Origin of the sequence: Pseudomonas sp. Z18(2022) (assembly GCF_036346535.1) — a bacterium.
GTDB lineage: Bacteria > Pseudomonadota > Gammaproteobacteria > Pseudomonadales > Pseudomonadaceae > Aquipseudomonas > Aquipseudomonas yamanorum_A.
Genome location: NZ_JAOTOA010000009.1, coordinates 1 through 57315, shown reverse-complemented (window position 1 = coordinate 57315; position 57315 = coordinate 1). Strand labels below are relative to the sequence as shown.

Sequence of the window (57315 nt, the reverse complement as noted above, 5' to 3'; positions counted from 1 at the left end):
GTTGATGGTTGAGGGCGGCCTGCAGGCGGCTTTCGAACAGGGTGCGGTTGGGCAGGCCGGTCAGCGGGTCGTGGTGGGCCTGGTAATCGAGGCGCGCCTGGGCGTGCTTGAGGCTGGAGATGTCGGCAAACACGGCGACAAAGTGGGTGATCGACTGCTCGCGATTGCGCACCGCGCTGATGGTCAGCCAGCTGGGGTACAGCTCGCCGTTCTTGCGCCGGTTGGAGATCTCGCCTTGCCAGTGGCCGTTGGCCGTCAGTTGATGCCACATGGCCGCGTAGAAGGCGCTGTCGTGCAGGCCGGAGGCGAGCAGACGCGGGGTTTGGCCGAGGGCTTCGGCTTCGCTGTAGCCGGTGATCTCGCTGAAGGCGCGGTTCACTGCGCTGATGTTTTGCCGGATGTCGGTGATCAGTACGCCTTCGGCAGTGCTCTCGAAGACGGTGGCGGCCTGTTGCAGTTTTTCCTGCATCAGTTGGCGCTCGGTGATGTCCCGCGCGATGGTCAGCATGCAGTCTTCGTCACCGATGGGCAGCGGGCGACTGGAGACCTCGCAGAGGCGAATCTCGCCGTCGTTGCGGCGGATGTGGCAGACAAAGTCGCGGACGAATCCGTCCCGTTGCAGCAGTTCCAGCATGTCCTTGCGTTCGTTCAGGTCGACCCAGATGCCGAGGTCCAGGGTGGACTGATCCAGTGACATCACGCTGTTGAAGCCGGTTATGCGGCTGAAGCCTTCGTTGACTTCGATCAGCAAGCCGTCGCTTTGGCGGGACAGCAGCAGGCCATCGGGGGAGGCGTGGAAGGCCTTGGCGAATTTCTCTTCGGAGGTTTGCAGCCGCTGCTGGGTTTCTTTCAGTTGGGTGATATCACGCACCACCACCACCAGGGCTTCGGTGGTGTCGAGTTGAAACGGTTCGGCGGAAATCAGCCCGGTGAAGGCTTGGCCGTTACTGCGCAGGAAAGGCATTTCCAGGTTACGGATGCTGGTGGTCTGCACCCGTTGCAGAAGACCGGGGCCTACACCCTGGATGCCCCAGATATTCAGTTCGGTGGCGGTTTTTCCTACGACTTCTTCAGCGCTCAGGCCGATCTGATCCTCGAACGCCTTGTTGACCTCCATCAGGCAGCCGTCGGACAGCCGGGCAATCACCAGGATGTCCGGGCATTGCTGGAACACGGAGGCGAACTTCTGCTCCGAAAGCTGCAACGCTTCCTCGGTGCGCTTGGCTTCGCTGATGTCGATCATCAGGCCGCGCAGCACCGGTTCGTGGCCGTGTTCGATCAGGCTGACGATGTCTCGCACCCACAGGCAGCGGCCATCGGCGGTGATCACCCGGTAGTCGACACTGTGGTCGCGGTTGGCTCGGGTTTCTGCGTAGCAATAGGATTCTGTGCGGGTCAGGTCGGCGGGGTGAATGATGTTGCGCCAGAAGCCCGGGATCAGCCAATGGGCCCGCGGATAGCCCAGCAGTTCCTCGGCGTGGGGCGACACGTAGCTGTAGGTGAAATCGCTGATGCTGGCTTCCCAGGCGATCGCTGAAAGGCTCTCCACCAGGCCGCGATAATGGTATTCGCTGCTGCGCAGTTCCTGTTCGAGGGCTACACGGCGGGAAATTTCCGAACTGAGCCGGCGATTGATCCGGATAACCACGGCCAGCACGATGCTCAGCAACAGCACCGCCGGCAGCCCGTAGAGCAGTACATCGGTCCAGAGGGTGCGGTGGTCGATGACGTTGCCAACCCAGTGTTGCTGGATGGCTTCGGTCTCGGCCGGGCTGATGTCGGCCAGGACTTTGTCGAGGATGCCCACCAGCATCTTGTCGTCTTTGGGCACGCCCATGGCCAATTGATAGCGATAGGGCGTTTCGCCGCTGATGTACAGGCCTTCCAGCTTGAGTTGGCGCAGGCTCCACACGCTGGAAGCGAGGTCGCCGACCACGGCGTCGACCTTATCCGTGGCGAGGGCCTGCAGCGTTGCGCTGACGTTGGGCATGGCCACCAGGTTGAGGTCCGGGTGGTGAGTGCGCAGCAGTTCGTGGGGCGCGTAGTTTTCCACCACGGCCACCTTTAACCCGTACAGGTCCTTGAGGCTGCGCGGTTGCGGGCCGCCTTCATGGGCGAGGATGACGATGGGGAAGTCGAGATAAGGCCGGGTAAACGACAGGAAGCCCTGGCGTTCGGGGGTGGACATGATGCCCGGCAGCAGGTCGAGCTGATTGTTGCGGGCCTGTTCCAGTACCGCGCTCCAGTTCACCGGCTCGATCAGTTTGATCCTGAGCCCGAGGCGGTCCTGCATCAGGCGCACGTAGTCTGCGGCCAAGCCTTGGTAACGACCTTCTTCATCGCGGTATTCAAAGGGCGGCCAGGACGCATCGACGCCCAGGCGCAACTCTTGGTGGTCCGCCAGCCAGCCACGCTCTTCATCGGTGAGAGTCAACGCGCCAGCCGTTGCGGTCCAGGTCAGCAGCGACAGCAGTAACACAGTCGGCAATCTGGGCATAACGGTCTCGTTATGGCACGGGGAATGTTTCGAGTGTAGACGGGCATTTCGGGGGAGGTGAGGCGGGGGGAATTTAAACTGTAGAAAGCAAAACCCCCGGCCTGGGCCGGGGGTTCTGTGATCACTCGTCGAGGAAGGAGCGCAAATGCTCGCTTCTCGTCGGGTGGCGCAGCTTGCGCAGCGCCTTGGCTTCGATCTGACGGATACGCTCACGGGTAACGTCGAACTGTTTACCGACTTCCTCAAGGGTATGGTCGGTATTCATGTCGATGCCGAAGCGCATGCGCAGTACCTTGGCTTCACGGGCAGTGAGGCCGGACAGTACGTCGCGAGTGGCTTCTTTAAGGCTCTCAACGGTAGCAACATCGATTGGCGACTGCATGGTCGAGTCTTCGATGAAGTCACCCAGATGGGAGTCTTCGTCATCACCGATCGGGGTTTCCATGGAGATCGGCTCTTTAGCGATCTTCAATACCTTGCGGATTTTATCCTCAGGCATTTCCATGCGTTCGCCCAGCTCTTCCGGGGTCGGTTCGCGACCCATTTCCTGCAACATCTGCCGGGAAATACGGTTGAGCTTGTTGATCGTCTCGATCATGTGCACCGGAATACGGATGGTGCGGGCCTGGTCGGCGATCGAGCGAGTGATCGCCTGACGGATCCACCAGGTGGCATAAGTCGAGAACTTGTAGCCGCGACGGTATTCGAACTTGTCCACAGCCTTCATCAAGCCGATGTTGCCTTCCTGGATCAGATCGAGGAACTGCAGGCCACGGTTGGTGTACTTCTTGGCGATGGAGATCACCAGACGCAAGTTCGCTTCAACCATCTCCTTCTTCGCACGGCGGGCCTTGGCCTCACCGATCGACATACGACGGTTGATGTCCTTGATCTCGGCAATCGTCAGACCGGTTTCGGTCTGCAATGCAGTCAGCTTCTGCTGGCAGCGAACGATGTCGGCCTGGAAGCGACCAATGGCTTCAGCGTATTTGCTTTTGCCTTTGGCCAGTGCGTCGGTCCAGCTTTCGTCGACTTCGTTGCCCGGGAACTGGCGCAGGAAGTCGGCACGCGGCATGCGCGCATCACGGACACAGAGCTGCATGATCGCACGCTCTTGTGCACGCAGACGCTCAAGGGCGCTACGAACCCGCTCAACCAGGCCTTCGAATTGCTTCGGTACCAGTTTGATCGGCATGAAGAGTTCAGCCAGGGCCAGCAGTTCAGCAGTTGCCTGCTTGCTGCCGCGACCGTGCTTCTTCAGGGCCTTGCGAGCCAGTTCCATCTGATCGGAGACCGCGCCAAAGCGCTGGGCTGCGATGATCGGATCCGGACCGCTTTCGACTTCTTCTTCGTCATCGGTGCTGGCTTCAGCTTCTTCATCGTCGGTGTCGTCGTCCGCTTTCGCAGCCTTGGCATCGATCGGTGGCGGAACTTCAGCCGCAGGTGGCGCAATGCCGTCGTCCGGGTCGATATAACCGCTCAGGACGTCGGACAGGCGGCCACCTTCGGTGGTGACGCGAGTGTACTCGGAGAGAATGTGGTCAACCGTGCCTGGGAAGTGCGCGATTGCGCCCATCACTTCACGGATGCCCTCTTCGATACGCTTGGCGATTTCGATTTCGCCTTCACGTGTCAGCAGCTCTACCGTACCCATTTCGCGCATATACATGCGCACAGGGTCAGTCGTGCGACCGATGTCGGTCTCGACCGCTGCCAACGCGGCGGCTGCTTCTTCAGCGGCTGCCTCGTCGGTATCGGCGTCGGCCAACATAAGGGCGTCCGCATCCGGAGCACTCTCGTGTACGGGGATCCCCATGTCATTAATCATGCGGATGATGTCTTCCACCTGCTCTGGATCTGAAATATCCTCAGGCAGGTGGTCGTTGACCTCTGCGTAAGTCAGATACTTCTGCTCACGACCTAGGGTGATCAACTCTTTGATACGAGACTGCTGTTGCGCTTTTCCGGACATAACACCCTATCCACTGAAGGTCTTGGCGGGCAAAAAACAAGCCGAGGATTATACCCGAGCTATGACCTCACACGCCAGCTGAGGTCGGGTTTGATGCGGAAACATTGCGACTTAAAAGGTCGCGCAGTTGATTTTTCTCCTCGGCGGTCAATTCACTCTGACGCGCTTTTCGAAGAAGTTGTTCCAGGTTTCGCTCGCGTTGACGAGCTACCAAGCTAGTAATGGTGTCGAAAAACTGTTGTTCAAGGTTATCGCCATCAATCAGCCATTCCTTTTCTGCCAATGCCTTCAGCAAGCGGCCCTGTTCGGTGCCGTGCCAGCGTGCAATCAGCTGGAATGAGTTTAGCTTAGGATTCTTCTGTACGGCTTCGAGCAGGGCCACCAACAGTTGTGTATTGGTGTGGTCTTCGGCCGCAAAGTGCCCCGCATCCTCGACTTTTTGTGCCAGTTGCGGGTGGTGCAATAACGTACGCAGGGCCGCCATGGTGGGCGGCTCTACTGCTGCTGGGACGCGTGGCCCGCGCGGTTCGTCACGGTCGCCGCCACGTTTGCCGTTTTTGTCCCAGGGTTTCTTGTCCCATTTCTTGCCGCCAGCGCCGGGTTTCTTCGGTGTCCACTCCTGCTGGGGCGTGTAGGCCTCCTGCGGTTGGTGGAAGTCGGAATAGTCCGGCATGGCGTCGTAATCCATGCCCGGGTCGTAGGCCGGCGGCGCCTCTTGCGGCGCGCTGCGCGCCAGCTGGCTGACGGCCTCGCCACTCAAGCCGGTAATTTCCAGCAGGCGCTGACGCATCAGGGTCCGCAGGTTGGCGCCCGGGACCTTGTCGATCAGCGGCGCTGCGAGGGTGACCATATGGGCCTTGCCTTCGAGGGAGCGCGGGTCGGACTCTTCGGTCAGTTGCTGGAAAAAGTAATCGGCCAGCGGTTGTGCATGTTGGTTGATGCGCGCGCGGAACGCGTCGGTGCCTTCGGAGCGGACCAGGGTGTCCGGGTCTTCGCCTTCGGGCAGGAACAGGAAGCGTGCGCGCCGCCCGTCCTGCAGGCTCGACAGGGTCGACTCAAGAGCGCGCCAGGCAGCGTTGCGGCCGGCCTGGTCGCCGTCGAAGCAGAATAATACGTTGGGCACCACGCGAAACAGGCGCTTCAAGTGCTCTTCGCTGGTGGCAGTACCCAGGGTGGCTACGGCGTTGCGCAAGCCTTGCTGGGCCAGGGCGATCACGTCCATATAGCCTTCAACCACGATGATTTCATCGAGGTTGCGGTTGTTCTTGCGCGCTTCGAACAGGCCGTACAGCTCCTGGCCTTTGTGAAACACCGGGGTTTCCGGTGAGTTCAGGTATTTGGGTTTGTCGTCCCCCAGCACTCGGCCGCCGAAGGCAATGATGCGGCCGCGACTGTCGCGGATCGGGAACATCACGCGGTCGCGGAAGCGGTCATAGCGCTTGCCGGTCTCGGCGTTTTCCACCAGCAGGCCGGCGTCGATCATGGCTTTTTGCTGCAGGGTGTCGCTGCTCAGGTGTTTGTACAGATTGTCCCAGCCGGGCGGGGCGAAACCTAGGCCGAAGTCGCGGGCGATTTCACCGGTCAGGCCGCGGCCCTTGAGGTAATCGACGGCGGCTTTGCGCTGCGGATGGCTTTTCAGTGCCTGGCGGTAAAAGTCGGCGGCGGCAGTGAGTAGCGGGTACAGCGGCGAATCGGTGGGTTGCCGCGGTTTGTGCGGGCGGCCACTTTCTTCGCGGGGGATTTCCATGCCGGCGGCTTTCGCCAGTTCCTCGACGGCCTGGGGGAAGTCCAGGTTGTCGTGGTCCATGATGAAGCCGAGGGCGTTGCCGCCAGCGCCGCAGCCAAAGCAGTAGTAGAACTGCTTGTCGGGGCTGACGCTGAACGACGGGGTCTTTTCCTTGTGGAACGGGCAGCAGGCGGTGTAGTTCTTGCCGGCCTTTTTCATCTGCAGGCGCGAGCTGACAACATCGACGATGTCGGTGCGGTTCAGAAGGTCGTCAATAAAGCTCTGGGGAATTAGCCCGGCCATGGCGTTCTCGTCATCACTGCGTGTAAAAGAGGGCCCGCAAAGTGTTCAAGGCGCGCGTATCGTGCGGCTCGATAATCTGTCGTCTGCTTGGTCTGTCAGGAAGTGTATCTGCCGAACATTCACTGACGTTAGTTCCGATCAGTGCCCGGCGTAGAAATGTTGCCCGGGAGTCCGGTCTTGGCCATGTGGGGGCCTCGGAAGCTCGTCTGTGGGCGCAGCCGACCTGTTGATCGCCTGTTGAAAAATAAGTGTGCTCGTCAGTAGCCTTGTTAGGCTCGTCAGAAGAGACGTGCACCGCTGGCAAAAGAGCCAGTCCTGACGTGTGAAGCGGTTCGTTTCAGTCGCGTGTGCGGCGTCAACGGTGAAGCATCAAGCGATATCCGCAAATGCCAACAGCCCGGCTGAGGGCCGGGCTTGGCAGAAGCTTGCTACGAACGTCTGTGTATTAGTACAGACGAACGGCGCGGCGCTGCTCGCGCTGAACTTTCTTGGCGTGACGCTTAACAGCGGCTGCTGCTTTACGCTTACGCTCAGAAGTTGGCTTCTCGTAAAATTCGCGGCTACGAACTTCAGCCAGAACACCGGCTTTTTCGCAGGAGCGCTTGAAACGACGCAGAGCTACGTCGAAGGGTTCGTTCTCTTTTACTTTGACGGCTGGCATCCAGAGCTACCTTCTTTCATTACCGGGAATCAACGTTCTCGTCGCAAAAAATTCGCGGCTGAGGTCGTCGGTTTTTAAGGGTTGCGGATGTTAACCCCTCATTGCCCGGAATGCAAAGCCTCTGATCGAAAACCGCTAGTCGGGAGGGGGAGCGGCGACTATTATGCGCGCCTTCGAATTCAGCCTCTACAAGGCGCAAACCCATGCTAGTTCTGGGATTAGAAACCTCGTGCGACGAAACCGGTGTCGCACTTTACGACAGTGAACGCGGGCTTTTGGCCGACGCACTGTTCAGTCAGATCGACCTGCATCGCGCCTATGGTGGCGTGGTGCCGGAGCTGGCCAGCCGTGATCATGTCAAACGCATGCTGCCTTTGATTCGCCAGGTTTTGGACGAGGCCGGCTGCGTGCCGACCGAGATCGACGCCATTGCCTACACCGCGGGCCCCGGATTGGTCGGAGCCCTGCTGGTTGGGGCCTCTTGCGCCCAGGCTCTGGCATTTGCATGGGGCATTCCGGCCCTTGGCGTGCACCACATGGAAGGCCATTTACTGGCGCCGATGCTGGAAGAAAACCCGCCACAGTTCCCGTTCGTCGCTTTGTTGGTTTCAGGTGGCCATACGCAGCTGGTTCAGGTCGACGGAATCGGTCAATACACGCTTCTGGGCGAAAGTCTGGACGACGCGGCCGGTGAAGCTTTTGACAAGACTGCGAAGATGATGGGCCTCAATTATCCAGGCGGCCCGGAAATCGCGCGGCTGGCGGAAAAAGGCATCCCAGGGCGCTACACCTTCCCGCGTCCGATGTGCGATCGCCCTGGCCTGATGTTCAGCTTCAGCGGCCTGAAAACCTCCGCCCTGAACACCTGGCAGCAGAGCGTCAGCGCCGGAGACGACAGTGAGCAAGCCCGTTGCGACATCTCGCTGGCGTTCCAGCAGGCCGTGGTGGAGACTTTGACCATCAAGTGCAAGCGGGCCCTGAAGCAGGCGGGTATGAAGCGCCTGGTGATCGCCGGCGGCGTCAGCGCCAACAAGGCATTGCGCAGCTCACTGGAGAAAATGCTCGGCGACATGAAGGGTGATGTGTTTTATGCCCGTCCTGAATTCTGCACCGATAATGGCGCGATGATCGCCTATGCCGGCTGCCAGCGTTTGCAGGCCGGTCAGCATGAGAGCCTGGCCATCAGCGTGCAGGCACGTTGGCCGATGGAGCAACTGCCGCCGCTGTAATCGGCGAACGTGAGCCAGGTTCAGCGAGCGTATTTAAAAATGCCGTTCGCGCCCGGCAAACAGGTCGCGTAAATTGCCCCGGTGGCGCCAGACGATCAGCAGCGTAAGCACGCTCATCGGCACCAGCGCCGCCGGTTCCTGCCAGGCCAGCAATGGCAGGGTCAGGGGTGTGGCGATCAGTGCGGCCAGTGAGCTGGTGCGGGTCAGGTAGAACGTCAGCAGCCAGGCCAGGAGGGCCAGCAGCGCCGCCGGTGGGTAGATCCCCAGCAGCATGCCGGCTGCCGTCGCGACGCCCTTGCCGCCGCGAAAGCGGAAGTACAGCGGGAACAGGTGGCCGAGCACGGCGCAGACGCCGATCCAGGCTTGCTGTTGCAGCGAAAGCCCGGCCAGGTCGGCGATCAGCACCGGCAGCAGGCCCTTGCAGACGTCGCCGAACAGCGTCAGTACGGCGAGTTTCTTGCCGGCCAGGCGCAACATATTGGTGGCGCCGGCATTGCCTGAGCCACTCATTCGCGGGTCGGGATTTCCCGTCAAGCGGCTGAGCAAAATGGCGAAGGACAGCGAGCCGAGCAGGTAGGCGAGAGTCGCCAGTAACCAAAACATGCTAACTATTCCGGGCGAGGACGCCCTGATTCTAACGGGGCATCGCGCCCTTGTCGTGCAGCGGAGAAGAGTGCTTGGACAGAGTGTTTATCGAAGGCCTGGAAGTCGACACCGTGATCGGGGCCTACGACTGGGAGCGCGGTATCCGGCAATGCCTGCGTCTGGACCTGAGCTTCGCCTGGGACAACCGCCCGGCCGCGGCCGGTGACGACCTGACCCTGGCTCTGGATTACGCCAGCGTGTCTGCCCGCATCCAGGCCTTTGCCGAGCAGGCACAATTCCAGCTGGTGGAAACCTTCGCCGAGCGCTTGGCCGAAGTATTGATGAGTGAATTCCAGATTCCCTGGCTGCACCTCAAGCTGACCAAGCCCGGCGCCGTTTCGGCGGCCAAGGGCGTGGGCGTGGAGATCGAGCGCGGATGTCGCTAACTCAGGTTTACCTTGGTCTTGGCAGCAATATCGAGCGCCAGACGCATTTGTGCGCCGGCCTCGATGCGCTCGCGGGTTTCCTGACGGATATGCACTGTTCGCCGGTGTTTGAAAGCCAGCCTGTGGGCATCAAGAGCGGGCCATTCTTCAATCTGGTGGTGTCGGCCTATACCGACCTGCCGTTGATGGAGCTGGACCGCCGACTGAAGTTCATCGAGGCCGACAATGGCCGCTACGCCCCGGATCGCAAGGGTTTGCCGCTGGACATCGACGTGCTGCTGTACGGCGAGCTGGTGGGTAACTTCGACGGGCTGGTCCTGCCCCGGGCCGAAATCCTGAAGAACGCGTTTGTGCTGTGGCCGCTGTCGTTGATGGCGCCGGAGCGTGTGCACCCCGAGGCGGGCAAGACATTTGCCGCGCTGTGGCGGGATGCACACATTGATCAGGTACTGGCGCCCGTTGCGTTCCAGTGGCGAGATCAGTCGCTGACGCCGGATTCGCTCTTATAGGCTTTCAACGCCTTGAGCCGTTCGCGTTTGAGCGCTTCACCCAATTCAGGGCCTTTGAAGCCTTGTTCCAGTAGCGGCGCGACGGCCACACCTCTGGCCGCCAGCGCTGCGCCGCGCAAATAATCCGCCTGTGGATAACTTCGCTGCTCAAGGCCCTTGCGGCCGCGGGCGTCCATCTCGCACGCCACCACAAACTCCTCGAAACGCTGCGGACGACGGTAAACGTCAAAGCTTTGCAGCAACTCCAGCAAGGTCGAGGGCCTCAGCTCCAGTGCGCGATGACCGTGGGTGTGGTATTCGCCCACCAGCAGCGCCAGTTCCTGGCAATCCCTTGGCACCTTGAAGCGCTCGTTCACCGCCTTGATCAGCTTCAAGCCGCGATGCTCATGGGCGATGTGCTGCGGTAACTTATCCACAGGCGTGAGGCCCTTGCCCAGGTCGTGCAGCAGGCAGGCCCAGCGCACGGTCAGCGGTTGGGCATGTAGGGCAGCCTGTTCCAGCACGCTCAGGGTGTGCACGCCGGTATCAATCTCGGGGTGGTGAGCTTCGGGCTGCGGTACGCCAAACAGGGCATCGATCTCCGGCATCAGGGTTTTCAGGGCGCCGCAATCGCGCAGTACCTGGATAAACACCTGTGGCTGATTTTCCATCAGGGCGCGGGAAATTTCCTTCCAGCTGCGCTCGGGTGTGAGGGCTTCCAGTTCGCCGGAGTTGCTGAGGTCGCGCATCAACTCGAGGGTTTCCGGTGCGACGGTGAAACCAAGGCTGGCGTAGCGTGCGGCGAAGCGTGCAACGCGCAGCACCCTGAGCGGATCTTCGGCAAACGCCGGTGAAACGTGACGCAGAACGCGCGCTTTCAGATCGCGCTGGCCGTGGTAAGGATCGGTCAGGTTGCCGTCATCATCTTCGGCCATGGCGTTGATGGTCAGGTCACGGCGGATCAGGTCTTCTTCCAGGGTGACTTCGGGGCTGGCGTGAAATACAAAGCCGCCATAACCCCGGCCGCTCTTGCGCTCTGTGCGGGCGAGGGCGTATTCGTCGCCGTTCTTTGGGTCGAGGAATACAGGAAAGTCCGAGCCCACAGGCTTGTAGCCCAGGGCGAGCATTTCCTCAGTGGTAGCGCCAACTACGACGCGATCAATATCGGTAACGGGGATGCCCAGCAGGCGATCTCGTACCGCGCCACCGACTTTGTAGATTTGCATGAAAAAGCCTCCATTAGCGGCACAGGATAACGCCTGCGGCCCGCCAATGGAGGCTTTGCGATTTCACAGATGCACGACGGCCAGGTCGAGGCGACCGTAGTCGTTGTCGCTGTGTTCGTTGCGGGGCGGAACATGGTGGGTTTTCATCACCTGGTCGCCCTGCAGCGTTTCCAGGTGGATATCGAACCCCCACAGCCGGTGCAGGTGCTTGAGAACCTCGTCAGTGGACTCTCCCAAGGGTTTACGGTCGTGCTGCTGGTGGCGCAGGGTCAGCGAGCGATCGCCGCGTACGTCGATGCTGTAGATCTGCACGTTGGGTTCGCGGTTGCCCAGGTTGTACTGCGCCGCCAGGGTTTCGCGGATGGTGCGGTAACCCGGTTCGTCATGGATCGCTGGCACCAACAGGTCGTCCTTGAGGTCGTCGTCCATGATGCTGAACAGCTTGAGGTCACGAATCACCTGGGGCGACAGGTACTGCAGGATGAAGCTCTCATCCTTGAAGCTGCTCATGGCGAACTTGATCGTCGACAGCCAATCGCTGCCGGCAATGTCCGGGAACCAGCGGCGGTCTTCTTCGGTAGGGTGCTCGCACATGCGTCGGATATCCCGGTACATGGCAAAGCCCAGGGCGTACGGGTTGATGCCGCTGTAGTAAGGACTGTCGAAGCCCGGCTGGAAGACCACGCTGGTGTGGGACGTCAGGAACTCCATCATGAAGCCATCTGTAACCAGGCCTTCGTCGTACAGGTCGTTCATCAGGGTGTAGTGCCAGAACGTGGCCCAGCCCTCGTTCATCACCTGGGTCTGGCGTTGCGGGTAGAAGTACTGGGCAATCTTGCGCACGATCCGCACGATTTCCCGCTGCCAGGGCTCCAGCAACGGCGCGTGTTTTTCGAGGAAGTACAGGATGTTTTCCTGAGGTTCGGCGGGGAAGCGCGCATTGTCCTTGTCGCTGTTCTTGCCAGCGCGTTTGGGAATTGTGCGCCACAGGTCGTTGATCTGCTTTTGCAGATGCTCTTCACGATCCTTCTGGCGCAGGCGTTCTTCTTCGGCGGAGATCGGATAAGGGCGTTTGTAGCGATCGACGCCGTAGTTCATCAGGGCGTGGCAGGAGTCCAGCAGGTCTTCCACCGCATCGATGCCGTGGCGCTCCTCGCACTGCATGATGTACTGCTTGGCGAAGACCAGGTAATCGATGATCGAGCTGGCATCGGTCCAGGTGCGGAACAGGTAGTTACCCTTGAAGAAGCTGTTATGCCCGTAGCACGCGTGGGCCACCACCAGCGCCTGCATGCAGATGGTGTTTTCTTCCATCAGGTAGGCGATGCACGGATCGGAGTTGATGACGATTTCGTAGGCCAGGCCCATCTGGCCGCGGGTGTAGGACTTTTCGGTGCTGAGGAAGTGTTTGCCGTAGGACCAGTGGTGATAGCCCAGGGGCATACCCACGGACGCATAGGCGTCCATCATCTGTTCGGCCGTGATCACTTCGATCTGGTTGGGGTAGGTGTCCAGGGCATAACCCGCCGCGATGCGGCTGATTTCCCGGTCATAGGCCTGGATCAGTTCGAAGGTCCATTCGGACCCCGTGGATATGGGTTGGCGCTTATGCTCTTTGGCGGTCATGTCACTAACCTGCGCTGGAAGAGTTCACGGAAGACCGGATAGATATCGCCGGCCGAGACCAATTGTTGCTGGGCGAAGGTGTCAGCGAAGGCTTCGCTGATGCGCTCGTACTCAAACCACAGCGCCTGGTGTTCGCGCGGGGTGATTTCGACGTAGGTGTAGTACTGCACGAAGGGCATGATCTGGTTGATCAGGATGTCGCGGCAGATGGGTGAGTCGTCGTTCCAGTTGTCGCCGTCGGAGGCCTGGGCGGCGTAGATATTCCACTCGTTCGCCGGATAGCGCTCCGCCATGATTTCCTGCATCAGCTTCAAGGCGCTGGAAACGATGGTGCCGCCGGTTTCCCGCGAGTAGAAGAATTCTTCTTCATCGACTTCCCGGGCGCTGGTGTGGTGGCGGATGAAGACCACGTCGATCTTGTCGTAGTTACGCTTGAGGAACAGGTACAGCAGGATGAAGAAGCGCTTGGCGATGTCCTTCGTCGCCTGGGTCATGGAGCCGGACACGTCCATCAGGCAGAACATCACCGCCTTGGAACTGGGATTGGGTTGCTTGACCAGCAGGTTGTACTTCAGGTCGAAGGTGTCGAGAAACGGTACGCGATGAATCCGCGCGCTGAGTTTGGCGATTTCGGCCTCGATTTCCTGAATATCGCCGAAGTTGTCCGGCTCTTCGCGTTTCAGGCGTTCCAGTTCGGCCTTGGCGTCCCGCAGTTTTGCCCGGCTGCTGCCAGACAATGCGATTCGCCGCGCATGGGCCGAACGCAGGGTGCGGATGATGTTGATCCGTGACGGGTTGCCCTCGTTGCTGATCCCGGCGCGCACGGTCTTGAAGGTGTCGGTACCGGTCAGGTTGCGTTTGACCAGATTGGGCAGCTCCAGGTCTTCGAACATGAACTCCAGGAACTCTTCCTGGGTGATCTGGAACACAAACTCGTCCATGCCTTCGCCGGAGTTGCCGGCCTTGCCCGGGCCTTTGCCGCCCGCGCCGCCTTGGGGGCGCTGGATGTGTTCGCCGCTGGTGAACTCCTTGTTGCCGGGGTGCACGACCGTCTGTTTGCCGCCCCGGCCGTGGTGCAGCACCGGTTCATCGATGTCACGGCCGGGAATGCTGATCTGTTCGCCATGCTCCATGTCGGTGATGGAACGGCGGCTGACGGCCTCTTCGACGGCCTTTTTGATGTGGTCACGGTAACGCCGCAGGAAACGCTGGCGGTTTACCGTGCTCTTGTTCTTGCCATTGAGACGTCGGTCGATCACATAGCTCATGTGGGAGCCCTCCGGGCAGCTTCAAGTTACAAGCTTCAAGCGGCAAGCTGGAAGCTTAAAGACAAGCGGTCGATTGCCAGGCTGTCCGGCGTACCGGGAGCCTGGCACTTCACGCTTGTCGCTGCCTTACTGCGATTTCCGGACCCGCAGGTACCACTCGGAGAGCAGCCGTACCTGTTTGTCGGTGTAGCCACGCTCGACCATTCGTGTGACGAAGTCGTTGTGTTTTTGCTGATCCTCCTTGCTGGCCTTGGCGTTGAAGCTGATGACCGGCAGCAGATCCTCGGTGTTGGAGAACATTTTCTTCTCGATGACCACCCGCAGCTTCTCGTAGCTGAGCCAGGTAGGGTTCTTGCCGTTGTTGTTGGCCCGGGCGCGCAGCACGAAGTTGACGATTTCGTTGCGGAAATCCTTCGGATTGCTGATGCCGGCGGGTTTTTCGATCTTTTCCAGTTCCTCGTTGAGGGCCACGCGGTTGAGGATTTCGCCGGTTTCCGGGTCGCGGTATTCCTGGTCCTGGATCCAGAAGTCTGCATACAGCACGTAGCGGTCGAAGATGTTCTGGCCGTATTCGCTGTAGGACTCCAGGTACGCCGTCTGGATTTCCTTGCCGATGAACTCGATGTAGCGCGGTGCCAGGTATTCCTTGAGGAATCGCAGGTAGCGCTCGCGGGTTTCGGCCTGGAATTGCTCCTGTTCAATCTGTTGTTCCAGCACGTAGAGCAGGTGCACCGGGTTGGCGGCGATTTCGTGGGGGTCGAAGTTGAAGACCTTGGACAGGATCTTGAACGCGAAACGTGTCGACAGGCCGTTCATACCCTCATCCACGCCCGCCGTGTCGCGGTATTCCTGGATCGACTTGGCTTTTGGATCGGTGTCCTTGAGGTTTTCGCCGTCGTACACACGCATCTTGGAGTAGATGTTGGAGTTTTCCGGCTCCTTGAGGCGCGACAGGACGGTGAACTGGGCCAGCATCTTCAGGGTGTCAGGCGCGCAGTGGGCCTTGGCCAGGGAGCTGTTGAACAGCAGTTTGTCGTAAATCTTGATTTCATCGCTGACCCGCAGGCAGTACGGCACCTTGACGATGTAGATCCGGTCGATGAAGGCTTCGTTGTTCTTGTTGTTGCGGAAGGTGTGCCACTCCGATTCGTTGGAGTGGGCCAGCAGGATCCCGGTAAACGGAATCGCCCCCAGGCCTTCGGTGCTGTTGTAGTTGCCTTCCTGGGTTGCCGTGAGCAGTGGGTGCAGCACCTTGATCGGTGCCTTGAACATCTCCACGAACTCCATCAGGCCCTGGTTGGCCCGGCACAGCGCGCCCGAGTAGCTGTAGGCGTCGGCGTCGTTCTGCGGGAATTCTTCGAGTTTGCGGATATCGACCTTGCCCACCAGTGCCGAGATGTCCTGGTTGTTCTCGTCACCCGGTTCGGTCTTGGCCACGGCAATCTGGTTGAGGATCGACGGATACAGCTTCACCACCCGGAACTGGCTGATGTCGCCGCCGAACTCGGCCAGGCGCTTGGTCGCCCAGGGCGACATGATGGTGTTGAGGTAGCGCCGTGGAATGCCGAAGTCTTCTTCGAGGATCGCGCCATCTTCCGTGGCGTTGAACAGCCCCAGGGGCGACTCGAACACCGGCGAGCCCTTGATGGCGTAGAACGGCACCTTCTCGATCAGCTGTTTGAGCTTCTCGGCCAGGGACGACTTGCCGCCGCCGACGGGACCGAGCAGGTAGAGGATTTGCTTCTTCTCTTCCAGGCCTTGGGCGGCATGGCGGAAGTACGAGACGATCTGGTCGATGCATTCTTCCATGCCGTGGAAGTCTTCAAAGGCCGGGTAGCGGCGGATCACCTTGTTCGAGAAAATCCGCGACAGTCGCGAATTGGCTGCGGTGTCTACCAGCTCCGGCTCGCCGATCGCCAGTAGCAGGCGTTCAGCGGCAGACGCGTAGGCGCTGCGGTCCTTTTTGCACAGTTCGAGATACTCCTGAAGCGAGAGCTCTTCCTGGCGGGTGGACTCGAAGCGTTGTTGGAAGTGGCTAAAAATACTCATGACGTCGTCACCTCGCTCGATACGTGGAGCCGACGCCGGATCAATCAGTCGATGCTGGCAGTCATTGGTGGACACCAATGGCCGTTTTCCCCCCAGAACACCCTGAAACGCTACCGATGACCCGCACGCCGGTGTACCGGCTCTCCCCTGTTTTGGATGGCCTGCGCTTAAGGATAGTTCGGAATCAGGGAGGTCAAGGCGCGATACGAAATTAGTTTGGCCGCGCCGTTCGTCAGAAACGGCGCGAGGCCAAGCGTCACGCGGGATAGAGGGGTTTGAAAAAAATTATTGCGCGTCGCCTGCGGCAATTTCTGCAGGATAGGTCGTACGCCACAGCTCAAAGCCGCCGTCCAGGCTATAGACGTCGGAGAAGCCCTGGCTCACCAGATAGGCCGCCGCGCTTTGGCTGGAGTTGCCGTGGTAGCACGCCACGATCACCGGCGCGTCGAGGTCGGCGGCGCGGATGAAGTCAGCGATGTTGTGGTTGTCCAGATGCTGGGCGCCACTGATGTGGCCGGCGATGTAGGTCGGCTGGTCGCGAATGTCGACAACCACTGCGCCTTGTTCGCGCAGGGCCTGGGCTTGTTCTGGAGGAATACGTTTGAATTCAGTCATGGCGGGCTCCTTTGGCCTGTATGAAAGCGCGGCTCAGCGCTTTGCCGCGGCCTGCAGTTGTTCGGGAATGGGGGCTTCGCACTGGCAGCTCATACGCTCGCCGGTGTCGATGTTCATCAGGGTCATGGCGCCGCCCCACACGCAGCCGGTGTCGAGGGCGAACACGCCGGGTTCATCACATTTGCCTTCCAGGGCTGCCCAGTGGCCGAAGATGATCTTCGTGTCCCGGGTCTTGCGCTCCTTGTGGGCGAACCAGGGCTTGTAGCCGGGCAGGGCGGTTTCGGCGCCTTCCTTGCTCTTGAGGTCCAGCTTGCCTTCGGCGGTGCAGAAGCGCATGCGGGTGAAGTAGTTGGTGATCACCCGCAGGCGGGCGACCCCAGTGAGTTCGTTGTCCCACTTCACGGGATCGTTGCCGTACATGCCATCCAGATAAGCCGTGTAGAGGTTGTCATCGGCCAGGGCGGCTTCTACTTCACTCGCGCACTTGAGCGCCTTCTTCAGCGTCCACTGGGGTGGAATGCCGGCATGCACCAGCGCGACGTCGCGGCTTTCATCGTAGTGCATGATTTTTTGCCGGCGCAGCCAGTCAAGTAACTCGGTACGGTCGGGCGCCTCGAGGATTTCCCGTAGGGTGTCGCCCTTTTTCAGGCGCTCGATGTTATTGCCGGCTGCCAGCAGGTGCAGGTCATGGTTGCCCAGCACACACACCAGGGAATCGCGCATGCGATAAAGGAAGCGCAGGGTTTCCAGGGATTGCGGGCCACGGTTGACCAGGTCGCCTACCAGCCACAGGCGATCCTTGGCCGGGTCGAAGGCAACGCGCTCGAGCAGGCACTTGAGCGGTTCCAGGCAGCCTTGCAGGTCGCCGACGGCGTACGTCGTCATCAGTGCAGGGCTCCGGGCACCGCCAGGCGGAACGGGGCGATGATGGCGTCGAAGTGTTTACCATCGTCGGCGAGCATCTGGTAGCTGCCTTGCATGTTGCCCACGCGAGAGGTCATGACCGTGCCGCTGCTGTAGGTGTGGCTCTTGCCGGGGGCGATCAGCGGCTGTTGGCCAACCACGCCGGCGCCGCGCACTTCCTCGACCTGGCCGTCACCGTCGGTGATGACCCAGTGGCGCGACAGAAGCTTGGCGGGCAGTTCACCGTTGTTTTGCACGGTAATGGTGTAGGCGAACGCAAAACGGTTCTGCTCGGGTTGCGATTGTTCCGCCAGAAAGCGGGTGACGACGCTGACGTCGATCTGATAGCGAGGATCGGACATGCAAGAGGCCTTAAAAGCAAAAGCGGGGGAACAGCGGATGCCGGTCAGTCTAGGCCAACTGATGGGCACTAGGCCAGACATGCTGTCTGGCCGTGCCCGACTCTGCTTTATTCAGCCGCTGGCGCTGGCTGAATGGCGAGCTGATCAGCCAGGCGCACGAAGGCAGCCAGGTCCAGTTGCTCGGGGCGCAGGCTGCCGTCGACGCCGGCGGCTTCGATTTCGGCGTTGCTGAGCAAGGCCTTGAGCGTATTGCGCAGGGTCTTGCGGCGTTGGTTGAACGCTTCGCGCACCACGCGCTCCAGCAATTTGTGATCTTTGGCCGGGTGTGGCAACACTGCGTGAGGCACCAGGCGCACGATGGCGGAGTCGACCTTCGGCGGTGGGTTGAACGCGCCCGGGCCGACGTTGAACAGGTGCTCTACGCGGCAGTGGTACTGAACCATGATCGACAGGCGGCCCCAGTCACCGCCGCCAGGACCGGCGGCCAAACGCTCGACCACTTCCTTTTGCAGCATGAAGTGCATGTCGCGGATGATGCCGGCGTTGTTCAGCAGGTGAAAAATCAGCGGGGTGGAGATGTTGTACGGCAGGTTGCCGACCACACGCAGGCTGTTGGGCGCGGCGTTGAGGCTGGTGAAGTCGAACTTCAGCGCGTCGCCCTGGTGCAGGTTGAAGTTGGGCATGCCGGCGAACTGCTGGTTGAGGATCGGGATCAGGTCCTTGTCCAACTCAACCACGTCCAGTTGGCCGCCGCTCTTCAACAGGCCCTGGGTCAGGGCACCCTGGCCCGGGCCGATTTCCAGCAGGCGGTCTTCGGGCTTGGCATGGATGGAGCGCAGGATGCGATCAATCACGCCAGCATCGTGCAGGAAGTTTTGCCCGAAGCGCTTGCGCGCCCGGTGTTGGTAATGCTCGGTCATATACGGGTCTCGGCCATCTGATAGGCGGTTTCCAGGGCCACGTGCAGGCTGCCGGTATCGATCTTGCCACTGCCGGCGAGGTCCAGGGCGGTGCCATGGTCGACGGAAGTGCGGATGATCGGCAGGCCCAGTGTCACGTTGACTGCGGCGCCGAAGCCTTTGTACTTCAGCACGGGTAGCCCCTGGTCATGGTACATCGCCAGCACTGCATCGCAGTGCTCCAGATATTTGGGGGTAAACAGAGTGTCGGCAGGCAATGGGCCGCGCAGGTCCATGCCCTCAAGGCGCAGACGCTCCAGGGTTGGTTCAATGATGTCGATTTCTTCATGGCCCAGGTGGCCACCTTCACCGGCGTGGGGGTTTAGCCCGCAGACCAGGATGCGTGGTTGGGCGATGCCGAATTTTTGTTGCAGGTCGGCGTACAGGATGCGCGTGACGCGCTCCAGGCGCTCGGGGGTGATGGCGTCGGCAATCTCCCGCAGGGGCAGGTGAGTGGTCACCAGCGCCACCCGCAGGTCGCCCGTTGCCAGCATCATCACCACTTGTTCGGTGTGGGTCAGCTCAGCCAGGAATTCGGTATGGCCGGAAAAGGCGATGCCCGATTCGTTGATCACGCCCTTGTGCACGGGGGCGGTGATCATCCCGGCGAAATCCCCGTCGATGCAGCCTTGGCCGGCCCGGGTCAGGGTTTCCAGAACAAAGGCAGCATTGGCCTTGTCCAGTTGCCCGGCGACGACCTTGGCTGGCAGCGGGGTATCCCACACGTACAGGCTGTTGGCCGGCGCCGGCAGTTCAGGCCAGTTGCCCGGGCCTACCGGCAGCAGATCGACAACCACACCCAGCTGCGCGGCCCGCTCAATGAGCAGGTCGCGGCTGGTAATGGCAATCAGGGGGTGTGGCTGGGGTTGCGAGGCGAGCAGCAGGCACAGGTCAGGACCAATGCCGGCCGGCTCGCCGGGTGTCAACGCGAAACGCTTGGGTTTCACTGAGGTGCCTGGTCGGTGCCTGTTTGGTCGGCGCCTGGCAGCTTGTTCTCTACGTAGGCTTCGTCACGGATCTGACGCAACCAGGTTTGCAGCTCTTCGTCGTATTTGCGGTTACGCAGTACGGTGAGGGCTTGTTGCTCGCGGGCCTGGGCAGTGTTGTCAGTGGCACGGCGGCCAAGGACTTCCAGCACGTGCCAGCCGTATTGGGTCTTGAATGGCTTGGACAGTACGCCTTGCGGGGTCTTGGCCATCACGTCCTGGAACTCTGGAACCAGTGCTTTCGGATCGATCCAGTTCAGATCGCCGCCGTTAAGCGCCGAGCCCGGGTCTTCGGAATAGCTCTTGGCCAGTTCGCCGAAGTCTTCGCCCGCTTCGATGCGGTCATAGAGCTTCTGGGCCAGTTCCTTGGTCTGTGCTTCGGTACGGATCTCGCTTGGCTTGACCAGAATGTGACGAACGTGAACTTCGTCCTTCATCTGGGCTTCTTCGCCGCCGCGCTTGCCGAGCAACTTGAGGATGATGAAGCCGCCAGGGGTACGGGCAGGCTGGGTGATGCCGCCCACTTCCATGGCGCTCAGCTCGCGGTCGAACGGTGGTGGCAGTTGCGCGGCTTTACGCCAGCCCATGTCACCGCCTTCGAGGGCGTTGTCGCTGCCGGACTGGGCAATGGCCATCTGGGCAAAGTCAGCGCCTTGCTTGAGACGGTCATAGATAGCCTGGGTTTTCGCCGCCGCAGCATTCAGCTGTTCAGCGTTGGCGCTGTCTGGCGTAGGGATCAGGATGTTGGCCAGGTGCAGTTCTTCGGAAAGCTGCATCTTGCCAAGGTCGGAGGCCAGGAAGTTCTTCACTTCCTGCTCGGACACCTGAACCCGCTCGGCCACGCGGCGCTGACGCACACGGCTGATGATCATTTCGCGGCGGATCTGGTCACGGGCGTCCTCATAGGACAGGCCGTCGTGAGCCAGAGCGGCGCGGAACTGATCAACACTCATGTTGTTGCGCTGGGCGATGGTGCCGACAGCCTGGTTCAATTCTTCGTCGCTGATCCGGATACCGGAGCGATCGCCGATCTGCAGTTGCAGGTTTTCAACGATCAGGCGCTCGAGCACCTGCTGGTCCAGCACGCTGGTCGGCGGCACGCCGCCGCCACGTTTGGCGATGGTTTGCTGAACTTCCTTGACCCGTTGGTCCAGTTGGCTCTGCATGATCACGTCGTTATCGACGATGGCCACTACCTTGTCCAGCGGTTGGACCGCCGCGTGAGCAGCGGCAGTACCCAGGAACAGCGCGCCCAGCATCAGCGGGCGCAGACAATCAGAAAGCTTGGTCTTCACGTTCACGATAACCTTCAATGCCTTTGTCGAGGAAGCTCTCTACCTTGGCGCCGGTCAGGCCGCCGAGTCCTTTAAGGACGATCTGGAAGAAGAGCCCGTGGTCACCCTTTTCGTTCAGCGGGGCGATCTGGCTGTATTCGTCGTTGGAAACCCAGTAACGGTTGATGACGCGCAGTTTCCAGCAGCAGTTGTCGTACTCGAAACCACCGAAGGCTTCCAGGGTGCGGTTGCGGGCATAGTCATACTGCCAGCGGGTGATCAGGTTCCACTGGGGAACGATCGGCCACATCATCGAGAAGTCGTGTTGCTGGATTTTGTAGTAATCCTTCACGAAGTTCGGTTGACCTTCGGTGCCGTAGTCGCCACCGAACTGCCATTTGCCGGTCAACTGGTTGTACACGACCTGGTCGTTGCGATAGCGGTAGCCGACGTTGATAACCTTGTTCGGGTTGTCTTCCGGCTGGTAGTGGAACATTGCGCTGCCGGAGCGTGGGCTATGGGTGGTGGTGTCCCAGTTGTAGTCGGCGGTGGCGCGCCAATCGCGGTTGAAGCGGAACGAGTAGTCCAGGGCGATTGGGGAGACATTTTCGTGCGCGTCGTCGCGGGTCGCTGCGTCGATGCCTGGCAATTGAACTTCGCGGTCCTTGAAGTACACAGCCTGGCCGATGCTGACACGTTGACGTTCAAAGCCGTTGTCTTGAATCCAGCGGCTTGTCAGGCCAAAGGACAGCTTGTTTTCGTCGCCGATGCGGTCGCCGCCCACGAAGCGGTTATCGCGGAATAGCGAGGCGTAGTTGAACGTGGTTTCGCCAGAGTCGAATACCGGAATGTCTTCCTGGTTCTTATATGGAACGTAGAGGTAGAACATGCGCGGTTCGAGGGTTTGACGATAGTTGTCACCGAACAGCTGGGTGTTGCGGTCGAAATACAGGCCGGTGTCCAAGCTGGCAATGGGTATCGCACGGTCCTGCGAGCTTTTGAATGTGCCGCCCACATAAGGGTTGGCTGCAGTTGCCGCGGCTTGCGCTGCGACAATCTGGTCCTTACCCGTGCTATCCAGATCAAGATCGTATTTGGTGTAAACGTACTTCAACTTCGGCGTAACAAAACCGTAGGTCCAGTTCATCGGGTATTCGACGGCTGGCGCAGCAGTCAGGCGGTCACCGTTTGCACGGGTCAGACCTGTTACGTAAGTGTCCAGGCGAGGCGACACCAGGCCGTTTTCATCGGTAAAGGTGCCTTTCTCAAGATCCCGATCAAAGCGTACGGCCTCGGTCTCGTAAGTGAAGTTCAACCCACCCGGATGGTACGGCAGCGCACCATTGAATGTGATCTGCGGCAGCCGGTCGTACGGAGTGATCTGGGAGATCGTCGCCAACTGGTAAGCCTGCAGGTTCAGCCGCGCCTGGTAGGTATCGCCACGATAGGTCACGGAACCCTGCTGGTTCACGTAGTCCTGGCTCTTGATCCCTTCCTGATAGGACTTCAAGTCCTGGAAGTAATAAGGATCGCTGATATTGGTGTAGTCGACCTGGGTCAGTACACGCGTATCCAGCCCACCCTTGTGCTGCCAGTTGAGCATGTAGCGGGTTTTTTCGTAATCGGTCTGGCCTTTACGCTCGCTGCTGTCGTCGTTCAGGTACGCGCCGCCGAACTGTCCTTCGCTGGACTTGGTGAGGTAGCGGAATTCGCCTTCCATCAACAGGCCGCGCTTGGTCATGTATTGCGGATACAACGTGGCATCGTAGTTCGGCGCCAGGTTGAAGTAGTACGGCGTAACCAGCGTAAAGCCCGTCTCGCCACCGGTGCTGAAGCTCGGCGGCAGGAAGCCGGATTGACGACGGTTGTCGATCGGGAAATAGATGTACGGGGTGTAAAGGATCGGAATGTCCTTCACGCGCAACGTCACGTTGGTCGCGGTACCGAAACCGGTGGCCGGGTTGAGCGTGATGTTGTTGCCCTTGAGCTGCCAGGCGTTGCTGTTCGGCTCACAGGTGGTGTACGTACCGTCCTTGAGACGGATGATCGCGTTCTCGGCACGCTTGGCGTACAGCGCGTTGCCGCGGATGCGCGATTTGTGCATCACGTATTCGGCGTTGTCGACCTTGGCCGCGCCGGTGTCCAACTGGACTTCAGCGTGGTCGCCCACCAGCAGGGCGCCGTTGTCGCGCAGACGGACGTTGCCGTTCAGCTCACCACGGTTCTCGGCCTGGTACAGGTTGGCCTCGTCGGCCTCGACCTGCATGCTGCCCTGGCGCATGACGACGTCACCGGCCAGGGAGGCGATCTGTTGATCCTGCTCGTAACGAGAGGCCTTGGCACCGATGAAGGTCGGCGCGTCGCTCTTGTTCGTCTTGTCGTTCATGCCAGGACGAATCGGCTCGATGTACGCGCCGGAGCAATACGGGCCGGTCTCGGCCAGTTGCGCAGCGGTGAGCTTCTCGCGTGGGACCCAGTCCAGATGGCTGTAGTCGGCGCTGCGCGAACGCAGGCCCCGGCCCTTGGCTTCGGTGACCAGCGTGGTCTGTGGCACGGCCTCGGCAGTACCGCCGGACTCGCCTTGCGGCGTGCCATTGGCGGAGGTGACGGCACTGCCGTCATGCACCGGGCGCGGTGGCAGCGGGGCTGCGGCCGTCTTCGGCGCGCAATCCCAGGCACCCGAAGCAGAGACTGAGCAGTCATACTGTTCCGCGGCGACCACGAATGAGGTGGCGAAAGGTTGCATGGCCAGCAGACTGCCGGTTACCAGCAACGGAAATTTTCTACGAAACGCGGGGGATTTCAATGCCATCTTATTAGTCCGGGCTTCCTGCGTGCCATCTGCCCGCGGTGTGGGCCGCACGCCTCTCGATGGTCTGAAAAAGATGCGTGATAATAAAGCATGACCCGCTTGACGGCTAGCGCCGTCGGAGACCCTTGTAATGCCCGACCAAGATCTACGTTTGCAACAGCTGCAAGTCTGGCTTGATGAGCAATTGCCTCGCCTTTTTACCGCCCAGGGCTGGGGCGTCGTACCCCCGGCCACGTTGACTGCGGCCAGCAGTGACGCGAGTTTCAGGCGTTACTTCCGTTGGGAGGGAGGAGGTCGCAGTTTCGTCGTAATGGACGCTCCACCCCCCCAGGAAAACTGCAAACCTTTCGTCGATATCGCTCATTTGCTCGAACAATCGGGAATAAATGTTCCGAAAATTTATGCGCAAGATCTGCTTCGCGGCTTTCTTTTGCTGAACGACCTGGGGAAAAAAACCTATCTGGACGTAATTGACGAGCAAAATGCCGATCAATTGTTCGCCGATGCCATCGACGCATTGCTGGCTTTTCAGCAATTGCCGATGGAAGCGCCGTTGCCCAGCTATGACGTCGCTCTGTTACGTCGCGAGCTGGAATTGTTTCCGCAATGGTACGTGAGCCGGGAGCTGGGCATCGAGTTCGACGCCCGGCAACTTGCCCTGTGGCAGCGCGTCAGCGAGCACCTGATCGACAGCGCCCTGGCCCAGCCCAAGGTGTTGGTGCACCGCGACTACATGCCGCGCAACCTGATGATCAGCGAGCCGAACCCCGGCGTGCTGGATTTCCAGGATGCGGTCTACGGCCCGGTGACCTACGACATCACCTGCCTGTTCAAGGATGCGTTCCTCAGTTGGCCCAAGGCCCGCGTGAGGGAATGGCAGCGCGGTTACTGGCAGCGTGCCGGCGCGTTGGGTATCCCGGTGCAGGCGGACTTCGAAGAGTTCCTGCGGGCCAGCGATCTGATGGGCGTGCAGCGCCATCTCAAGGTGATCGGCATTTTCGCGCGCATCTGCCATCGCGATGGCAAGCCACGCTACCTGGCCGACGTGCCGCGCTTCTTTGCTTATATAGAGGCGGTGCTCGCAGACCGGCCAGAGTTGAGCGAACTGGGTGAGTTGCTGGCAAGCCTGCGTATCGAGGCGGCCGTATGAAAGCCATGATCCTGGCCGCCGGCAAAGGTGAGCGGATGCGTCCGCTGACCCTGCACACACCCAAGCCGCTGATCCAGGCCGGCGGCAAGCGCCTGATCGAATATCACCTTGAGGCGCTGGCGAAAGCCGGCTTCACCGATATCGTCATCAACCATGCCTGGCTCGGCCAGCAGATCGAAGGCTACCTGGGCGACGGCTCCCAGTATGGCGTCCGCATCCAGTACTCGGCCGAAGGCGAGCCGCTGGAAACCGGCGGCGGGATTTTCAAGGCGTTGCCGCTGCTGGGGGACGAACCGTTCCTGGTGGTCAATGGCGATATCTGGACCGACTACGACTTCGCCAGCCTTGATCGGCCGTTGAACGGCCTGGCCCACCTGGTGATGGTGGACAATCCGGCGCATCACCCGTCCGGCGGTGACTTCTACATAAAGGACGGCGCGCTTCATGATGCCGCCCCCGATGCCGATAACCTGACCTTCAGTGGCATTTCCGTGCTCGACCCGAAGTTGTTCGCGGGTTGCAGTGCGGGTGCCTTCAAGCTGGCGCCGCTGTTGCGTGACGCCATGGCCAAAGGGTTGGTGACGGGGGAGCACATGAGCGGACGCTGGATCGATGTCGGGACGCTGGAGCGCCTGGCGCAAGTCGAAACCCTGCTGACAGCGGGGCACTAGGATGTTGTGGCCAGGGACTCTGATCGGAGCCGGGGCGGGCTTTGCCATTGCCAGCATTCCGGGGGCCATGTTGGGCGCGCTGCTGGGCCAGGCGTTGGACCGGCGCCTGGAGCTGCAAAGCTGGGCGCAACTGCGCGAGCGTCTTGGCGGTCGGGCGGCGTTGCGTAATGACGAACTGCTGTTCGTGTTGCTTGGCCGCCTGGCCAAGAGCAACGGCCGGGTGGTGGACGGGCATATCCAGCAGGCGCGCCAGGAAATGCGCTCGCTGGACATGGCCGGGCCGGCCCAGCGCCGTGCGATTGCCGCGTTCAATCGCGGCAAGTCCGGCTCGGACCGGGTGCGCAGTTATTTGGGCGTGCTCAAGGCTCAGCCCCATGCGGCGGAAGGTGTGCTGCGTGCCTGTTGGCGCATGGCCTGGGCGGACGGCAAAGCCAGTACGGCCGAGCGCGAGTTGATTGAACAATGGGGCAAGTGGCTGGGCTGGACTGTGCAGCAGATCCAGGCGCTGGCGGCTGACTACGAGCCTGAGCGCAAGCCGCTGGCCAATCGTGGCGGGGCGTATCAGGAGGCGCTGCGAATTCTGGGGGTGACGTCAACGACGGAGCCGTCAGTGATCAAGCGTGCCTACCGCCGCCTGCTCAGCCGGCACCACCCGGACAAGATTGCCGGCAGTGGTGCCAGCCCGGCCCAAGTGCGCGAGGCGACTGAAAGAACCCGCGAGCTGCATAACGCCTATGCGTTGATTCGCGAGCGGCGGGACTTTCGCTAACTGTGGGAGCTGGCTTGCCTGCGATGCGGGCAACTCGGTCTCACCGATGCGCCGAGGTGATGCCATCGCAGGCAAGCCAGCTGCCACAGTTGATCTTCATCAGTTTCAAAAACTGCGCTCAACTCCCGCTGGCCTGTGGGCTCAACCAACCGCGAACCCGCCGGTAAAGTTGCTCCTGTCCGGCGGGGCTGTTGTCGGGGAACGCCTTCAGGGACACCTGCTTGTAGTTGTCATTCTTCAAGCGCTTGCTGGCCTGGGAACGTTCCAGGGCGGTTTTGCGCGCCTGCCCGTCGTCCTGATAGAACAGGTCCGCCGTCGCCAGCTTCAGCTTGGGGGCCAGTTGTTGCAGGTCCGGTTCACGGCCCGCCGGCGTTTGCGCGGCAACCATGACGAATTTCTGCACCTGCGCCGGTTGTTTTTCACTCAGGTAACGCGCCGCCCACCAGGCGCCGGTGCCGTGGCCAAGCAGCACAATGCTGCGGGCGTTCTGGGTCTGGGCGAAGGCGAGGGCGGCATCAATGCGGGCGAAGATTCGCGAGGCGTCGGTCTTGTCTTGTTCATCGCTGCCGGGAACCACGGCCGGGTCGGTGCCCTCGGCTTCGGCGCTGGCGGCTTGTTCCACGGGTTTGGCGACGGTGCTGGCGTCTTTGCTGCTGGTGTCCACAGCGGCTTTTGGCGATTCGATGACCCGTGGCGGCAGGGTGTCGAGGGTCAGGTCCGGCAGTGACAAACTGAGGGTGCCCCACGCCGCGTCCGGCAATTTCTGGCGCAATGGCCCGATTGCTTGAGGCCAGTCAGCACTTTCGCCGTTGCCCGGGACGATAATCACCACGCCTTCCGGTTCACCCGTGTTGGCCGGTTTCCACAGGGCGAGGAAAGAGTCGCTGCCCGCCTGCAACTGTTGCTGCTCCTGTTGCGGGATTTGCCGCTCCAGGGCGTTGGCTTCTTCCTGGCTGCGCTCCGGCAAAGGCTGGCGCACCACCGGTTTTTCCGGGGCGGGAGCGGGAGTGTCGGCGGCCTCGACACAAAAGGCGCTGGTAAACAGCAGCGACAGGCACAATGCTGGCAGTGCCGAGCGGTGGAGAAGTGGCATCGTTGATTTCCGGCCAGAAGTGATTCCGGCAGCCTAATGGGTTGGTCAGTATTTGTCAGTGCTATGAGACGTGGATCATGGGTTTTCGCTTCCTGCTGGTTATCGGCTGTTTATGCTTTCCCTTGATCGCGGGCGCGGTGCCTGCGCCTGCTACTCACCCGGCGCAGTTGGATGCCGGCCAGCGTGAATGGCTGGGCCAGCACCCGGACCTGCGGGTCGGCCTGGTGTTGCAGGCGCCTTATGCCCAATACGATCGGCGCTTGCAGCGGCTGTCCGGAGCCAACGTCGAGTTGATGCAGTGGCTGGCCAAGGCGCTGAATATCGAGCTGACCTGGCGCAACTTTCCCAATCAGGAACAACTGGAGGCGGCAGTGCGTGACGGCGAGGTAGACCTCGCTCCCGGCCTGCTGCAAACCCCGGCTGGCCTGCGGTTGTGGCTGTTCTCCGACCCGTACATGCGCGTGCCCCAGCACATTGTCGGTATCCGCGATGGCGGCACCGCCGTGGACCTGGAAAAGCTCGACGACCAATCCCGCGTCGCCGTGCGCATGCCCAGCGCGGTCGCGGATTACCTGCGCAGCACCTACCCGAGTCTCAACCTGCAAGGCGTGCCCATGGAACGCCAGGCCCTGCAATTGCTGGTGAGCCAGCAGGCGCGGTATGCGGTGGTGGATGAAGCGCAATTGAGCCGCTTGTCGGGCGAAACCGAGTTCGCCGGCCTGGCCGTGGTGGGCGATATCGGCCTGCCGCAATTGCTGCGGGTGGCGACGCGGCGCGACTGGCCGGAACTGGCCGACATCGTGCAAAGCGCCTTGCGCACGATCCCCGCCCGGGATCTGGACCAACTGCACACACGCTGGCTGCAACCCAAATACCCGCGGGTAACCGAGTCGCCAGGCTTCTGGCAAAACCTCACAGTGCTTCTGGGCCTGCTGTTGCTGGCCAGCCTGGCCGTAGTGTTCTGGCAACGCCGCCAGCAACGCGGCCTGGAGCACAACCTGTTGGCCGCCCGGGAAGAAAGCGCCGCCCGCGCCGCCGGTGCCGAAGCGTTGCGCCTGACCCAGTTCTCCATCGACCAAAGCACCGTCGGCATCCTGTGGGTCAATTGGGACAGCCATGTGCGCTACGCCAACCTCGCGGCAGAAACCATGCTGGGCTACGGCCCCGGTGCGTTGATCGAGCGGCCGCTGATCGAGTTCGACCCGACGCTGACCATGGACCGCTGGCTCAACCTGTGGAAGCGCGCCCGGGCCAGTGAAGACGGGCCGCAGAGCTTTGCTACCAATTGCCTGCGGGCCGACGGCAGTGTGTTGCCGGCGGATGTGTCCCTGAGTTTCCTGCGGTTTGCCGACGGCGAGTATCTGGTGGTTTACCTCAACGACGTCACTGAGCGGCGCCGGGCCCTGGCAGCGTTGCAGGAAAGTGAGGCGCGCCTGCAGGGGATTGCCGCCAACGTGCCGGGGCTGGTGTTTCGCCTGGAGCGCTTGCCGTTAAGCGATGACATCGAGTTCGCCTATATCAGCCAGGGCAGCGAGAACCTGGTGGGCTACTCCCCGGCCGTCCTCAGTCATCGCGACATGGGCATCCGCAACCTGGTGCATCCCGAGGATCGGGCCAGCTACCACCGCACCCAGGACCAGGCCACTGACACGGAAAGCAACTGGACATGGCAAGGTCGCCTGCTGACGCGCACGGGTGAGCAACGTTGGACCGAGATCAAGGCGGTCAGCCGTCGCCTTGCGGATGGCGTGGTGGTATGGGACGGGATTGTCTGGGACATCAGCGAGAGCAAGCGCATCGAGCTGGAACTGGACGCCTCCCGCGCGCAACTGCGGGAATTGTCCGCCCACCTGGAAACCGTGCGCGAGGAAGAGAAGGCCCGCATCGCCCGGGAAGTGCACGATGAGCTGGGGCAAATGCTCACCGTGCTCAAGCTGGAAACCTCGATGTGCGAGCTGACCTACGCACAACTGGACCCCGGCCTGCACGAGCGGCTGAACAGCATGAAGCGCCTGATCGCCCAACTGTTCCAACTGGTGCGGGACGTGGCCACGGCCTTGCGCCCGCCGATTCTCGACGCCGGGATTGCCTCGGCCATCGAATGGCAGGCCCGGCGCTTCGAAGCCCGTACCCAGATTCCCTGCCTCGTGCAGGTGCCGGACAACCTGCCGGCCCTGAGCGACGCCAAGGCCATCGGCCTGTTCCGCATCCTGCAGGAGGCGCTGACCAATGTGATGCGCCATGCCCAGGCGCATACTGTCGAACTGACACTGGTGGTGGAGGGCGCGCATCTGCGGCTGACCATCAGCGACGATGGCACCGGTTTCGTCCAGGCCCCCGGGCGTCCGGTGTCGTTTGGCCTGGTAGGCATGCGCGAGCGGGTGCTGATCATGGGCGGGCAATTGAGCCTGGACAGCGAATTGGGCGAAGGCACCACCCTGAGCGTGACGGTGCCGCTGGATTGATAACCAAAAGAAGAGGACATCCACTGTGATCCGTGTACTGGTAGCCGAAGACCACACCATCGTTCGCGAAGGCATCAAGCAACTGATCGGCCTGGCCAAGGACCTGCTGGTGGTGGGCGAGGCGAGCAATGGCGAGCAGTTGCTGGAAACCCTGCGCCATGTGCCCTGCGAAGTGGTGTTGCTGGACATCTCGATGCCCGGCGTCAACGGTCTGGAAGCCATCCCGCGGATTCGTGCGCTGAACAATCCCCCGGCGATCCTGGTGCTGTCGATGCACGATGAAGCGCAAATGGCCGCCCGTGCGCTGAAGGTCGGTGCTGCCGGTTATGCCACCAAGGACAGCGACCCGGCGCTGCTGCTGACGGCGATTCGCAAGGTCGCGGCGGGCGGACGGTACATCGACCCGGACCTGGCCGACCGCATGGTCTTCGAAGTCGGCCTGACCGATTCCCGGCCATTGCACTCGTTGTTGTCGGAGCGCGAGTTCTCGGTATTCGAGCGCCTGGCCCAGGGCGCCAACGTCAACGACATCGCCCAGCAGTTGGCGCTTAGCAGCAAGACCATCAGCACTCACAAAGCGCGCCTGATGCAAAAGCTCAACATCACCTCCCTGGCGGAACTGGTGAAGTACGCGATGGAGCACAAGCTTCTATAGCCGCTTATCCATTTGCGACCACCCGCAAGCCCTGGCAGACCCATTCCTGCCACCTGTAGCGCTCGCACTGTTCTATGCCCGCCATCCGTGTAGGGCGATCCCTACCCCAAACCTTCCATCCTGCTGATGCCAATCTCTCCGGGCCCCCGATTTGCGGGGCTTCGCGGTAGGACTACGCTTGTTCCATGGCAGTCCAAAACAAAAAGGTGCGGGTATGAGCGAGGTGGATTCAAATGATGTGCTGGTCAGCTTCCGTGGCGTGCAAAAGAGCTACGACGGCGAGAACCTGATCGTCAAAGACCTCAACCTGGAAATTCGCAAGGGCGAGTTCCTGACCTTGCTCGGGCCGTCCGGGTCGGGCAAGACCACCAGCCTGATGATGCTCGCCGGTTTTGAAACCCCCACCGCCGGCGAGATCCAGCTGGCCGGCCGCTCCATCAACAACGTGCCGCCCCACAAGCGCGACATCGGCATGGTGTTCCAGAACTACGCGCTGTTCCCGCACATGACCGTCTCCGAGAACCTGGCGTTTCCGCTCTCGGTGCGCGGCTTGAGCAAGACCGACATCAGCGAGCGCGTAAAGCGTGTGCTGAGCATGGTCCAGCTCGATGCATTCGCCCAGCGCTACCCGGCGCAACTCTCCGGCGGCCAGCAACAGCGGGTTGCCCTGGCCCGTGCATTGGTGTTCGAGCCACAGCTGGTGCTGATGGACGAACCCCTCGGTGCCCTCGACAAGCAACTGCGCGAACACATGCAGATGGAGATCAAGCACCTGCATCAACGCCTCGGCGTCACCGTGGTGTACGTGACCCACGACCAGGGCGAAGCGCTGACCATGTCCGACCGGGTGGCGGTATTCCACCAGGGCGAGATCCAGCAGATCGCCGCACCGCGCACCCTGTACGAAGAGCCGAAAAACACCTTCGTCGCCAACTTCATCGGCGAGAACAACCGCCTCAATGGCCGCCTGCACAGCCACACCGGCGACCGCTGCGTGGTCGAGCTGGCGCGCGGCGAGAAGGTCGAGGCGCTGGCGGTGAACGTCGGCCAGGTCGGCGGCCCGGTGACTCTGTCGGTGCGCCCCGAGCGTGTCAGCCTCAATGGCTCCAGCGAGAGTTGCGTCAACCGCTTCTCCGGGCGGGTGGCCGAATTCATCTACCTGGGCGACCACGTGCGCGTGCGCCTGGAAGTCTGCGGCAAGTCCGATTTTTTTGTGAAACAACCGATCGCCGAGCTGGACACGGCCCTGGCGGTCGGCGACGTGGTACCGATTGGCTGGCAAGTCGAGCACGTTCGCGCACTCGACCCACTTCTAGAGGCGAATTGATCGCCCCCTTGCTTCACCAACCTCGCACGTGGAGAGAACAACAATGTTGAGATCCCTGAAATATTCGGCCCTGGCGTTGAGCTTGATGGGCGCGACACAGGCCATGGCAGGCCCTGATTTGACGGTCGTGTCCTTCGGTGGCGCGAACAAGGCGGCGCAGGTCAAGGCCTTCTACGCCCCGTGGGAAAGCGCGGGCAACGGCAAGATCGTCGCCGGCGAGTACAACGGTGAAATGGCCAAGGTCAAGGCGATGGTCGACACCAAGAGCGTGTCCTGGGACCTGGTGGAAGTCGAGTCGCCGGAACTGTCCCGTGGCTGTGACGAAGACATGTTCGAACCCCTGGACCCGAAACTGTTCGGCAACCCGGGCGATTACGTCAAAGGCGCGATCCAGCCGTGCGGCGTGGGCTTCTTTGTGTGGTCCACCGTGCTGGCCTACAACGCCGACAAACTGAAAGCACCACCAGGCGGCTGGGCAGATTTCTGGGACACCAAGAAATTCCCGGGCAAACGCGGCCTGCGCAAGGGCGCCAAGTACACCCTGGAATTCGCCTTGATGGCGGACGGCGTGGCACCTGCGGACGTGTACAAAGTGCTGGCCGGCAAAGATGGCCAGGACCGCGCCTTCAAGAAACTCGATGAGCTCAAGCCGTTCATCCAGTGGTGGGAAGCGGGCGCCCAGCCGCCGCAGTACCTCGCCTCGGGTGACGTGGTGATGAGTTCTGCCTACAACGGCCGGATCGCGGCCGTGCAGAAGGAAAGCAACCTGAAAGTGGTGTGGAACGGCGGGATCTACGATTTCGACGCCTGGGCCATTCCAAAAGGCCTGGCGAAAGACCGTGCCGACGCGGCGAAGAAATTCATCGCCTTCTCGGTACAGCCGCAGCAGCAGAAGACCTACTCGGAAAACATCGCCTACGGCCCGGCCAATACCCAGGCGGTACCGTTGCTGGCCAAGGACATCTTGAAGGACATGCCGACCACACCGGAAAACATCGCCAACCAGGTGCAGATCGATGTGAGCTTCTGGGCGGATAACGGCGAGCAACTGGAGCAGCGCTTTAACGCGTGGGCGGCCAAGTAACCCGGTCGCCAATGTGACACCACCCCTGTGGCGAGGGAGCTTGCTCCCGCTGGACTGCGCAGCAGTCCCATCTTTTGGGGCCGCTTCGCACCCCAGCGGGAGCAAGCTCCCTCGCCACAGGACAAGCGCTACACCCACGTTTTGCATTTATGTTTAAGAATCCGGAGTTCGCCATGGCCCTCGCCATTCCCAGCCCCACCCTGAAACAGCGCCTGGCGCGTGCCGAGCGGCTCAACCGCTGGAAGGCCCAGGCCTTGATCGCGCCGCTGGTGGTGTTTTTGCTGCTGGTGTTTTTGGTGCCGATTGTGGCGCTGCTGTACAAAAGCGTCGGCAACCCGGAAGTGGTGGGCGGCCTGCCGCGCACGGTGGTGGCGGTGACGGCCTGGGACGGTCGTGGCCTGCCCGGCGAGCCGGTGTACCAGGCCATCAGCGAAGACCTGGGCGAAGCCCGGAAAAACTCGACCCTGGGCGATCTGTCAAAACGCTTGAACATGGAACTGGCGGGCTATCGCAGCCTGCTGACGAAAACCGCGCGGGCGCTGCCGTTTACCGAAGCGCCTGCCTCCTATAAAGAAGCGCTGGAAAACCTCGACGAACGCTGGGGCGACCCGGCGTACTGGCAGGCGATCCGGCGCAACACCAGTAGCCTCACGCCGTACTACTTGCTGGCCGCCGTCGATCACCGTATCGACGACCTCGGCGAAATCGCCCCGGCCACCCCGGACCAGGCGATCTACCTCGATATCTTCGCCCGTACCTTCTGGATGGGCCTGGTGATCACCGTGTGCTGCCTGCTGCTGGCCTACCCGCTGGCGTACCTGCTGGCCAACTTGCCGGCGCGGCAGAGCAACCTGCTGATGATCCTGGTGCTGCTGCCGTTCTGGACCTCGGTGCTGGTGCGGGTGGCGGCCTGGATTGTGTTGCTGCAGTCCGGCGGCCTGATCAACAGCGCGCTGATGGGCATGGGCCTGATCGATAAACCGGTGGAGTTGGTGTTCAACCGGCTGGGGGTCTACATCTCCATGGTGCACATCCTGCTGCCGTTCATGATTTTGCCGATCTACAGCGTGATGAAAGGCATCTCGCCCACCTACATGCGGGCGGCGATTTCCCTGGGCTGCCACCCGTTCGCCAGCTTCTGGCGCGTGTACTTCCCGCAGACCTACGCGGGCGTCGGCGCCGGCTGCCTGTTGGTGTTCATTTTGGCGATCGGCTACTACATCACCCCGGCGTTGCTGGGCAGCCCGAACGACCAGATGGTCAGCTACTTCGTGGCCTTCTACACCAACACCAGCATCAACTGGGGCATGGCCACGGCCCTGGGCGGTTTGCTGCTGCTGGCCACGGTGGTGCTGTACCTGATCTACAACTGGCTGGTAGGCGCCAGCCGCCTGCGCCTGAGCTGAGGAGACCGATGCGATGCTGAGCCCTTATATGTCGCCCGTGGAACGGGTCTGGTTCTACAGCTTGCGGATTCTCTGCGGCCTGATCCTGTTGTTCCTGATCTTGCCGGTGCTGGTGATCATCCCGCTGTCGTTCAACAGTGGAAGTTTCCTGGTGTATCCGCTGCAAGGTTTCTCGCTGCACTGGTACCAGGACTTCTTCGGCTCCGCGGAATGGATGCGCGCCCTCAAGAACAGCATCATCGTTGCCCCGGCGGCCACGGTGCTGGCGATGGTGTTCGGCACGCTGGCGGCGATTGGCCTGACCCGCGGGCATTTCCCCGGCAAGGCGCTGGTGATGGCCCTGGTGATTTCGCCGATGGTGGTGCCGGTGGTAATCATCGGCGTGGCCAGTTACCTGTTTTTCGCGCCGCTGGGCCTGGGCAACAGCTTCTTCTCGCTGATCGTGGTGCACGCGGTGTTGGGTGTGCCGTTTGTGATCATCACCGTGTCGGCGACCTTGCAAGGGTTTAACCACAACCTGGTGCGGGCGGCGGCGAGCCTGGGTGCGTCACCGTTGACGGCGTTTCGCCGGGTGACCTTGCCGCTGATTGCGCCGGGGGTGATCTCCGGGGCGCTGTTTGCCTTTGCCACCTCGTTTGATGAAGTGGTGGTGACGCTGTTTCTCGCCGGGCCCGAGCAAGCGACCTTGCCCCGGCAGATGTTCAGCGGCATCCGTGAAAACCTCAGCCCGACCATCGCGGCGGCGGCGACCTTGCTGATCGCCTTCTCGGTGGTGCTGTTGCTGACCCTGGAATGGCTGCGCGGGCGTAGCGAGAAACTGCGCACCGCACAAGTCTAAAGACCGAGTCGCGATCAAATGTGGGACCAGGCTTGTGTGGGAGCTGGCTTGCCTGCGATAGCATCACCGCAGTGTGACTGACACACCGAGGTGCTTGCATCGCGGGCAAGCCCGGCTCCCACACAAGCCTGCTCCCAAAGGGAACGTACCATTCACCCCATGAATGGCAGACAACCTCAAATCCCAAGCTACTCTTGTGCCAGCCCATAACTGATAAGAGGCCGCGCACATGAGTACTTCCTCATTCAAGATCGCCCACAAACTGCTCACTGGCCCAGGCGCCATCGAGCAACTGGCCGCCGAGCTGACGCGGCTGGATGTCGACAACCCGCTGATTGTCACCGACGCGGCGCTGGTCAAGTCCGGCACCGTGGCGCTGGCGCTGGAACATCTGGGCGAACGGACCTACGAAATCTTTGACCGCGTGCTGCCCGACCCGGAAATCGCCATCGTCGAGGACTGCATGCGCGTCTACCGCGAAGGCGGGCATGACGGCCTGATTGGCGTCGGCGGCGGCAGTGCCATCGACATCGCCAAGAGCGTGGCAGCCTACGCCGGTTACCACGGCGCCCTGGCCGACCTGTTCGGCGTGGACCAGGTACCGCGCAAAGGCCCGCCGCTGATCGCGATTCCCACCACCGCCGGCACCGGTTCGGAGGTGACCAATGTGGCGATTCTGTCGGACAAGGTCGCGCAATTGAAAAAAGGCATCGTCAGCGACTACCTGCTGCCGGACGTGGCCCTGATCAGCCCGCAAATGACCCTGACCTGCCCCCGCAGCGTCACCGCCGCCAGTGGCGTGGACGCGCTGGTGCACGCCATCGAATCCTACCTGTCGCTGAATGCCTCGCCGATCACCGATGCGCTGGCACTGGGTGCGATCAAACTGATCGCCAAGGCTTTGCCCAAGGCCTACGCCAACCCGGCGAACCTGCAGGCCCGTGACGATATGGCCACCGCCAGCCTGATGGCCGGCATGGCATTCGGCAATGCCGGCGTCGGTGCAGTGCATGCGTTGGCGTATCCGCTTGGCGGGCGCTTCAACATCGCCCACGGCGTGAGCAATGCCTTGCTGCTGCCCTACGTGATGCACTGGAACAAACTGGCGTGCGTGGAGCGCATGCAGGAAATTGCCCAGGCCATGGGCGTAAATGTCACGGGCCTGAGTGCGGTGGATGCCGCCGACCAGGCCGTGGATGCGATGACGCGACTGTGTGCCGCAGTGGAGATCCCGTCCGGCCTGCGCAGCTTCGGTGTGCCCGAAGACGCCATCCCGGCCATGGCGGTAGAAGCGGCGGGGATCGAGCGACTGATGCGCAACAATCCGCGCAAGCTCAGCGCCGCCGATATCGAGAAAATCTACCGGGCGGCGTTCTAACCATTGAGCGAGGTCACGGTGCGCGCGGCAAAGCATGAGGTATACAATGCGCGCCATCGTGATTTAGCTCAAAAAAGGTGCGTCATGCAGCCCTTCGTCATTGCTCCATCGATTCTCTCCGCCGACTTCGCCCGCCTGGGTGAGGAAGTGGACAACGTGTTGGCCGCCGGTGCCGACTTCGTTCACTTCGATGTCATGGACAACCACTATGTGCCGAACCTGACCATTGGTCCGATGGTCTGCGCCGCCCTGCGCAAGTACGGCGTGACCGCGCCCATCGATGCGCACTTGATGGTTAGCCCGGTAGACCGCATCGTCGGTGACTTCATCGAAGCCGGCGCGACCTACATCACCTTCCACCCGGAAGCCACGCTGCACGTGGACCGCACCCTGCAGTTGATCCGTGAGGGCGGTTGCAAGGCCGGCCTGGTGTTCAACCCGGCCACTCCGCTGAGTGTGCTCGAGTACGTGATGGACAAGGTCGACATGGTCCTGCTGATGAGCGTCAACCCGGGCTTCGGCGGGCAGAAGTTCATCCCTGGCACCCTCAACAAGCTGCGTGAAGCGCGGGCGCTGATCGATGCGTCGGGCCGGGATATCCGCCTGGAGATCGACGGTGGCGTCAACGTCAACAACATCCGCGAAATCGCGGCGGCCGGTGCCGACACCTTTGTCGCCGGCTCGGCAATCTTCAATGCCCCGGACTATCAGGAAGTGATCGCCAAGATGCGTGCAGAACTGGCGCTGGCGCGTCCATGAGTGGCTTTGAGCAGTTGTTCCCCGGCAAACTGCCACGGCTGGTGATGTTCGATCTGGACGGTACGTTGATCGATTCGGTGCCGGACCTGGCAGCGGCGGTGGACCAGATGCTGCTCAAGCTGGGGCGCAAGCCGGCGGGTGTCGAGTCGGTGCGCGAGTGGGTCGGCAACGGTGTGCAGATGCTGGTGCGCCGGGCCCTGGCCAACAACATCGATGCCGAGGGCGTGGACGAGGTGGAAGCCGAGCACGCCCTTGAGCTGTTCAACGTGGCCTATGAAAACGGCCACGAGTTGACCGTGGTCTACCCCGGCGTGCGCGACACCTTGAAGTGGCTGCACAAGCAGGGCGTGGAAATGGCCCTGATCACCAACAAGCCGGAGCGCTTCGTCGCGCCGCTGCTGGACCAGATGAAGATCGGCCGTTATTTCCGCTGGATCATCGGTGGCGATACCTTGCCGCAGAAGAAGCCGGACCCGGCGGCACTGTTCTTCGTGATGAAAATGGCCAATATCCCGGCGTCCCAATCGCTGTTTGTCGGCGATTCGCGCAGCGATGTGCTGGCGGCGAAGGCGGCGGGAGTCAAATGCGTGGCCTTGAGTTATGGTTACAACCATGGCCGGCCGATTGCCGAAGAATCCCCGGCGCTGGTGATAGATGACCTGCGGCTGTTAATCCCAGGTTGCTTGGGAGCGGGCGCTGAGATAACGTTGCCCGACGCTGTTCCATCCCCTTCTGGAAATCCCATCGTGGTGGTCACTCGCAAACTCTGGATGAAAGTCATCAAGGCCCTGGCCCGCTGGCGTTGGCGCGCCTGACTGATCCTGGCCGCGCTGCGGCACGTTTGCACACCTGACCGTTAGACCCTCATGCCACGAGGCACCTCATGATCCGCGAAGAATTCCTGCGTTTGGCCGCTGCCGGCTACAACCGTATCCCCATGGCCTGCGAAACCCTGGCCGACTTCGACACCCCGCTGTCGATCTACCTGAAACTGGCCGACGAGCCCAACTCCTATCTGCTGGAGTCGGTGCAGGGCGGCGAGAAGTGGGGCCGTTATTCGATCATCGGCCTGCCGTGCCGCACGGTGCTGCGTGTACATGATCACCATGTCAGCATCACCCTGGACGGCGTCGAGATCGAAAGCCACGACGTTGAAGACCCACTGGCCTTCGTCGAAGACTTCAAGGCGCGCTACAACGTGCCGACCATCGCCGGCCTGCCGCGCTTCAACGGCGGCCTGGTGGGCTACTTCGGCTACGACTGCGTGCGCTACGTGGAAAAACGCCTGGGCAAATGCCCGAACCCCGATCCATTGGGCGTGCCGGACATTCTGCTGATGGTCTCCGACGCGGTGGTGGTGTTCGACAACCTCGCCGGCAAGATGCACGCGATTGTGTTGGCGGATCCTTCCCAGGCCGATGCGTTCGAGCAAGGCCAGGCCAGCCTGGAAGCGCTGCTGGAAAAACTGCGCCAGCCGATCACTCCGCGTCGCGGCCTGGACCTCAGCCGTCCGCCGGCGGCCGATCCGATCTTTCGTTCAAGCTTTACCCAGGATGACTACGAGCGTGCCGTCGATACCATCAAGGAATACATCCTTGCCGGTGACTGCATGCAGGTGGTGCCGTCGCAACGCATGTCCATCGACTTCAAGGCCGCGCCGATTGATTTGTACCGGGCGCTGCGCTGCTTCAACCCGACGCCGTACATGTACTTCTTCAACTTTGGCGACTTCCACGTGGTGGGCAGTTCGCCGGAAGTGCTGGTGCGGGTCGAAGACAACCTGATCACCGTGCGCCCGATTGCCGGCACGCGCCCTCGCGGCGCGACTGAAGAGGCTGACCTGGCGCTGGAGCAGGACCTGCTGAGCGATGATAAGGAAATCGCCGAGCACTTGATGCTGATCGACCTGGGTCGTAACGACACCGGGCGTGTCTCTGAAATCGGTTCGGTGAAGCTCACCGAGAAGATGGTGATCGAGCGTTATTCCAACGTGATGCACATCGTGTCCAACGTCACCGGCGAGCTGAAGGCCGGATTGACCGCAATGGATGCGCTGCGGGCGATCCTGCCGGCGGGCACCTTGTCGGGCGCGCCGAAGATTCGTGCGATGGAAATCATCGACGAACTGGAGCCGGTCAAGCGTGGCGTGTATGGCGGTGCGGTGGGGTATTTTGCCTGGAACGGCAACATGGACACCGCGATTGCGATCCGTACGGCGGTGATCAAGGACGGCGAACTGCATGTGCAAGCGGGCGGCGGGATTGTGGCCGACTCGGTGCCGGCCCTGGAATGGGAAGAGACGCTGAACAAGCGCCGGGCGATGTTCCGGGCGGTGGCGCTGGCTGAGCAAACGCCGCAGGGCTGACTGCTGATCTCGATCCAAATGTGGGAGCCGGGCTTGCCCGCGATGGCGGTGTGACAGTCGATAGATTAGTTGACTGATCTACCGCTATCGCAGGCAAGCCAGCTCCCACAGTTGTTTTGTGGGGGATGTTAGATCGGCTCAGAAATCCAGGCTCACCCCGACACTCACCCCTTGCTGGGTCAAATTGTCATCCTTCCTCACGTTATACGCGGCGCTCAACACCAGCTCCTTGGTCAATCGCTGACTGACCCCCAGGCTCAGGCGATCTGAATTGGTGCGTGGCGTGTAGCCGTCCAGTTTGAAATTGATCCCCGGCACGCTGTTAAGCGACATGCCCACCCGCTGCGTATCGTTTTCAAACTCATGCTCGTGGGCGACTTCGCCAAACACCAGGGTTTGCGGCGTGACGCGATAGCTGCCTTGCAACCCCACGCCCAAGCGTTTGGAGTCGCGCTGTTGATCGTCAAACGTCAGCGCGGTGGAGCGTGCGTCTTTCTCTGAGTAACCATTCACCTCTACCCGCGCATAGTCGGCGCTGATGAACGGTGACAGGTGCCAGTCGCTGCCCGGCTGGGCGATGTCGTACCCCACGCGGCCGCTCAGGGCCCACAACCAGCCGTCAGTGTCGCCTTTCTCGGTGCCTTCGCTGACGCCCAGGGCGAACTTGCGCTTGAGGTTGTCGAAGTCCAGCTTGCCGCCCGTCAATGCTGCATCCGCCCACCAGTGATTCTGTTGGTACTGGGCGAAGGCCGTGCCCATGTAGCTGTTGAGCTTGTAGTCCGAATCGCTGGCGCCGGCCTCAAGGGTCTGGCGATAGAAGCCCGCTGCCACGCCGACGCGCCAGGCCTCGTTGAGGCGGTAACTGCCGCCGATGTTCAGGTTGTAGCCGCTGCCGTCACCGCTGGCCGAGCTGTTTTGGTCGTCGAAGTCCAGGTGCTGGCCGCCGGCGGCGACAATTGCCCGCCATTGGCCCACGGCCTGCCAGTTGCCGGAGTCGGCTTGCCATTGATTGCGCAATTCATCCTGGTGGGCACGCAAGGTGCCTTGGGCCATTTCCGGCAGCAGGGTGATTTCCCAGGGGGCGGCGAGCAGCGAATAGGCGTAGTCGGCGATCAATACCTGGCCGGCTTCGGTGGGGTGGACGGTGTCGTTGTAAATCAGCTTGGTCGGGTCTGGGTTGGTGCCGCCGACGCCGTACACGGGGTTCCGGCAGGTGGTGCCGCTGAAGCAGGTCTGGTTGAGATTCTGGTCGGTGGCAAAGCCAAAGCGCCCAGGGTCGGCGAAGGTTTCCTTGAGCAGCAACGGAATGTTCAGCGGGATGATCTGTGCATCTATTTGTGACAGGCGCTGGACCAATGTCTGGTTGAAGACGCCAGCCAGGGCGCTGACGGTGCCTTGGAGCGGCGTGCCATTGACGGCAGGTGTAAGGCCCAGGTCCGGCAGCATCCACACCATCACATAACGGGCCCCAGCCTGTTGCAGGGCCAGGGCGCTGTTGGCCAGGCGTCCGGCTGCGGCTGACGCCTGATCGGGGCTGAGCACCAGGCCGTCGAGGAAGTCATTACCGCCGCCGGAGAGAAAGTACAGCGCGTTGGGGTCGGCTCGGCCGCCCGTTGATGCGAGGTATCCGGGACGTGTACGCAGCACCTGCCCGGTGTCGCTGTCGGTGACGGTGGAGTTGCCGGTGATGGCATCGTAGATCTGCTGAGTGGTGTAGCCGCCGACCGCCCAGTTATTGCCGTCTGCCTGGCCCTGCGCAGCGCGTTCCGGGGAGGTGGAGGCATTCAGGTCGCCCGGGGCAACCCCCAGCTTGCCGCCCAATAACGTCGAGGAGATCAGCGAAGTGCTTTCGCCGCTGCCGTCAAAGTATTGCGGGCCGGTGCGGTTGGTGAAGCGATAGGTTGAGCCGGGGGCGCCAGGGTCTGCGAAAGTCCCGGCATCAGCCAGGCTGTCGCCGAACACGATCATGGTCGAGTAGGGCGATGGTGCGGCGAACGCCTGGGAGCAAGCCAGAGTTAACAGGCAGCCGACGAGTGGGGCGAAGTAGGGCTTTTTGGTCATGAGTCCGTCCATGATTTTATTTTTTTGTCTGCACTATGACTGTAGCGACCTCCCAAGGGTTCTGAAAAAATTGACGCCAATTATCGGGCAGGCAGTTTCCCCCGTATTTGCGGCGCCATATTGCACCGCTGGCGAGGCTACGTTACTGTGCTTGGACGTATGAATGAGACCCTCCCCGTGTTGATCATCAGCAAACTCTTGATGCGAGTAGTCAAGGCACACGCCCGTTGGCGTTGGCGCGCCTAACTTTTCTCTACCGGCCACGCCGGACCTGTACCGATTTGCCTTCTTCACCCTTTGTTCGACGCCCCTTGCCGGCCAACCCCGGCAACCGGAAAGTGCGTCTGGCAGCGGGTCACTCCCTTGGAAGGCCGTCATTAGAAGTCAGTGAATTCAAGAGGTTTTAACCCACATGTTGCTGATGATTGATAACTACGACTCCTTTACCTACAACGTTGTGCAGTACCTGGGCGAGCTTGGCGCCGAGGTCAAGGTGGTGCGCAACGACGAATTGACCGTGGCCCAGATCGCCGCGTTGAACCCTGAACGCATCGTCGTTTCCCCAGGCCCGTGCACCCCGACCGAAGCGGGTATTTCCCTGGAAGCCATCAAGTTCTTCGCCGGCAAGTTGCCGATCCTGGGCGTGTGCCTGGGCCATCAGTCCATCGGCCAGGCATTCGGCGGCGACGTGGTTCGCGCCCGCCAGGTGATGCACGGCAAGACCAGCCCGGTATTTCACAAGGACCAGGGCGTATTCCACGGCTTGAACCTGCCGGTGACGGTGACCCGTTATCACTCGTTGGTGGTCAAGCGTGAAACCCTGCCCGAGTGCCTTGAGCTGACGGCCTGGACCCAACTGGAAGACGGCTCCGTCGACGAGATCATGGGCCTGCGTCACAAGACATTGAACGTGGAAGGGGTGCAATTTCACCCGGAATCGATTTTGACCGAGCAGGGCTACGAGCTGTTCGCTAACTTTCTCAAGCAGAGCGGCGGCACGCGCTAAGGACTTTTCATGGATATCAAGACTGCCCTGAGCCGTATCGTCGGCCATCTGGACCTGAGCACCGCTGAAATGAGCGATGTGATGCGCGAGATCATGACCGGTCAATGCACCGACGCACAGATTGGCGCGTTCATGATGGCAATGCGCATGAAGAGTGAGAGCATCGACGAAATCGTCGGCGCCGTGTCGGTGATGCGCGAGCTGGCCGACAAGGTCGAGCTCAAGACCCTCGACGGTGTGGTCGACGTGGTCGGCACCGGCGGCGACGGTGCGAATATCTTCAACGTGTCGACGGCTTCTTCCTTCGTGGTGGCAGCTGCCGGCTGCACCGTGGCCAAGCACGGTAACCGTGCGGTGTCGGGTAAAAGCGGCAGCGCCGACTTGCTGGAAGCCGCAGGCATCTACCTGAACCTGACCCCGGTACAAGTGGCGCGTTGCATTGATAACGTCGGTATCGGCTTTATGTTTGCCCAGTCCCATCACGGGGCTATGAAACACGCCGCCGGCCCACGTAAAGATCTGGGCTTGCGCACCCTGTTCAACATGCTCGGCCCGCTTACGAATCCGGCCGGCGTGAAGCATCAGGTGGTGGGCGTGTTCAGCCAGGCGTTGTGCCGGCCATTGGCCGAAGTGTTGCAGCGCCTGGGCAGCAAGCACGTGCTGGTGGTGCATTCCAAGGACGGCCTGGACGAATTCAGCCTGGCGGCACCGACCTTCGTGGCGGAGCTGAAGGATGACCAGGTCACCGAGTATTGGGTCGAGCCTGAAGACCTCGGCATGAAAAGCCAGAGCCTGCACGGCCTGGCGGTGGAAAGCCCGGCGGCCTCCCTTGAATTGATTCGCGATGCCCTGGGGCGTCGCAAGACCGAAAACGGCCAGAAAGCCGCAGAAATGATTGTGCTCAACGCCGGTGCGGCGCTGTATGCCGCAGATCACGCCTACAGTCTTAAAGAGGGCGTCGCCCTCGCTCATGATGCGTTGCACACCGGGCTGGCGCGTGAAAAGCTCGAAGAACTGGGTGCGTTTACTGCGGTGTTCAAAGTGGAGAATGAAGGATGAGTGTTCCGACCGTTCTGGAAAAAATCCTCGCCCGCAAGGCAGAGGAAGTCGCCGAGCGCCGTGCCCGTGTCAGCCTGGCCGAGCTGGAAGGCCTGGCGAAAAGCGCTGATGCGCCCCGCGGTTTTGCCAATGCGCTGATCAAGCAGGCCAAGGACAAGCAGCCGGCCGTCATCGCTGAAATCAAAAAAGCTTCGCCGAGCAAGGGCGTGATTCGCGAGATCTTCATCCCTGAAGACATTGCCAAGAGCTATGAGAAGGGCGGTGCGACGTGCCTTTCGGTGCTGACCGATATCGACTATTTCCAGGGTTCCGACCTGTACCTGCAGCAAGCCCGCGCGGCGTGCTCGCTGCCGGTGATCCGCAAGGACTTCATGGTTGACCCGTACCAGATCATCGAAGCCCGTGCGCTGGGCGCCGATTGCGTGCTGCTGATCGTCTCCGCACTGGATGACGTGAAGATGGCCGAACTGGCTGCCGTGGCCAAAAGCGTCGGCCTCGACGTGCTGGTTGAAGTGCATGACGGTGATGAGCTGGAGCGCGCGCTGAAAACCCTCGACACACCGTTGGTGGGCGTCAACAACCGCAACCTGCACACCTTTGAAGTCAGCCTGGAAAATACCCTGGACCTGTTGCCGCGTATCCCGCGTGACCGGTTGGTGATTACCGAAAGCGGCATCGTCAATCGTGCGGATGTGGAGCTGATGGAAATCAGCGGCGTGTATTCGTTCCTGGTGGGCGAAACCTTCATGCGCGCCGAGAACCCGGGGGCTGAACTGCAGCGCCTGTTCTTCCCGGAACGTGGCGTCGCCGTCAGCGGCTCGACCCTGGATTGATGATGACCCAGCCGGTGGCGATGACGGTCGAGGCCGGCCTTAAGGCCGAGCAGGATTTGCTCGCCGCGGTCTGCGCGGGTGAGCAGCCGTTCGGCCTATTGTTCTGGCAACCGAATGATCAGGCTTTGGTGATGCCCCGTCGCCTGAGCCGGCTTCCGGCATTCGAGACGGCCAGCCAGGTGTCGGCCGACGCCGGTTGGCCGGTGCTGTTGCGGGAAACCGGCGGCGAGCCGGTTCCGCAATCGGCGGCCACGGTCAACATCGCGCTGGTCTATGCGCCGCCGCGCAGTGAAGGTGACCAAGGTCGCATCGAAACCGGTTACCAGCGTTTGTGCCAACCGATTTGCGACCTGCTGATCGAGTTGGGTGGCAATGCCTCGGTGGGCGAGATTGACGGTGCGTTTTGCGACGGTCGCTATAACGTCAACCTCGATGGCCGCAAAATGGTCGGTACCGCCCAACGCTGGCGCCAAAGTGGCGGGCGCCCGGTGGGATTGGTGCACGGTGCGTTACTGCTGGATGACGATCGCGTCGAGCTGATCGCTGCGGTCAATCGCTTCAATGAAGCGTGTGGCCTGGAACAGCGGGTGCGCGCCGAAAGCCACATTGCCTTGCACGAAGCCTTCGCTGCGCCTGACGCGATTGCCCGGCTCGATGCGTTGTACCGGCAGATGCTGGCGAGCTTCCTGCCGGTTTAGCGAGTGCCGTACACCACCATGGTCTTGCCTTTGACATGGACCAGGTTGCGTTCTTCCAGGTCCTTGAGCACCCGGCCTACCATTTCCCTTGAGCAACCCACGATCCGGCCGATTTCCTGGCGGGTGATCTTGATCTGCATCCCGTCGGGATGGGTCATGGCGTCCGGTTGCTTGCACAGTTCCAACAGGCAGCGGGCGACCCTGCCGGTGACGTCAAAGAACGCCAGGTCGCCGACCTTGCGCGTGGTGTCGCGCAGGCGCTGGGCGATCTGCCCGCTCAGGGCATACAGAATGTCGGGATCCTGCTGGGCCAATTCGCGAAACTTCGCATAGCTGATCTCGGCGACTTCGCATTCGACCTTGGCCCGCACCCAGGCACTGCGCTGCTGTTCCTTGCCGGCTTGTTCGAAAAGTCCGAGTTCACCGAAGAAATCACCGGTGTTGAGGTAGGCGATGATCATTTCGCGGCCATCGTCATCCTCGATCAGGATGGTGACTGAGCCTTTGATAATGAAGAACAGGGATTCCGAGCGCTCGCCCGCGCAGATGATGTTGTGCTTGGCCGGATGACGCCGGCGCTGACAATGCATCAGCAGTTTGTCGAGGTTCTTGATTTTGGGTGTGGGAGTAATAGCAACCATGGTTGTATCCCGAAAAGACTGCACGGTGTTGTTGAGCTTGTTTTTTTATCCAGCGCGATCAACGGCTAAGCTACATCATCCAATGGATGGCAATGCGCCATTGATTTGGCGCCAGCTTAACAGACACATTCTGACTACATTAGGGAATTTACCCGGCAAACCCTGCTGTTGATCGCTTTCATGGGAAACTCTGCCGCCCCAAAACCCTGTGCTAAGCTGGCGACCCTTTTTTAGCAGTGGAGTCTGGGCGATGAAGGCACGCATCCAATGGGCGGGCGAAGCCATGTTCCTCGGTGAGTCGGGCAGTGGCCACGTGGTGGTCATGGATGGCCCGCCGGAGGCCGGTGGCCGCAACCTGGGCGTACGCCCGATGGAAATGCTCCTGCTTGGTGTAGGCGGTTGCAGCAATTTCGACGTGGTCAGCATCTTGAAGAAGTCCCGACAGGCGGTGGAAAGCTGCGAAGCGTTCCTGGAAGCCGAGCGTGCCACCGAAGACCCCAAGGTATTTACCAAGATCCACATGCATTTCGTGGTCAAGGGCCGGTCGTTGAAAGAAGCCCAGGTCAAGCGTGCCATTGAGCTGTCGGCCGAGAAGTACTGCTCGGCCTCGATCATGCTGGGCGCTGCGGGCGTTGCCATTACTCATGACTACGAGATCATTGAGTTGGGCTGATTCCTCAATCAGCAGGCAAAAAGAAAGGGCGCTAAAAAGCGCCCTTTCTGGTTTTTTGTAGGAGCAAGCTTGCTCGCGATGGGCGTTAACGATAACGCGGACATCCTGAATGAATGCGGTGCTCTTGCGTTTTTCGCGAGCAAGCTCGCTCCTACAGGGCCGGCCTCAGATGCGGTAAGTGCTCTTGGTCATGACCTTGGCCAGCAGGCTCATGCCGAATTTCACCGGTGCCGGGAAGCGGAAGCCGCCGGCGTCCAGCGCGCTTTCGGCGTGATGCTCTTCATCTATGCGCATCTGCTCAAGAATCGCCCGGGATTTTTCGTCCTCGGCCGGCAGTTGCTCAAGGTGTTCGTTGAGGTGTTTGCACACCTGATGCTCGGTGGCGGCCACAAAACCCAGGCTGACTTTGTCGCTGATCAACCCGGCCACCGCCCCAATGCCAAACGACAGGCCGTAGAACAGCGGGTTCAGCACGCTGGGATGGCTGTTCAACTGGCGGATGCGTTGTTCGCACCAGGCCAAATGGTCAATTTCTTCTTCGGCGGCGTGTTCCATCGCGGCGCGCACTTGCGGCAGCTTGGCGGTCAGGGCCTGGCCCTGGTACAGCGCCTGAGCACAGACTTCGCCGGTATGGTTGATGCGCATCAGGCCGGCGACGTGGCGGGTGTCGCTCTCGCTCATTTGCGCTTCGGGCTGCACGATGGCTGGCGACGGGCGGTGCGGTTGGCCGCTGAATGGCAGCAGCGTGCGCATGGCCGTGTCGGCTTGCAGCAACAGACGGTCAATCGGCGAGTAGTGACGTTGGGTAGTCATGCTGACCTCCGGGAAGAATCTCGGCGGCCAGTTTACCGCAAGAGAGGGTGAAGCGTTTGCGCTGGGTCAAATTGCTTGTGTGGCGAGGGAGCTTGCTCCCGCTGGAGTGCGCAGCGCTCCCGGTTTTATGCGGCCGCTACGCGACCGAGCGGGAGCAAGCTCCCTCGCCACAGATGGTGCTCAGCCCGGCGGCCAGTTCATCTGGCGCTGACCCAGAACATGCATATGGATGTGATAAACAGTCTGCCCGCCATCTTCATTGCAGTTCATCACCACACGGAAGCCCTTTTCGCAGCCTTGTTCAACGGCCAGGCGTTGGGCGGTGAACAGGATATGCCCGGCCAGCGCCTTGTCTTCCTCGGTGAGGTCGTTAAGGGTACGGATCGGCTTTTTCGGAATCACCAGGAAATGCACGGGTGCCATTGGCGCGATGTCGTGGAAGGCCAGGACCTGGTCATCCTCGTAGATGATTCTCGCGGGTATTTCTCTGTTGATGATCTTGGTGAACAGAGTATCCACAGCTGTTTCTCCATTGTGAAAGTGCAAGGTGAGTGTACTCAGCGGGTCAGCGCGGGCAATAGGCCTTGTTGATGGCGCCGGCAATCTTGCGCGTCAGCCAGCGCGGGCTGAAGCGCGGGCTGAACGCCAGCCAGCGATTACGCCGGCCGGGAATGATGATGGCTTTGTTCTTGGCCAGGGCGCGCACGGTATAGAGCGCAACTTCCTCCGGGCTCATCAGCTGTTGGCTGCGGTCCAGTTTGGCGGTGTCCATTTGTGCGGTGCCGAAGAACGCGGTACGGGTCGGGCCGGGGCAGAGGACGGAAACCTTGATGCCACAGGTTTTGAGTTCTTCGCGCAAGCCTTCGGAAAAGTGCAGCACGTAGGCCTTGCTGGCGTAGTAGGTGCTCATCCAGGGGCCCGGCTGGAAGGCAGCAACCGATGCGACGTTGAGAATCTGCCCACCGCCGTGCAGGGCCATCGCATTGCCGAGAGCGTGGCACATGCGGGTCAGGGCTAGGATGTTGACTTCCATCAGGTCCTGCTCGGTCATCCAGTCCTGTGCCAGGAACGGGCCGCTGGTGCCGATGCCGGCGCAGTTGACCAGCAGGTCGATCTGCCGTTCGCCCTCCTCAAGCTCCAGCAGGAACCCGGACAGGCGCAAGGGCTCGCCCAGGTCGCAGGCGCGGAACAGCACCTCGACGCCAAAGCGTTGGGTCAATTCGATTGCAATGCTTTCCAACTGATCACGCTGGCGGGCCACCAGAATCAAGCTGCGGCCGCGACGGGCCAGTGCTTCGGCCAAGGCCAGGCCGATGCCGCTGGAGGCACCGGTGATCAGAGCGTAACGGGTCATGCGTTTCTCCATCGCAACGCTACCGGGCCTGTGACAGAGGCGTCACAGGCGTCGGGCGTTTTTCACTGTTGCGTAGAGTCTACAGGTTCGGCTGTGTCGTCAGCACTTTGCACATCGACTTCATCGACGGCGGTGGCCTGGTCGCTGTCGTCATCGGAATTGATGGAGCTGCTTTCGTAGCTGGCGCCTACGTCGCTTTCCAGTTGATCCAGGTAGCCGCTCATGCCCACCAGCACCGCGCCGGCAAAGATCAGCGGAATGAATGCCAGCCACAGGGCGGACAGGATTTTTACCGCGGTAGAGTTGCGCGGCGGTGGCGCGCCGTACTGGTTGGCGCCGGTATTGCCCGGGAGAACCATCAGCAGAATCGGGAAGATGCTGCCTACGAACGGCACCAGGTGCAGGAACCACAGCCAGCCGGACCAACCCAGGTCATGCAGGCGCTGTACGGTGATCTGCACGCTGACCCACACGGCGGCCACGAGTAGGGCGATCCCGACCAGAAAGCCAATGACCATGGCAATCGTCGGAGACACCGCGGCGATGCCCAGCCCGACAGTAAAGAACGCGCCCGAGACGAGCAGCATCACCACGCTCAATACCAGTGTCCACGCCAGGAAGCGCAAGCGCCCGATACGGCCGTTGACGGTGAATACTTTAAGGGTGGAAAACTCCGGCAGGTTCTCGCCGACGGCGGCCCGGGGCGGGGCGTAAGGTGATGCGGCGGGGGTTGTGTAATCGGTCGAGCTGCCGGAGCCCGTTTCGTGGGTTTCGGCAAGGCTGAAGGCGACGGGCTGCTCTTCTTCTATGCGCGCGTCGACACCGGCATTTTTCAGCGCTTGCAGGTAGGTTTCGGCATCGGCGCGGGAAAGGTCGCGTTTCAGGGCGACAGGGCGGCCGGTGAGGAGTTTTTCTATCGCGTCAACTTCGCTTTTGAACAGCTCGGCGAGGTTCAGCTTGGCGGTGGTGCTCTCGACGCCCGGGAGCAATGCGCCATCAAACACAATCTTGAAACGGTTGTCGCTCATGCGGGCATCCTTGTCACTGAAATAGGGGAGGCCTGCTTCGATCAGCAGGCTTTACATCGCGGGTCAGCGTGGCCAGCGTTCAGGCAATTGTGCCGCGTGCTCGAGCGCCTTGCGGTATTCGGCATCCAGGCGGGCCACGAGTTCATCGACACTGGGCAAATCATCTATCTCACCGACGCCCTGGCCGGCAGACCATACGGTCTTCCAGGCTTTGGCCTCGTCGTTGAGTGGCTTGAGCTTGGAGCCGAAATTGACTTCGCCCTTGCCTTGCAGCGCAGCGAGGTCGAAACCGGCGTTTTCCAGGCTCTGGCGCATGAAGCTTGCGGGCACACCGGAGACGGCTGGAGTGTGCACGATGTCGGCGGCGCGCGATGTGAGCAGCATCTCTTTATAAGCATCCGGGGCGTGGCTTTCGGTGGTGCCGATAAAACGGGTGCCGAAATAGGCCAGGTCGGCGCCGAGTAGTTGTGCCGCGAGGATTTCGTGGCCGTGGTTGAGGCAGCCGGCGAGTAGCAGGGTCTTGTCGAAGAACTGACGAATCTCTGCAATCAGCGAAAACGGGCTCCAGGTACCGGCGTGGCCACCGGCGCCCGCCGCGACGGCGATCAGGCCGTCGACGCCGGCTTCAGCGGCTTTCTCGGCATGGCGCCGGGTGGTGACGTCGTGGAATACCAGGCCGCCGTAGCTGTGCACGGCGTCCACCAATTCTTTCACCGCGCCCAGGCTGGTGATGACGATCGGCACCTTGTGTTCGACGCAGATCGCCAGGTCAGCTTCCACACGCGGGTTGCTGTTGTGCACGATCAGGTTGACCGCATAGGGCGCCGGCTTGTCCAGCAGCGCCAGGCCCGCTTCGATCTCTTCCAGCCACGCCTTGAAACCGCTGCTTTCGCGCTGGTTGAGCGCCGGGAAACTCCCGACGATCCCGTTGCGGCAGCAGGCCAGTACCAGTTGCGGGTTGGAAATCAGAAACATCGGCGCAGCCACTACAGGCAGGCGCAGATTTTGTTCGAGCGAAGCGGGCAGCGACATTGGAAGTACCCCGAGTAATAGAAATTAGAACGGTTTGACCACGACCAAAATTACGATAGCCAGCAATATCAGAACTGGCACTTCATTGAACCAGCGATAAAAGACATGGCTGCGGGTGTTTTCGCCACGGGCAAAACGTTTTACCTGTGCGCCGCACATGTGGTGGTAGCCGATCAGCAGTACTACCAGGGTCAACTTGGCGTGGATCCAGGCGCCGGATTGAAAGATGGCGGGGTTGAGGTAGATCAGCCAGCCACCGAACACCAGGCTGGCAATCATTGCCGGGCCCATGATGCCGCGGTACAGCTTGCGCTCCATGACGCTGAAGCGTTCCTTGCTGACGGTGTCCTCGCTTTGAGCGTGGTAGACGAACAGGCGCGGAAGGTAGAACAGCCCGGCAAACCAGCAGACGATGCTGATGATATGGAAGGCTTTGACCCATAGATAAAGCATTTTTAGTTATTCCCAGGTTCACGGTAGCTGAAGATAGTAGTGGCTCAAGCGTCTACACGTCACGTTGACGGTTGTCGCAGGACGATACGGACCCTATTATCGACGGCTTTCCAGTGGGTTCGTTGAGGGCAGGTTTATGGTTAAGGTCGGTATCGTCGGCGGCACGGGTTACACCGGTGTCGAATTGCTGCGTTTGTTGGCTCAGCATCCGCAAGCTGAGGTGGTGGTGATCACTTCCCGATCCGAGGCCGGCCTGGCTGTGGCCGACATGTACCCGAACCTGCGAGGCCACTATGACGGCCTGGCGTTCAGCGTTCCGGACATCAAGACCCTGGGCGCGTGTGATGTGGTGTTCTTCGCCACGCCCCACGGTGTGGCCCACGCCCTGGCGGGCGAGTTGCTGGCCGCTGGCACCAAGGTGATCGACTTGTCGGCAGACTTCCGCCTGCAGGACGCCGATGAGTGGGCCAAGTGGTACGGCCAGCCTCACGGCGCGCCGGAGTTGCTGGAAGAGGCGGTGTATGGCCTGCCGGAAGTCAATCGCGAGCAGATCAAGCAGGCGCGTCTGATCGCCGTGCCGGGTTGCTATCCGACCGCCACGCAGTTGGGTTTCCTGCCATTGCTGGAGGCCGGGTTGGCGGATGCATCGCGCCTGATTGCTGACTGCAAGTCGGGTGTCAGTGGTGCGGGTCGGGGTGCAGCGGTAGGTTCGCTGTACTCCGAGACGTCGGAAAGCATGAAAGCCTATGCAGTCAAAGGCCATCGCCACTTGCCGGAAATTCGCCAGGGGCTGCGTCGCGCGGCGGGTAAGGATGTCGGCCTGACGTTTGTGCCGCACCTGACGCCGATGATTCGCGGGATCCACTCAACGCTGTATGCAACGGTCGTCGATCGCTCGGTGGATCTGCAGGCGCTGTTTGAAAAGCGCTATGCCAATGAACCGTTCGTCGACGTGATGCCGGCGGGCAGCCACCCGGAAACCCGCAGCGTGCGTGGTGCCAACGTGTGCCGTATTGCAGTGCACCGCCCACAGGATGGTGACCTGGTGGTGGTGTTGTCGGTGATCGATAACCTGGTGAAGGGTGCTTCGGGCCAGGCGGTGCAGAACATGAACATCCTGTTTGGCCTGGACGAGAAGCTGGGCCTGTCCCACGCGGGCATGCTGCCGTAAGTTTTCTGCTGTTGCGCAAAGGCCCGTTGATCGGGCCTTTCGTGTTTTTAATGGCCGCTGCGCAGATTGATATACCGTAACAATAGTTGACCGCTTTTCTAGGAGAAGCGGATAATGCCCGCCATCACGCATATGGCGGCGCTACGCCGGGAGATTATCAGCATGAGCGTTGAATCCTTCACCCCCACGGCTTTGCAATTCACCCACGGTGCTGCGCACAAGGTGAAGAGCCTGGTCGATGAAGAGGGTAATGATCGCTTGAAGCTGCGCGTATTTGTTACGGGCGGCGGTTGTTCAGGGTTTCAGTACGGTTTCACCTTCGATGAAGACGTGGCCGATGACGACACCATCGTTGAGCGCGAGGGCGTAAGCCTGGTCGTGGATCCGATGAGCTTCCAGTACCTGGCAGGAGCCGAGGTGGATTATCAGGAAGGTCTGGAAGGTTCGCGCTTCGTGATCAAGAACCCGAATGCAACCACCACGTGTGGTTGCGGGTCTTCGTTCTCGATCTGATCGACAGCGGATGTGAAAACGCCGCTTGGCCTTGATAGGGCCAAGCGGCGTTTTGCTGTGTGGGGTTCAGGCGGGGTAGATCGCGCCGAGTACGCGAAGCCCGCGGGCGCCGGTGACGCTGGGGCGGTTGGCGGCGATGCCTTCGAGGCAGCAATGGGCCAGCCAGGCGAAGGCCATGGCCTCGACCCAGTCCGGGTCTACGCCGTAGGTGGCGGTGCTGCTCACTTGAGTGGCGGGCAGCAAGGTGCTCAGGCGGTTCATCAAGGTTGCGTTGTGGGCGCCACCGCCGCAGACCAGCAGGGTTTCGGTCTGTGGTTGGGCGGTTTTCAGGGATTCGACGATGGTCAGGGCGGTGAGCTCAAGCAGCGTGGCCTGCACGTCTTGGGCCGCGAATGACGGTAATCGGCCCAAGTGATGTTCCAGCCATCCCAGGTTGAAGACTTCGCGCCCAGTGCTTTTTGGCCCTTTGGTCACGAAGAATGGGTCGCCGAGTAATGCCTGGAGTAGCTGTGGCTCAACGTTTCCGCCGGCTGCCCACTGGCCATCGCGGTCAAAGTTCTCGCCGCGTTGCTGCAGGATCCAGGCATCGAGCAGGACATTCCCCGGGCCGCAGTCAAAGCCGGCGACCGGTTTGCCAGTCTCGATCAAGCTGAGATTACTGAAGCCGCCGACGTTCAGCACGGCGCGGTTGCCCGTACGCTCGCCAAACAATGCCTCATGAAAGGCGGGCACCAGCGGAGCGCCTTGCCCGCCGGCGGCGACATCGCGGCTGCGGAAGTCACTGACGACGGTGATTCCGGTCAACTCGGTGAGCAGCGCCGGGTTGCCGATCTGTACGGTAAAGCCCCGTGCAGGTTCGTGGCGAATGGTTTGCCCGTGACTGCCAATCGCACGAATGTCCTGGGCTTTGAGTTTCTGCTGATCCAGCAGGGCATGAATACCCTGGGCGGCGAGTGTCACCCAGTTATGCTGGGCGATTGCCGAACGGGCAATCTCGTCCGGGCCGCTGGCGCAAAGGCCAAGCAGCTTGGAACGCAGGGATTCAGGCATGGGGATGTAGTGGGTGGCGATCAGCTTGATCGCCGGCGCCTGCTCGATCAGCGCAATGTCCAGGCCATCAAGGCTGGTCCCGGACATCACACCTATATAGAGCGACATGGCTTAGCGTTTCGCCGAGGCCAGGAGAGTGGAGCGCTCCTGATCCATGCGGGCCATCAGTGGCTGGCTCTGCTGCAGGAAGCGTGCGCGCTCGGCCTTGGCGATTGGATCGGCCATTGGCAGCTTCTGGCCCAGTGGGTCGACGTGCACGCCGTTGACCTGGAACTCGTAGTGCAGGTGCGGGCCGGTAGACAGGCCGGTGGTGCCGATGTAGCCGATCACCTGGCCTTGCTTGACGTTACTGCCCGTCTGCACACCTTTGGCAAAACCTTGCATATGGCCATACAGCGTACGGTACGTGTTGCCGTGTTGGATGATCACGGTGTTGCCATAGCCACCACGGCGACCGGCGAGCAATACCTTGCCGTCACCGGCAGCCTTGATTGGCGTACCACGTGGCGCGGCGTAGTCGACGCCTTTGTGTGCGCGAATTTTGTTCAGAATTGGATGCTTGCGACCCATCGAGAAACGCGAGCTAATACGGGCGAAGTCAACCGGAGTACGGATGAAAGCCTTGCGCATGCTGTTGCCGTCGGCGGTGTAGTAGCTGCTGTTGCCTTGTTTGTTGGTGTAGCGCACTGCGGTGTAGGTCTTGCCACGGTTGGTGAACCGCGCCGAAAGGATGTTGCCAGTGCCTACGACCTTTCCGTTGGCGACCTTCTGCTCGTAGATCACGTCGAATTCGTCACCCTGGCGAATGTCCTGGGCGAAGTCGATGTCGTAGCCAAACACGCTGGCCATATCCATGGTCATGCTGTGGGACAAACCGGCGCGGGCGGCGGATTGCGACAAAGAGCTGTTGATCACTCCGTGTACATACGCAGAGCGCATGACTGGCTTGGTCGTGACTCGATTGAACGCAAAGCCCTTGGCGCCCTTGGTCAGCGTGATGCTTTCCAGGTCGCTGACGCTACTGTGCAGGTTGTTCAACTGGCCGTCGGGGGTGAACTCGAATTCAAGCTTCTGGCCGTGCTTGAGCTGGGTGAACTGCTTGGCCTGCTTGTCGCTTGCCAGTACATCGTTAACTGTCGCGGCGGGAAGACCGACCTTTTCGAACAGGGTCGACAGGGTGTCGCCTTTGGCAACAATGACTTCCCGGTGTAGCGGGTTCTTCGGTGCTTCTACCGCCGGCGTGGCCTGTGCGGTCTCTGGGGTGTCTTCGGCGCTGTTTTCGATCTGGGCAAACGGCGATTCTGCGGCGCCATTTGTGGCTTGTAGTGCGTCGGAAGCGTCTTGATCTTGTGTCAGTTGCTCAACCGGACTTTCAAGGTCAAGGCTCAGTGTCGTTCGTTTGGCTTCTACATCGCTGGAAGGGAATACCAGGAGTGCCAGGCTCAGAAGGGCGGCGATCCCACTTGCGGCGAGCAGGTGGGTCTTCGGGTAAAGCGGCGGCGCTTTAGACGGTTCTGTGGTCATAAGTAATTTTGACTTTGAAAAGATGAATTGGAAAAGATGAATGACATGATGAAGATGAAATAACTGTATAAAATATAACCAAATCATCTGTGGTGCAAGCTTGCGAACGCTAGGCTTGCTGAACGGTGTCCGTGCGCAGGGCAAAACTTGTAATTAGTCCCTGATCTTGTATGGTTGGTTCCCTTTTGAATCTGAGCCTTGCGGGTCTGTTATGAAGTCGGTTGAAGAGCAGCTAGCGCTGATCAAACGTGGTGCGGAAGAACTGTTGGTTGAAGCTGAGCTGATCGAAAAGCTCAAGCGTGGCCAGCCCCTGCGTATTAAGGCTGGCTTTGATCCGACGGCGCCGGATCTGCACCTTGGGCATACCGTGCTTATTAATAAGCTGCGTCAGTTCCAGGAGCTGGGGCATCAGGTGATCTTCCTTATAGGTGACTTCACCGGGATGATCGGCGACCCGAGCGGCAAGAGCGCGACGCGTCCGCCGCTGACTCGTGAGCAGGTTCTCGATAACGCCGAGACCTACAAGACCCAGGTCTTCAAGATTCTTGATCCGGCCAAGACCGAGGTGGCGTTCAACTCCACCTGGATGGATCAGATGGGGCCCGCGGACTTCATTCGTCTGACGTCCCAGTACACCGTTGCTCGCATGCTTGAGCGCGATGACTTCGACAAGCGCTACTCCACCAATCAGCCGATCGCTATCCATGAGTTCCTGTACCCGCTGGTTCAGGGGTATGACTCGGTGGCGTTGCGTGCCGATGTCGAGTTGGGCGGTACCGATCAGAAGTTCAACCTGCTGATGGGGCGTGAGCTGCAGCGTGCGTATGGGCAAGAAGCTCAATGCATTCTGACCATGCCGTTGCTGGAGGGGTTGGATGGCGTCAAGAAGATGTCCAAGTCTCTGGGTAACTATGTAGGTATCCAGGAAGCGCCGGGTGTGATGTACGGCAAGCTCGTCTCGATTCCCGATGCGCTGATGTGGCGTTACTTCGAGCTGTTGAGCTTCCGCTCGATGGATGAGATCAATGCATTGCGTGCCGATGTAGAGGCGGGTGCGAATCCGCGGGACGTGAAGATCAAGCTCGCTGAAGAGATCGTGGCGCGTTTCCATGGCGAAGAGGCTGCTGCCAGTGCTCATCGTGCTGCGGGTAACCGTATGAAGGATGGCGAGCTGCCGGATGATTTGCCTGAGATCGAATTGACTGCTGGCGAGGCAATGCCAATCGCTGCTGTCCTTAATAAGGCGGGCCTGGTGAAGAACTCGGCAGTGGCGCGCGACCTTCTGGGTTCCGGTGGTGTGCGTATAGATGGTGAGGTTGTCGATCGCACCTTTATATACGAACTGGGCGCGACCCACGTTTGCCAGGCCGGCAAGAAGGCATTTGCGCGTATTACGCTTAAATCCGAATAAACCTGAAATTAACTGTTGACGGCGTTTTATATCTGTCTATAATTCGCC

General features: G+C 61.0%; 51 protein-coding genes (1 of these 51 only partly in view). 24 read left to right on the top strand and 27 right to left on the bottom strand.

What is annotated here, in order from left to right; all coding sequences use genetic code 11:
• The 4 genes from V3W39_RS18855 to rpsU all read right to left on the bottom strand — a co-directional run.
• On the bottom strand, nt 1–2497 hold the 5' portion of the coding sequence (locus tag V3W39_RS18855; protein ID WP_330213109.1) for an EAL domain-containing protein. It extends 1247 nt beyond the left edge of the window; 2497 of the gene's 3744 nt are visible here — the first part of the coding sequence; it begins with the start codon at nt 2495–2497; its stop codon lies beyond the left edge, outside the window.
• 121 nt (nt 2498–2618) lie between these two features.
• A complete protein-coding gene (rpoD, locus tag V3W39_RS18850; RefSeq protein WP_063026748.1) occupies nt 2619–4469 on the bottom strand; it encodes an RNA polymerase sigma factor RpoD in 1851 nt (616 codons plus the stop codon).
• A gap of 67 nt (nt 4470–4536) precedes the next feature.
• Nucleotides 4537–6498 (bottom strand): DNA primase, encoded by a 1962-nt coding sequence (dnaG, locus tag V3W39_RS18845; protein WP_003211012.1) that lies wholly within the window; start codon nt 6496–6498, stop codon nt 4537–4539.
• A 445-nt stretch (nt 6499–6943) separates the two neighbouring features.
• Nucleotides 6944–7159: a 30S ribosomal protein S21 gene (rpsU, locus tag V3W39_RS18840; RefSeq protein ID WP_002551877.1), complete on the bottom strand. Its 216-nt coding sequence runs from the start codon at nt 7157–7159 to the stop codon at nt 6944–6946.
• Between the two features lie 203 nt (nt 7160–7362).
• Between rpsU and tsaD the strand changes: the two genes are divergently transcribed.
• Entirely contained in the window at nt 7363–8388 is a 1026-nt protein-coding gene (gene tsaD / locus V3W39_RS18835; protein ID WP_010167287.1) for a tRNA (adenosine(37)-N6)-threonylcarbamoyltransferase complex transferase subunit TsaD, read from the top strand.
• A gap of 33 nt (nt 8389–8421) precedes the next feature.
• Here tsaD and plsY read toward each other — a convergent pair whose 3' ends face one another.
• On the bottom strand, nt 8422–8991 hold the full coding sequence (gene plsY / locus V3W39_RS18830; RefSeq protein WP_177043244.1) for a glycerol-3-phosphate 1-O-acyltransferase PlsY: 570 nt from the start codon (nt 8989–8991) through the stop codon (nt 8422–8424).
• Between the two features lie 74 nt (nt 8992–9065).
• On the opposite strand from plsY, the gene folB reads away from it, so the two are divergent.
• A complete protein-coding gene (folB, locus tag V3W39_RS18825) occupies nt 9066–9419 on the top strand; it encodes a dihydroneopterin aldolase (protein WP_177131790.1) in 354 nt (117 codons plus the stop codon).
• Nucleotides 9410–9928: a 2-amino-4-hydroxy-6-hydroxymethyldihydropteridine diphosphokinase gene (folK, locus tag V3W39_RS18820; RefSeq protein WP_259198058.1), complete on the top strand. Its 519-nt coding sequence runs from the start codon at nt 9410–9412 to the stop codon at nt 9926–9928. Before folB ends, folK begins: the two co-directional genes overlap by 10 nt.
• Here folK and V3W39_RS18815 read toward each other — a convergent pair.
• The 11 genes from V3W39_RS18815 to V3W39_RS18765 form a co-directional block, all read right to left on the bottom strand.
• Nucleotides 9898–11133, bottom strand: coding sequence for a multifunctional CCA addition/repair protein (locus tag V3W39_RS18815; protein ID WP_177043247.1), 1236 nt, complete (start codon nt 11131–11133; stop codon nt 9898–9900). The genes folK and V3W39_RS18815 overlap by 31 nt on opposite strands.
• A gap of 63 nt (nt 11134–11196) precedes the next feature.
• Complete coding sequence (locus V3W39_RS18810; RefSeq protein ID WP_177043248.1) at nt 11197–12759, bottom strand: SpoVR family protein; 1563 nt, start codon at nt 12757–12759, stop codon at nt 11197–11199.
• Nucleotides 12756–14027, bottom strand: coding sequence for a YeaH/YhbH family protein (locus tag V3W39_RS18805; protein ID WP_003211000.1), 1272 nt, complete (start codon nt 14025–14027; stop codon nt 12756–12758). Before V3W39_RS18805 ends, V3W39_RS18810 begins: the two co-directional genes overlap by 4 nt.
• Nucleotides 14028–14153: 126 nt before the next feature.
• Nucleotides 14154–16076, bottom strand: a complete 1923-nt coding sequence (locus V3W39_RS18800) for a PrkA family serine protein kinase (RefSeq protein WP_003210999.1) — start codon at nt 16074–16076, stop codon at nt 14154–14156.
• Nucleotides 16077–16361: 285 nt separating this feature from the next.
• On the bottom strand, nt 16362–16691 hold the full coding sequence (glpE, locus tag V3W39_RS18795; RefSeq protein WP_088423358.1) for a thiosulfate sulfurtransferase GlpE: 330 nt from the start codon (nt 16689–16691) through the stop codon (nt 16362–16364).
• Nucleotides 16692–16724: 33 nt separating this feature from the next.
• The gene (locus V3W39_RS18790) at nt 16725–17576 is read right to left on the bottom strand and encodes a symmetrical bis(5'-nucleosyl)-tetraphosphatase (RefSeq protein ID WP_330213108.1); all 852 of its coding nucleotides are present in this window, start codon (nt 17574–17576) and stop codon (nt 16725–16727) included.
• Entirely contained in the window at nt 17576–17956 is a 381-nt protein-coding gene (gene apaG, locus V3W39_RS18785) for a Co2+/Mg2+ efflux protein ApaG (protein WP_003210996.1), read from the bottom strand. The genes V3W39_RS18790 and apaG overlap by 1 nt, the downstream gene beginning before the upstream one ends.
• A gap of 107 nt (nt 17957–18063) precedes the next feature.
• A complete protein-coding gene (rsmA, locus tag V3W39_RS18780) occupies nt 18064–18876 on the bottom strand; it encodes a 16S rRNA (adenine(1518)-N(6)/adenine(1519)-N(6))-dimethyltransferase RsmA (RefSeq protein ID WP_076017896.1) in 813 nt (270 codons plus the stop codon).
• Complete coding sequence (pdxA, locus tag V3W39_RS18775) at nt 18873–19862, bottom strand: 4-hydroxythreonine-4-phosphate dehydrogenase PdxA (RefSeq protein ID WP_330213107.1); 990 nt, start codon at nt 19860–19862, stop codon at nt 18873–18875. Before pdxA ends, rsmA begins: the two co-directional genes overlap by 4 nt.
• The gene (locus V3W39_RS18770) at nt 19859–21196 is read right to left on the bottom strand and encodes a peptidylprolyl isomerase (RefSeq protein WP_371132015.1); all 1338 of its coding nucleotides are present in this window, start codon (nt 21194–21196) and stop codon (nt 19859–19861) included. The genes pdxA and V3W39_RS18770 overlap by 4 nt, the downstream gene beginning before the upstream one ends.
• Nucleotides 21177–23987: an LPS-assembly protein LptD gene (locus V3W39_RS18765; protein WP_177043252.1), complete on the bottom strand. Its 2811-nt coding sequence runs from the start codon at nt 23985–23987 to the stop codon at nt 21177–21179. Before V3W39_RS18765 ends, V3W39_RS18770 begins: the two co-directional genes overlap by 20 nt.
• Nucleotides 23988–24117: 130 nt before the next feature.
• Between V3W39_RS18765 and V3W39_RS18760 the strand changes: the two genes are divergently transcribed.
• The 3 genes from V3W39_RS18760 to V3W39_RS18750 are packed head-to-tail and all read left to right on the top strand — an operon-like array spanning nt 24118 to nt 26577.
• Entirely contained in the window at nt 24118–25137 is a 1020-nt protein-coding gene (locus V3W39_RS18760) for an aminoglycoside phosphotransferase family protein (RefSeq protein WP_177112610.1), read from the top strand.
• Nucleotides 25134–25808, top strand: a complete 675-nt coding sequence (murU, locus tag V3W39_RS18755; RefSeq protein WP_177079313.1) for an N-acetylmuramate alpha-1-phosphate uridylyltransferase MurU — start codon at nt 25134–25136, stop codon at nt 25806–25808. The genes V3W39_RS18760 and murU overlap by 4 nt, the downstream gene beginning before the upstream one ends.
• Nucleotide 25809: 1 nt before the next feature.
• Nucleotides 25810–26577, top strand: a complete 768-nt coding sequence (locus tag V3W39_RS18750) for a TerB family tellurite resistance protein (protein WP_330213106.1) — start codon at nt 25810–25812, stop codon at nt 26575–26577.
• Nucleotides 26578–26695: 118 nt separating this feature from the next.
• Here the strand turns inward: V3W39_RS18750 and V3W39_RS18745 are convergent, their stop codons facing one another.
• The gene (locus V3W39_RS18745) at nt 26696–27670 is read right to left on the bottom strand and encodes an alpha/beta hydrolase family protein (RefSeq protein ID WP_177043256.1); all 975 of its coding nucleotides are present in this window, start codon (nt 27668–27670) and stop codon (nt 26696–26698) included.
• A gap of 77 nt (nt 27671–27747) precedes the next feature.
• Here V3W39_RS18745 and V3W39_RS18740 point away from each other — a divergent pair, with 77 nt between their 5' ends.
• The 10 genes from V3W39_RS18740 to trpE all read left to right on the top strand — a co-directional run bounded on the left by V3W39_RS18740 (nt 27748) and on the right by trpE (nt 39947).
• Complete coding sequence (locus V3W39_RS18740) at nt 27748–30135, top strand: PAS domain-containing sensor histidine kinase (RefSeq protein WP_330213105.1); 2388 nt, start codon at nt 27748–27750, stop codon at nt 30133–30135.
• Between the two features lie 25 nt (nt 30136–30160).
• Nucleotides 30161–30790: a response regulator gene (locus V3W39_RS18735; protein ID WP_003210977.1), complete on the top strand. Its 630-nt coding sequence runs from the start codon at nt 30161–30163 to the stop codon at nt 30788–30790.
• A gap of 214 nt (nt 30791–31004) precedes the next feature.
• A complete protein-coding gene (locus tag V3W39_RS18730; RefSeq protein WP_063026781.1) occupies nt 31005–32117 on the top strand; it encodes an ABC transporter ATP-binding protein in 1113 nt (370 codons plus the stop codon).
• A 43-nt stretch (nt 32118–32160) separates the two neighbouring features.
• Nucleotides 32161–33201, top strand: a complete 1041-nt coding sequence (locus V3W39_RS18725) for an ABC transporter substrate-binding protein (protein ID WP_177043258.1) — start codon at nt 32161–32163, stop codon at nt 33199–33201.
• 173 nt (nt 33202–33374) lie between these two features.
• Nucleotides 33375–34607: an ABC transporter permease gene (locus tag V3W39_RS18720; protein ID WP_003210972.1), complete on the top strand. Its 1233-nt coding sequence runs from the start codon at nt 33375–33377 to the stop codon at nt 34605–34607.
• A gap of 13 nt (nt 34608–34620) precedes the next feature.
• On the top strand, nt 34621–35445 hold the full coding sequence (locus tag V3W39_RS18715; RefSeq protein WP_003210970.1) for an ABC transporter permease: 825 nt from the start codon (nt 34621–34623) through the stop codon (nt 35443–35445).
• 229 nt (nt 35446–35674) lie between these two features.
• The gene (locus tag V3W39_RS18710) at nt 35675–36823 is read left to right on the top strand and encodes an iron-containing alcohol dehydrogenase (RefSeq protein ID WP_177112615.1); all 1149 of its coding nucleotides are present in this window, start codon (nt 35675–35677) and stop codon (nt 36821–36823) included.
• A gap of 84 nt (nt 36824–36907) precedes the next feature.
• The gene (rpe, locus tag V3W39_RS18705) at nt 36908–37582 is read left to right on the top strand and encodes a ribulose-phosphate 3-epimerase (protein ID WP_008434441.1); all 675 of its coding nucleotides are present in this window, start codon (nt 36908–36910) and stop codon (nt 37580–37582) included.
• Nucleotides 37579–38397 carry a phosphoglycolate phosphatase gene (locus tag V3W39_RS18700; protein WP_177043260.1) on the top strand — a complete coding sequence of 273 codons (819 nt, stop codon included), beginning with the start codon at nt 37579–37581 and terminating at the stop codon, nt 38395–38397. Before rpe ends, V3W39_RS18700 begins: the two co-directional genes overlap by 4 nt.
• Nucleotides 38398–38465: 68 nt before the next feature.
• Entirely contained in the window at nt 38466–39947 is a 1482-nt protein-coding gene (trpE, locus tag V3W39_RS18695; RefSeq protein ID WP_177112617.1) for an anthranilate synthase component I, read from the top strand.
• A gap of 138 nt (nt 39948–40085) precedes the next feature.
• Here trpE and estP read toward each other — a convergent pair whose 3' ends face one another.
• Nucleotides 40086–42008, bottom strand: a complete 1923-nt coding sequence (gene estP, locus V3W39_RS18690) for an esterase EstP (protein WP_330213104.1) — start codon at nt 42006–42008, stop codon at nt 40086–40088.
• A 412-nt stretch (nt 42009–42420) separates the two neighbouring features.
• Here estP and V3W39_RS18685 point away from each other — a divergent pair, with 412 nt between their 5' ends.
• From V3W39_RS18685 to V3W39_RS18670, 4 genes are read left to right on the top strand one after another with little or no spacing between them, the layout of a single operon-like run.
• The gene (locus tag V3W39_RS18685) at nt 42421–43014 is read left to right on the top strand and encodes an aminodeoxychorismate/anthranilate synthase component II (protein ID WP_177112621.1); all 594 of its coding nucleotides are present in this window, start codon (nt 42421–42423) and stop codon (nt 43012–43014) included.
• A 9-nt stretch (nt 43015–43023) separates the two neighbouring features.
• Nucleotides 43024–44073 (top strand): anthranilate phosphoribosyltransferase, encoded by a 1050-nt coding sequence (gene trpD / locus V3W39_RS18680; RefSeq protein WP_017476335.1) that lies wholly within the window; start codon nt 43024–43026, stop codon nt 44071–44073.
• On the top strand, nt 44070–44906 hold the full coding sequence (gene trpC, locus V3W39_RS18675; protein WP_330213103.1) for an indole-3-glycerol phosphate synthase TrpC: 837 nt from the start codon (nt 44070–44072) through the stop codon (nt 44904–44906). The genes trpD and trpC overlap by 4 nt, the downstream gene beginning before the upstream one ends.
• Complete coding sequence (locus V3W39_RS18670; protein WP_177121897.1) at nt 44906–45604, top strand: lipoate--protein ligase family protein; 699 nt, start codon at nt 44906–44908, stop codon at nt 45602–45604. The genes trpC and V3W39_RS18670 overlap by 1 nt, the downstream gene beginning before the upstream one ends.
• Here V3W39_RS18670 and crp read toward each other — a convergent pair.
• Complete coding sequence (gene crp, locus V3W39_RS18665; protein WP_010167230.1) at nt 45601–46245, bottom strand: cAMP-activated global transcriptional regulator CRP; 645 nt, start codon at nt 46243–46245, stop codon at nt 45601–45603. The two genes, V3W39_RS18670 and crp, sit on opposite strands and share 4 nt — an antisense overlap.
• A 250-nt stretch (nt 46246–46495) precedes the next feature.
• Here crp and V3W39_RS18660 point away from each other — a divergent pair, with 250 nt between their 5' ends.
• Nucleotides 46496–46918 carry an OsmC family protein gene (locus V3W39_RS18660; protein ID WP_177043266.1) on the top strand — a complete coding sequence of 141 codons (423 nt, stop codon included), beginning with the start codon at nt 46496–46498 and terminating at the stop codon, nt 46916–46918.
• 165 nt (nt 46919–47083) lie between these two features.
• Here the strand turns inward: V3W39_RS18660 and coq7 are convergent, their stop codons facing one another.
• The 6 genes from coq7 to hemJ all read right to left on the bottom strand — a co-directional run bounded on the left by coq7 (nt 47084) and on the right by hemJ (nt 51598).
• Entirely contained in the window at nt 47084–47731 is a 648-nt protein-coding gene (gene coq7 / locus V3W39_RS18655) for a 2-polyprenyl-3-methyl-6-methoxy-1,4-benzoquinone monooxygenase (protein WP_177043267.1), read from the bottom strand.
• 180 nt (nt 47732–47911) lie between these two features.
• Entirely contained in the window at nt 47912–48250 is a 339-nt protein-coding gene (locus tag V3W39_RS18650; RefSeq protein ID WP_010167221.1) for a histidine triad nucleotide-binding protein, read from the bottom strand.
• Between the two features lie 46 nt (nt 48251–48296).
• On the bottom strand, nt 48297–49085 hold the full coding sequence (locus V3W39_RS18645) for an SDR family NAD(P)-dependent oxidoreductase (RefSeq protein WP_177079319.1): 789 nt from the start codon (nt 49083–49085) through the stop codon (nt 48297–48299).
• A 62-nt stretch (nt 49086–49147) separates the two neighbouring features.
• On the bottom strand, nt 49148–50113 hold the full coding sequence (locus V3W39_RS18640; RefSeq protein ID WP_330213102.1) for a DUF805 domain-containing protein: 966 nt from the start codon (nt 50111–50113) through the stop codon (nt 49148–49150).
• Between the two features lie 63 nt (nt 50114–50176).
• Nucleotides 50177–51145 carry an NAD(P)H-dependent flavin oxidoreductase gene (locus tag V3W39_RS18635; protein ID WP_177043270.1) on the bottom strand — a complete coding sequence of 323 codons (969 nt, stop codon included), beginning with the start codon at nt 51143–51145 and terminating at the stop codon, nt 50177–50179.
• 24 nt (nt 51146–51169) lie between these two features.
• Nucleotides 51170–51598, bottom strand: coding sequence for a protoporphyrinogen oxidase HemJ (gene hemJ / locus V3W39_RS18630; RefSeq protein ID WP_177043271.1), 429 nt, complete (start codon nt 51596–51598; stop codon nt 51170–51172).
• Between the two features lie 136 nt (nt 51599–51734).
• Between hemJ and argC the strand changes: the two genes are divergently transcribed.
• On the top strand, nt 51735–52769 hold the full coding sequence (argC, locus tag V3W39_RS18625; RefSeq protein ID WP_010206935.1) for an N-acetyl-gamma-glutamyl-phosphate reductase: 1035 nt from the start codon (nt 51735–51737) through the stop codon (nt 52767–52769).
• Nucleotides 52770–52931: 162 nt separating this feature from the next.
• Complete coding sequence (gene erpA, locus V3W39_RS18620; RefSeq protein WP_003176443.1) at nt 52932–53282, top strand: iron-sulfur cluster insertion protein ErpA; 351 nt, start codon at nt 52932–52934, stop codon at nt 53280–53282.
• A 66-nt stretch (nt 53283–53348) separates the two neighbouring features.
• On the opposite strand, the gene V3W39_RS18615 is transcribed toward erpA, so the two are convergent.
• Together V3W39_RS18615 and V3W39_RS18610 are read right to left on the bottom strand one after the other, a co-directional pair.
• On the bottom strand, nt 53349–54440 hold the full coding sequence (locus tag V3W39_RS18615) for an anhydro-N-acetylmuramic acid kinase (RefSeq protein WP_330213101.1): 1092 nt from the start codon (nt 54438–54440) through the stop codon (nt 53349–53351).
• 3 nt (nt 54441–54443) lie between these two features.
• The gene (locus tag V3W39_RS18610; RefSeq protein WP_177112627.1) at nt 54444–55856 is read right to left on the bottom strand and encodes a peptidoglycan DD-metalloendopeptidase family protein; all 1413 of its coding nucleotides are present in this window, start codon (nt 55854–55856) and stop codon (nt 54444–54446) included.
• A 211-nt stretch (nt 55857–56067) separates the two neighbouring features.
• Between V3W39_RS18610 and tyrS the strand changes: the two genes are divergently transcribed.
• A complete protein-coding gene (tyrS, locus tag V3W39_RS18605; protein ID WP_076962201.1) occupies nt 56068–57267 on the top strand; it encodes a tyrosine--tRNA ligase in 1200 nt (399 codons plus the stop codon).
• Nucleotides 57268–57315: the final 48 nt, after the last annotated feature.

Coding starts and splice junctions, on each gene's coding strand:
- rpoD (WP_063026748.1), bottom strand. CDS start 4,469: ATGTCCGGAAAAGCGCAACAGCAGTCTCGTATCAAAGAGTTGATCACC.
- dnaG (WP_003211012.1), bottom strand. CDS start 6,498: ATGGCCGGGCTAATTCCCCAGAGCTTTATTGACGACCTTCTGAACCGC.
- rpsU (WP_002551877.1), bottom strand. CDS start 7,159: ATGCCAGCCGTCAAAGTAAAAGAGAACGAACCCTTCGACGTAGCTCTG.
- tsaD (WP_010167287.1), top strand. CDS start 7,363: ATGCTAGTTCTGGGATTAGAAACCTCGTGCGACGAAACCGGTGTCGCA.
- plsY (WP_177043244.1), bottom strand. CDS start 8,991: ATGTTTTGGTTACTGGCGACTCTCGCCTACCTGCTCGGCTCGCTGTCC.
- folK (WP_259198058.1), top strand. CDS start 9,410: ATGTCGCTAACTCAGGTTTACCTTGGTCTTGGCAGCAATATCGAGCGC.
- V3W39_RS18815 (WP_177043247.1), bottom strand. CDS start 11,133: ATGCAAATCTACAAAGTCGGTGGCGCGGTACGAGATCGCCTGCTGGGC.
- V3W39_RS18810 (WP_177043248.1), bottom strand. CDS start 12,759: ATGACCGCCAAAGAGCATAAGCGCCAACCCATATCCACGGGGTCCGAA.
- V3W39_RS18805 (WP_003211000.1), bottom strand. CDS start 14,027: ATGAGCTATGTGATCGACCGACGTCTCAATGGCAAGAACAAGAGCACG.
- V3W39_RS18800 (WP_003210999.1), bottom strand. CDS start 16,076: ATGAGTATTTTTAGCCACTTCCAACAACGCTTCGAGTCCACCCGCCAG.
- glpE (WP_088423358.1), bottom strand. CDS start 16,691: ATGACTGAATTCAAACGTATTCCTCCAGAACAAGCCCAGGCCCTGCGC.
- V3W39_RS18790 (WP_330213108.1), bottom strand. CDS start 17,576: ATGACGACGTACGCCGTCGGCGACCTGCAAGGCTGCCTGGAACCGCTC.
- apaG (WP_003210996.1), bottom strand. CDS start 17,956: ATGTCCGATCCTCGCTATCAGATCGACGTCAGCGTCGTCACCCGCTTT.
- rsmA (WP_076017896.1), bottom strand. CDS start 18,876: ATGACCGAGCATTACCAACACCGGGCGCGCAAGCGCTTCGGGCAAAAC.
- V3W39_RS18765 (WP_177043252.1), bottom strand. CDS start 23,987: ATGGCATTGAAATCCCCCGCGTTTCGTAGAAAATTTCCGTTGCTGGTA.
- V3W39_RS18760 (WP_177112610.1), top strand. CDS start 24,118: ATGCCCGACCAAGATCTACGTTTGCAACAGCTGCAAGTCTGGCTTGAT.
- murU (WP_177079313.1), top strand. CDS start 25,134: ATGAAAGCCATGATCCTGGCCGCCGGCAAAGGTGAGCGGATGCGTCCG.
- V3W39_RS18750 (WP_330213106.1), top strand. CDS start 25,810: ATGTTGTGGCCAGGGACTCTGATCGGAGCCGGGGCGGGCTTTGCCATT.
- V3W39_RS18745 (WP_177043256.1), bottom strand. CDS start 27,670: ATGCCACTTCTCCACCGCTCGGCACTGCCAGCATTGTGCCTGTCGCTG.
- V3W39_RS18740 (WP_330213105.1), top strand. CDS start 27,748: ATGGGTTTTCGCTTCCTGCTGGTTATCGGCTGTTTATGCTTTCCCTTG.
- V3W39_RS18730 (WP_063026781.1), top strand. CDS start 31,005: ATGAGCGAGGTGGATTCAAATGATGTGCTGGTCAGCTTCCGTGGCGTG.
- V3W39_RS18725 (WP_177043258.1), top strand. CDS start 32,161: ATGTTGAGATCCCTGAAATATTCGGCCCTGGCGTTGAGCTTGATGGGC.
- V3W39_RS18720 (WP_003210972.1), top strand. CDS start 33,375: ATGGCCCTCGCCATTCCCAGCCCCACCCTGAAACAGCGCCTGGCGCGT.
- V3W39_RS18715 (WP_003210970.1), top strand. CDS start 34,621: ATGCTGAGCCCTTATATGTCGCCCGTGGAACGGGTCTGGTTCTACAGC.
- V3W39_RS18710 (WP_177112615.1), top strand. CDS start 35,675: ATGAGTACTTCCTCATTCAAGATCGCCCACAAACTGCTCACTGGCCCA.
- rpe (WP_008434441.1), top strand. CDS start 36,908: ATGCAGCCCTTCGTCATTGCTCCATCGATTCTCTCCGCCGACTTCGCC.
- V3W39_RS18700 (WP_177043260.1), top strand. CDS start 37,579: ATGAGTGGCTTTGAGCAGTTGTTCCCCGGCAAACTGCCACGGCTGGTG.
- trpE (WP_177112617.1), top strand. CDS start 38,466: ATGATCCGCGAAGAATTCCTGCGTTTGGCCGCTGCCGGCTACAACCGT.
- estP (WP_330213104.1), bottom strand. CDS start 42,008: ATGACCAAAAAGCCCTACTTCGCCCCACTCGTCGGCTGCCTGTTAACT.
- V3W39_RS18685 (WP_177112621.1), top strand. CDS start 42,421: ATGTTGCTGATGATTGATAACTACGACTCCTTTACCTACAACGTTGTG.
- trpD (WP_017476335.1), top strand. CDS start 43,024: ATGGATATCAAGACTGCCCTGAGCCGTATCGTCGGCCATCTGGACCTG.
- trpC (WP_330213103.1), top strand. CDS start 44,070: ATGAGTGTTCCGACCGTTCTGGAAAAAATCCTCGCCCGCAAGGCAGAG.
- V3W39_RS18670 (WP_177121897.1), top strand. CDS start 44,906: ATGATGACCCAGCCGGTGGCGATGACGGTCGAGGCCGGCCTTAAGGCC.
- crp (WP_010167230.1), bottom strand. CDS start 46,245: ATGGTTGCTATTACTCCCACACCCAAAATCAAGAACCTCGACAAACTG.
- V3W39_RS18660 (WP_177043266.1), top strand. CDS start 46,496: ATGAAGGCACGCATCCAATGGGCGGGCGAAGCCATGTTCCTCGGTGAG.
- coq7 (WP_177043267.1), bottom strand. CDS start 47,731: ATGACTACCCAACGTCACTACTCGCCGATTGACCGTCTGTTGCTGCAA.
- V3W39_RS18645 (WP_177079319.1), bottom strand. CDS start 49,085: ATGACCCGTTACGCTCTGATCACCGGTGCCTCCAGCGGCATCGGCCTG.
- V3W39_RS18640 (WP_330213102.1), bottom strand. CDS start 50,113: ATGAGCGACAACCGTTTCAAGATTGTGTTTGATGGCGCATTGCTCCCG.
- V3W39_RS18635 (WP_177043270.1), bottom strand. CDS start 51,145: ATGTCGCTGCCCGCTTCGCTCGAACAAAATCTGCGCCTGCCTGTAGTG.
- hemJ (WP_177043271.1), bottom strand. CDS start 51,598: ATGCTTTATCTATGGGTCAAAGCCTTCCATATCATCAGCATCGTCTGC.
- argC (WP_010206935.1), top strand. CDS start 51,735: ATGGTTAAGGTCGGTATCGTCGGCGGCACGGGTTACACCGGTGTCGAA.
- erpA (WP_003176443.1), top strand. CDS start 52,932: ATGAGCGTTGAATCCTTCACCCCCACGGCTTTGCAATTCACCCACGGT.
- V3W39_RS18615 (WP_330213101.1), bottom strand. CDS start 54,440: ATGTCGCTCTATATAGGTGTGATGTCCGGGACCAGCCTTGATGGCCTG.
- V3W39_RS18610 (WP_177112627.1), bottom strand. CDS start 55,856: ATGACCACAGAACCGTCTAAAGCGCCGCCGCTTTACCCGAAGACCCAC.
- tyrS (WP_076962201.1), top strand. CDS start 56,068: ATGAAGTCGGTTGAAGAGCAGCTAGCGCTGATCAAACGTGGTGCGGAA.